Here is a 55662-nt window from a genome sequence, read left to right on the forward strand (position 1 = left end):
GGTCAACAACGCCATGTCGATCACCAAGGGGAAGAGCTTCTTCATCACCGTGAAGGACATGGCCGATGCAGTCGGCAAGCCAATCGGTTCGCTGACGCGGAACGAGTCCGGCCGTCATGTGATCTCCTCCGGGATCGCGAAGGCGCTCGACTTCCTGGTTTCCCAGGGCGTCAGGATCAAGCGCCTCGCAAATCCCAACACGGTCCAGGAGGCGATACAGCTCGCACAGGCGGAGAGCGGGGTCACGATCTTCGCGATCCGCTGCACGACGACGACCGGCAAGATCATCAACCACGCGGTCATCGCAGTGCGGGACATCGCCGGGCGGCTGCGCTTCGCCGATTATGGCGGAAAATACTATGGGTCGCTCGAGGAGCTGGTGGCCGGGCTGCGATACGGGCCGGTCGACAAGGCCGGCATCAGCCTGATGCGCAACCAGGCGCTCGGTACGGTGGACGAGCTCAGGATCACCGGTCTGCTGGAGGGGGCTCTGGGACTGTTCAAGGGAGCCGTGCTCGTCATCGAGGGCATGACCGCCATCGAGACCGTAGACGGCCTCGATCTGGCGGCGCCGGTCGCGGTTGCGGCCACGTCCACGCCGACCAAGCGCGATCCGGCCCCGCCTGAAATCGTCAAGGGCAGCTTCGACGCCTTCAGGGAGCGCAAGCAGGGCAAGACGGTCATCCGCATGCCGGAAATCGTCATCAAGGCCGGTCAGAAGACGGCGCCACGTCCAGACTGGCTGACTGGCGTGCAGTTCCGGCTCAACGCGCTGGGCTTCGGCGCAGGGCGAGTCGACGGCATCAAGGGGCCGAAGACCACGAGAGCCGTGAGGGCCTTCCAGAACAGCTATCCGCCGCTCAAGGTCGATGGCGTTCCCGGGCAGAAGACTCAGGAAAAGCTCGTGGAGATCTGCGGCTTCTGACGCCGGCGCGGCGCGGAAGCGGTCGTTCCGTTGCCGAAAGCGGGTCAGGCCGCTGCCGTGACTTCCCGCCGCATGAAGTCGTCGAGCGCCTCGCGTTCGGCGGTGGAGAGCCGCAAGCCCAGCTTGCTGCGCCGCCAGAGCACGTCCACTGCCTGGCGTGCCCATTCGGCGTGCATGAGATAACGGACTTCGCTTTCATACAGATCGGCGCCGAAATGGCGGCCGAGATCGGCGAGGCTCTTCGCATCGGCAAGGATGTCACGGGCGCGGGTGCCGTAGCAGCGGGCGAGCCGCGTCGCGGTCTTGCGTTCCAGCCAGGGGTAGGAGGCGGCGATCTCGCCGACCAGCTTGTCGAAGCCCCCGACCGGGAAGTCGCCGCCGGGCAGGGCGCCGGTCATCGTCCAGTTGGCACGGGCGGCCCAGGGTGCATGCGGCGCGAGCTTGGCGATCGCGGCTTCCGCCAGGCGGCGATAGGTCGTGATCTTGCCGCCGAAGACGGAGAGAAGCGGGGCCTCGCCCTGCGGGGCGTCGAGCGTCAGGACGTAGTCGCGGGTCGCTTCCTGCGCCTTCGAGGCGCCGTCGTCATAGAGCGGACGAACGCCGGAATAGGTCCAGACCACGGAATCGGGCGTGACCGGCTGGCGGAAATACTCGCTCGCGGCGGCGCAGAGATAGGCGATCTCCTCGGGCGTCGCGGCGACCTCGGCCGGATCGCCCTTGTAGTCGCGGTCGGTGGTGCCGATCAGGGTGAAGTCCTGCTCGTAGGGGATGGCGAAGACGATGCGTCCGTCCGCATTCTGGAAGATGTAGCAGCGGTCGTGGTCGTAGAGCTTGGGCACGACGATATGGCTGCCCTGGACCATGCGGACGCCGGCCCGGGTATTTGTGTGGATCACGCCGCTCAGCACCTCGGCGACCCAGGGGCCGGCGGCGTTGACGAGCGCCTTCGCCCAGAGCGTCCGCCTGCCTTCCGGGCCTTCCGTCACCAGTTGCCAGAGGCCGTTTTCGCGATGCGCGGAGGCGACGCGCGTGCGGGTGTGGATCGCGGTGCCGCGCACGGCGGCGTCGATCGCGTTCAGCACGACGAGCCGGGCATCCTCGACCCAGCAGTCGGAGTATTCGAAAGCCTTCGCCTGGTTGTCCTTCAGCGGCCTGCCGACGACGTCATGCGCGAGATCGAGCGTGCGCGTGGCGGGCAGGAGCTTGCGGCCGCCGATATGGTCGTAAAGGAACAGTCCGAGGCGCAGCAGCCAGGCCGGGCGAAGCCCCTTGTGATGCGGCAGCACGAAACGCAGCGGCCGGATGATATGCGGCGCGATCGCCCAGAGCCGCTCGCGCTCCATCAGCGCCTCGCGCACCAGCCGGAACTCGTAATATTCGAGATAGCGCAACCCGCCATGGATCAGCTTGGTCGAGCGCGAGGAGGTGGCGCTGGCGAGGTCGTCCTTCTCGAACAGCACGACCGAGGCGCCGCGCCCGGCTGCGTCGCGGGCGATGCCGCAGCCATTGATGCCGCCGCCGATGACCGCGAGATCGTAGGGGGCGCCAGGGTCCGTGCCGAAGCCGGCGGTGGGCGATGTGATTTCGGAAGCCATAGCTCGTCTTCTGACAGACCTGGGCGGTGATCGGCAATGGCGCCATCCGGGCCCGGCCGCATCGATGCGATGAACCCGCTCCTGTCGCCAAATCATGGGCGATGTCAATTCGATTGCTTGACGTGGGCCGTCAAAGGCCGGAACTGGGCAGCGGGGCTGGGCGTAGCGGCAGGATGATCGAAGCAGAGCGGCACCGCGACGGCATGCGGCTGGCAGTGCGGGCGGAAATGCGACTGCGTACGGCGCTGGAGCACGCTGGCGCCGTCATCCTCGCGCTACTGTTCGTCGTGGTGATGGCGGCGGTGCTGCGGCGCTACCTGTTCGGCGGCGGCTTCGTCTGGTCGGATGAGCTCGCGATCTGGCTGCATCTGGCGCTGATCGCCGTCGGCGCGCCGCTCGCCGTCACCGGGACGCTGGCGATGCGGCTGGATGTACTCGTGCGGCTGCTGCCCGACGGGCTCCGCAACGTCGCGGTGACAGTTGCCGACGCGATCGCGTTCCAAGGAGCGCTTGTGTTGGCTGGAGGCGGCGTGAACGTCGCGTTGCTGGTCGGTGGCCAGTCCACCGTGCTCGGCCTGCCGGAAGCGCTGCGCTTCGCCCTCTTCGCCTGCGGGGGCGGGCTGACGATTCTGGCGCTTTTCCTGCGTGGCGGGCTCGAACGGGGCTGGGTTGGTGCGGCGGTCTCACTGGCGCTGGGATCGGGCCTCTACGCGCTCGCGCAGCTCTCCTTCGACCTCCTCCCGACGCCGAGCCTCGTGGCTGCGCTCGTCGCCGGAGCGGGGTTGCTGCTCGGCGCGCCGCTGCCCTTCGCGCTGCTGGCCGGCGTCTCGCTGACAGGGCCTTTCGGCGGGTTGCTGCCGGAGCCGGCGATCGTACAGACCATGGTCGGCGGCGTCGGCAAGTTCCTGCTGCTGGCCATTCCCTTCTTCCTGCTTGCCGGCGAATTGTTGACCGAGGGCGGGCTGGCCGAGCGGCTGATCCGCTTCGCCGCGACGCTGGTCGGGCATTGGCGGGCGGGGCTGGCGCAGACGGCGCTGGTCGCCAGCGTGCTGTTCTCCGGCGCCTCCGGCTCCTCGGTTGCGAATGCAGCCTTTGGCGCCAAGGTGATGGCGCCGACCCTGGTCGCGCGCGGCTATCCGCCAGCGAATGCGGCGGCGATCGTTGCCGGCGTCTCGATGTTGGACAACATCATCCCGCCCTCGATCGCCTTCCTCATCCTGGCGAGCGCAACCAATCTCTCGGTCGGCTCGCTGCTGGTCGGCGGCTTCGTTGCTGGCGGCGTGCTGGCGCTGGCGCTCGCCATTGGCATCCATCTCAGCGTGCGCGGTGTGGTCGATGCGGCGCCGAAGGCGAGCACGGCCGAGCGGGGCAGGGCGCTCGTCGGCGCCATTCCCGCCATCGGGCTCGGCGTCGTCGTCGTGGTTGGCATCCGCTTCGGCGTGGTGACGGTGACGGAGGCCTCGGCGCTCGCCGTCGCCTATGCGGTGATCGCCTGCCTGGCGCTGCGCAGCCTGAATGGGCGCGGCGTGCTGGCGGCGCTGCGCAAATCCGCAGCCGAGGCGGCGGCGATCGGCCTGCTGATCGGGGCCTCGGCGCCTTTCGCTTTCCTGCTCGCCGTCGATCGCATCTCCGAACAGATGGCCAGCCTCGTCACTGTGTTCGGGGCGGGTCCCTATGCGGTGATGCTGCTCGCCAACCTCGTGCTGCTGGTGGCAGGGCTCTTCCTCGATATTGGCGCGGCGATCCTGTTGCTGGCGCCGCTCCTGTTGCCCGTCGCGGTAGCGGCAGGGCTCGATCCGATCCAGTTCGGTGTCGTGCTCGTGGTCAACCTGATGATCCACGGGCTGACGCCGCCGCTCGGCATCCTCGTCTATGTCGTCAGCGGCATCATGCGCGTGCCGGCGGCGGCGGTTTTCCGGGCCGTGCTGCCGCTGCTTGGCGTGCTGCTGGCGGCGCTCATGGTCCTGTCGCTGGGCATGGCTGCGTGGCCGGCGCTTGCACCGGCGCTCAAGGCACTGTTCTGATGCAGCTTTATTCGCCCGGCGTCCGCGCCGTATCGTCGCCTTCGCCGTGAGCCAGCCCCGGACCTGATGCCGACATGATCTTTACCGACATCGCGACGCGGACCTACAACCATGGCTGGCGGCTCGACCCGATCATCCGCAGCCTGCTCGACACCGATTTCTACAAGCTGCTGATGTTGCAGATGATCCGGGCCTTCCACCCGGACGTGCAGGTCACCTTCTCGCTGATCAACCGCTCGAAGCACATCCGCCTCGCCGACCTCGTGGACGAGGGCGAGTTCAGGGCGCAGCTCGACCACGCCCGCTCGCTGCGCTTCACCAAGAACGAGCTGATCTGGCTGGCGGGCAACAGCTTCTACGGCAAGACGCAGATGTTCTCGCCGGACTTCATGGCCTGGCTCGCCGATTTCCAGCTGCCCGAATACGATCTGCGCCGGGTCGACGGGCAGTATGAGCTGCATTTCGAAGGGCCCTGGACCCATACGACGATGTGGGAGGTGCCGGCGCTCGCCATCATCAACGAGCTGCGCGCGCGGCGCGTGATGCTGGGCCAGAAGCGCTTCTCGCTCGATGTGCTCTACGCTCGCGCCAAGGCCAAGATGTGGGGCAAGGTCGAACGGCTGCAGAAGCTGCCGAATGTCAAGCTCTCGGATTTCGGCACGCGCCGGCGCCATGGCCATCTCTGGCAGCGCTGGTGCGTCGAGGCGCTGAAGGAGGGGTTGGGGCCGGCCTTCACCGGCACCTCCAACGTGCTGCTCGCCATGGATGCCGATCTCGAGGCGATCGGCACCAACGCGCATGAGCTGCCGATGGTGCTGGCCGCGCTCGCCGATTCGGACGAGGAATTGCTGCGCGCGCCTTATCGTGTGCTCGACGAATGGCGCCAGGTCTATGGCGGCAACCTGCTGATCGCGCTGCCGGATGCCTTCGGCTCGCAAAGCTTCCTGCGCCATGCGCCGGACTGGGTCGCCGACTGGACGGGTTTCCGGCCCGACAGCGCGCCGCCGATCCCCGCCGGCGAAACGATCATGGCCTGGTGGCGCGAGCGCGGGCGCGACCCGCGCGAGAAGATGCTGGTCTTCTCCGACGGGCTCGATGTCGATGCGATCGAGCGCGTCTACGGCCATTTCGACGGCAAGGTCCGGATGGCCTTCGGCTGGGGCACCGATCTCACCAACGACCTCGTCGGCTGCTCGCCCGACGGTTCGCGCGCACTCGATCCGATGTCGCTGGTCTGCAAGGTCACCAAGGCGAACGGACGGCCGGCGGTGAAGCTCTCCGACAATCCCGAGAAGGTCTCCGGCGATCCAAAGGCGATCGAGCGCTATCGGCGGGTCTTCGGGGAATAGCCGCGACTGATGCTGCCGGCGCTGGTCAAGGGCAGACCTTCGGTCGTGCCGGCGACGCCGGTCGGCATTCTCGTCGGGCTGGCGGCGCTGGCTGTCGTCGACCAGCTGCGCGAAGACCCGGCCTATGACGCGATCGATGATGCATCCTCGCGCTTCTCCGGATGGCTTCTCCGCGAGTGACGGTCGCAGTTTCCGTTTCTCATCGGGAGCTGCGCTGACGTCGTTTTGTCATGTTCGATGAATGGATCTGACGTTAAGTCAGTAGTGCTCCATGATTTTGAATTATTATAATCTTGGATTTAGCTTTTAATTGAAGTAATTGTCTATTATTACTTGCGGGTTGTTTTTCGGAATTGTTGTTTGCTACTGCACGTGACGTCATTCGACTTGAGGATGTTTCGTGTTTTTTCGATCTGCTTTGCTTGCATCCGCCGTGCTGGCGATTGTGCCGACATCAGCTTGGGCTCAGGCGGAGGCTCCACGCTCCGTCCAGCTCGATGAAATCCTGGTCGAGGGAGCCGGAGTTGCCGCCGGACCAGTGACAACCAATGGCTATGTCGCGATCGCCACGACCACCGGCACGAAAACCAACACGCCGATCCTGGAGATTCCCCAGTCGATCTCGACGGTGACGCAGACGCAGCTCGAACAGCGCAAGCCGCAGAACCTGCTGGACGCGCTGGCCTATACGCCCGGCGCCCGCGTCGGCACCTATGGTTTCGATCCGCGCTACGACGCCTTCACGATTCGCGGCGTCGACGTGACCCAGAACGCCGTCTTCCGCGACGGCCTGCGCCAGATCAACAGCCCCAACGGCCTGTTTCGGCTCGAGCCCTACGGGCTCGAAGCGATCAACGTGCTGCGCGGGCCGTCGAGCGCGATCTACGGCGCCAGCACCTCGGCCGGCATCGTCGACCTCATCTCGAAGCGTCCGACCGAGACGCGCTTCCGCGAGATCGAGGTCCAGGGCGGCTCCTTCGGCCGCAAGCAGTTCAATTTCGATCTGTCCGGTCCGGCCAATGCCGAGAAGACGCTGTTCTACCGGCTGACCGGCCTGGTGCGCGATGCCGACAACCAGATCAGCGCCATCAAGGACGATCGGGTCTTCATCGCGCCGGCCATTACCTGGAAGCCGAACGAGCTGACCAAGCTGACGCTGCTGGCCGAGTACATGGATTCGACTACCGGCGGCACGGCGGCCTATGTCAACGAATACGGGCCTTACATCGATCGCAGCGGCAATTTGCTCTACAAGTCGATCGGCGCCACCAAGGTCTTTGGCGGCGACAAGCGCTACAACGATTTCCGCCAGCAGCAGGGACGGATCGGCTACGAGTTTGAGCACGCCTTCAGCGAGATCTTCACGCTGCGCCAGCATGTCCGCTACTCGGCGCTGGCGACCAACCAGCGATATGTCTACCTCGCTGATCCCGGCCTGACGCGCGAGCGGACGCAGGGGCTCTCGGTCGACACCAATCTCGAGGCGAAGTTCAGCACAGGCCCGATCTCGCACCGGATGCTGGCTGGCGTCGATTTCAGCTGGCTGCACTATCGCGGCAAGGAAGGCTTTGGTGGCGTTTCGCTCGGTTACAACGCGACTCTCGGCTATCGCACGGCGCAGACGCAGACGCTGGTCGGCGTCTATGCGCAGGATCAGATCAGCTGGCAGAACTGGCGGCTGACCATCGGCGGGCGGCGCGACTGGTTCAACAGCCGCTTCGAGGCGGGCGCGGCCGGCGTGCTGCCGACCGAGACCAAGCAGGACGATGCGCGCTCGACCGGCCGGGCGGCGCTGAGCTACGTCACGAGCTTCGGCCTTGCGCCCTATGTCAGCTATGCCACCTCCTTCGTGCCGAATTCGGGCACGGTGCTCTCGGGTTCGGTGGCGGTGCCGACGACCGGCGAACAGGTCGAGGCCGGCGTCAAATACGATATTCCCGGCCAGAACGCCTCGCTGCGTGCCGCCGTCTACGAGCTGCGTCAGAACAATGCCGTCGTCTACGAGGTGATCAACGGCTTCAACCGGCAGGTCCAGCTCGACATGCGCTCGCGCGGCTTCGAACTTGAGGCCGTGGCGTCGCTCACGAGCGGCCTGAGCGTCCAGGCGTCCTATTCCTACAACGATGCGCGCATCCTCAAGCTGACGCCGGAGACCGAAGGCAACCGGCTGACCAGCATCCCCTATCACACCGCGTCGCTCTGGCTCGACTACACCGTGCAGGAGGGCGCAGCGCGCGGCCTCGGGGTTGGTGGCGGCGTACGCTATGTCGGGGCGAGCGTCGGCGACAACCTCAACCGGCCGGTGCTCGACAACAAGCCGCGCACGCTGGTCGATGCCTCGCTGCGCTACGACCTCGAAAATCTTGATCCGCGGCTGAAGGGTATGCGCGTCCAGGTCAACGCGACGAACCTGCTCGACAAGGTCGAACAGACCTGCACTGCCGGCTTCTGCTACTTCGACGAGGGACGCAAGGTCATCGCCAGCCTGCGCTATCGCTGGTGAGCGAGGCGGCTGTCGGACAGCCGGCCCTGTCCCGACAGAACTCGGCCTGGCTGACCATCGCGGCGCTGGCCGGGCTCTACACCGGCCAGAGCATCCTCGGCGGTGTCGCCTTCCTGGCGCTGCCGAGCGTGCTGCGCGAGCGTGGGCTGCCGCTCGACGCGATCGGCCTGATCTACCTGATCAGCCTGCCCTGGGCGCTGAAGATAGTCTGGGCTGCGGCGGTGGAGCGCTACCGGTTGCCGCCATCGGGGCCGACGCGCTCGCGCCAGATCGTTGCCGCCTGCGGCCTGTTCACGCTGGCCGGGCTGGTCGCGGTCGCGATCGCCGGGCCGGAGCGCTGGCATCTGCTGCTCGCCGTCTTCATTGCGATCGCCTTCGCCGCGTCGACTGCGGACATCGCCTGTGACGGGCATGCGGTCGAGACGCTCGCCAAGGTGCATCATGGGTGGGGCAATGCAGCCCAGGTCGGAGGCGCCTATCTCGGCTCGGCGCTGGGGTCGGGGCTCTTCCTCGTCCTGGTCGCGCGAATCGACTGGGCTGGCGCGACATGGGCGGCGGCCGGGCTGTTTGCGCTGCTGATGCTGCCGTTCCTGATGTCGAAGCCGGCTCCGTCGCCGGGTCTGCGCACCCATCAGCCCTCGCTGAAGGCCGCTTTCGCCCGGCCGCGGCTGCGACGCGGGCTCTGGCTCGCGGCGCTCTATGTCGCCGCGCAGAAATGGGGTGTCGGCATGCTGGCGCCGATGCTGGTCGATGCCGGGCTCGACCTCGAAATGCTCGGCGCGATCAACGGACTGGGCGGGCTAGCCATCGGTCTCGGCTGCGCCCTCCTCGGTGGCGGAGCAGTGAGGCTATGGGGCGCGCGGCCGGTCATGGCCGCAGCGCTTCTGCTGCAGGCCGGCACGCTCGCGACGCTGGCCTTCGTCATGGGGCAGGGCGGGGGCTCGCGCTGGCTGCTCGCCGGCCTCGCATTGGCGAGCTCTTCCGGCATCATGGCGCTCGGCTTCGTCGCGCTCTATGCGCGTTTCATGGCGATCGCCGACCCGCGCCAGGCTGGCGTGGACTTCACCTTGCTGCAGGGGACGGATTCGATCGTCAGCATGGTCGGCGGGCTCGGTGCCGGCTGGGTGGCGCAGCATTTCGGCTACACGCTCTATCTTGCTGGCGCAGCCGGCTTGGCCCTGATCGCTGCGCCGCTGGCTGCCTGGCTCACGGCTTCCGACCGGGACGACGAATGAGGCCGTCCGAGCTCGAAGGCTGCTTCACCGGCGCCTTCGCCTATCTGGGCGAGGCCGTGCGCCGCGACGCCGATGAGGCCGGGCTCGCCGGATCGGCCCTGCTCGATGGCGCGACGCTGGATGCGCTGCTGTTGCGCTTCGCCGAGCGGCATCCGGGCGGAGAGCGTCGCGCGCTCGTCTCGATGTGGAGCCAATGGCACTTCGCCGCCGTGGTGGTTCCGGCCGTCGCCGCGATTCTGCTCGCTGGACGGGCGCTGCCCGTCGCGTTGTCCGAAGCGCGCTTTGCCCTGCACGAAGACGGGCGCACGGCCGCCATCCTGCTCGGCCCGGCAGTTGAGCTTGCGCCGGCCGGCAACCGTGGCCGCTTCGACGCCTTGATCGAGGGCCATGTGGCGCCATTGATCCGCTTGCTCGCGACGCATTTCCCGGTCTCGGCGCGGCTGATGTGGACCAATGCGGCCGTGCGCTTCGCCTGGGCAGTGCAGCAATGCGCCGAGCGGCCGGAAGCCGACAGGGAGGCGATTGCCGAGGCCGAGGAACTGCTGACGACGGTGCTGACGCCGGCGGGTGTGCGCAATCCGCTTCATGACACGCTGCGGCCGTCGCCATTGACTGCCATTGCCGAGTGCCAGCGCCGGGTCTGCTGCCTGCGCTATCTCCTGCCGGGCGTGGTCGATTGCGGCTCGCTCTGCCCGCTGCCTCCGGCGCGACGCGCGCAGGCCTGACAGCCCCGATATGGCCAGCTCAGTCGGGAACCTTGCATCCCGCTTCAAAACCCCCTAATGCGACCCCGTTTCAAGGCCCCGGAGGGCCGCCTTCGAGGACAAGGGTGTCATGGCCAAAGAGAAGTTTTCGCGGACGAAGCCGCACTGCAACATTGGAACGATTGGTCACGTTGACCATGGCAAGACGTCTCTGACGGCTGCGATCACGAAGGTTCTGGCCGAGTCTGGCGGTGCGTCGTTCACGGCGTATGACCAGATCGACAAGGCTCCCGAGGAGAAGGCGCGCGGCATCACGATCTCGACGGCTCACGTCGAGTACGAGACCCCGGCCCGCCACTATGCCCACGTCGACTGCCCCGGCCACGCCGACTATGTGAAGAACATGATCACGGGCGCGGCGCAGATGGACGGCGCGATCCTGGTGGTGTCGGCGGCCGACGGCCCGATGCCGCAGACCCGCGAGCACATCCTGCTGGCGCGCCAGGTCGGCGTTCCCGCGCTGGTGGTGTTCATGAACAAGGTCGATCTCGTCGACGACGCCGAGCTGCTCGAGCTGGTCGAGATGGAGATCCGCGAGCTGCTGTCGAAGTACGACTTCCCGGGCGACGACATCCCGATCACCAAGGGCTCGGCCAAGGCCGCGCTCGACAACGTCACGCCGGAAATCGGCCATGACGCGGTGATCGCGCTGATGAAGACGGTCGACGAGTACATCCCGCAGCCGGAGCGCCCGATCGACCAGCCGTTCCTGATGCCGGTCGAGGACGTGTTCTCGATCTCGGGCCGCGGCACGGTGGTGACCGGCCGCGTCGAGCGCGGCATCGTCAAGGTCGGCGAGGAAATCGAGATCGTCGGCCTGAAGGACACGGTCAAGACGACGGTCACGGGCGTCGAGATGTTCCGCAAGCTGCTCGACCAGGGCCAGGCGGGCGACAACATCGGCGCGCTGCTGCGCGGCACGAAGCGCGAGGACGTCGAGCGCGGCCAGGTGCTGTGCAAGCCGGGCTCGGTGAAGCCGCACACCAAGTTCAAGGCCGAGGCCTACATCCTGACGAAGGAAGAGGGTGGCCGCCACACGCCGTTCTTCACCAACTACCGCCCGCAGTTCTACTTCCGCACGACGGACGTGACCGGCGTGGTGACGCTGCCCGAGGGCACGGAGATGGTGATGCCGGGCGACAACATCTCGATGGAGGTGACGCTGATCGCCCCGATCGCGATGGAAGAGAAGCTGCGCTTCGCCATCCGCGAAGGCGGCCGCACCGTCGGCGCCGGCGTCGTCGCCAGCATCATCGCCTGATCGTCCTGCACGGTTTGGGTTGGAAAGGGCGGTGGCGACACCGCCCTTTTTTCTTTGGTTTCCACAGCCTCCATTTCGACTTCGCGGTCTCGTTGACGAGGGGTGTTTCGTAACTTATAAGTTACGTGTGAAATGCGGATCGACTACGGCTATCGGCTGTACTTCGTGCAGCAGGGCAAGACATTGGTGATCCTGCTGGGCGGCGGAGACAAGCGGACGCAATCGGCGGATATCGCCAAAGCCAGGCAGATGGCGAAGGACCTGTGACGATGCCCCTCGAAACCACCAAGTTCGACATCCAGACCTATCTCAAGACGCCTGAGCAGCAGGCCGCCTATATCGAAGCGGCGCTCGAGGAAAACGACCCGGCTTTCCTTGCGAAGGCGCTCGGGGATGTTGCGCGCGCGCGCGGCATGACGCAGGTCGCCAAGGATGCAGGCGTGACCCGCGAAGCACTTTACCGCGCCCTCAGCGAGAAGGGCGATCCGCGCCTATCCACCTTCATGGGCGTGCTCAACTCCCTCGGGCTGAAACTGAAGATCGCGGCCTGAGTCTCCCGGAAGGGAGCCGCCGGTTGCCGCCGGCCTTTGCGCTAAGGCCTGTGGGGATTCACACGGGCGTGGCTTTTCTTTGGCCGCGGCGGCGACAAGTCCTCTCAGGAGCGGGATATCAAACGGGCCGTCGCAATGGCCAAGGAGGTCTGACATGCCCCTCGAAACCATCCCTTTCGATGCGGCTGAATACCTGACCAGCGAGGAAGCTCAGATTGAACTCCTGAAGGATGCTATCGAGGAGGGCGATCCGACCTATATCGCCCACGCCCTCGGCGTTGTTGCCCGCGCTCGCGGCGTTTCCGAATTCGCCCGGGAGACTGGCTTGAGCCGAGAAGCGATCTACAAGGCGTTTAGGCCGGGAGGTAACCCGACGTTGGACACCCTCACCAAGGCAACGAAGGCGCTGGGGCTGAAGCTCACGCTGGTCGCCCCCTGACGAATAGGTCGGTCCCGCGTAGCTTTCTACCAAGCTCGTCCGTTCCATGCTCTCAATCGCTTTGAGAGAGCGGGTCAGCCGCTCCCGTCGCGGAGGAGCCTGCCCATGTCGTTCAAGCCGCCCTTTCCGGGAATCCATTCGATCGTCTTCGCGCTGTTCGACGAGCATGAGCGGCTCGACCGGGCGGCGATGCGCAAGCAGGCGCAGATCAGCCTCGATCTCAACGTGCAGGGCATGGCGGCGCTCGGGCTCGCCACCGAAGTTTCCAAGCTGAGCTTCACCGAGCGCTGTACCGTGATGGAGTGGATGGCCGAGGATGTCGCCGGCCGGAAGCCGCTCGCCTTCACGATCTTCGGCTCCTCGGTGGCGGAGCAGGTCGCGCTGGTGAAGGTCGCCGAGAAGAACGGGGCCGACTGGGTGATTCTCCAGCCGCCGATGGTCGGCAGCTTCGGCGCGGCCGAATACATCAACTTCTTTGGCCGCATCGCCGACACGACTTCGCTGCCGGTCGCGATCCAGAATGCGCCGGCCTATTTGGGTCGCGGCCTGTCGGCGGAGGATATCCGCGAGCTGACGCGCCGGCATCCGAACATCAGCCTGATCAAGGGCGAGGGTTCGGTCGTCGAGATCGAGCGATTGATCGCGGTGACCGAAGGTCGGCTGCCGATCCTGAACGGGCGCGGCGGGCTCGAGGTCATCGACAATTTCCGGGCCGGCTGCAGCGGCATGATCCTGGCGCCTGACACGATCGACTATGCACTGCGGGCCTATGACCGCTACAGGGCGGGCGACGAGGCTGGGGCGGATGCGGCCTATCGCGAGGTTCTCCCGGCGATCACCTTCATCATGCAGTCGATCGAGACGCTGATCTGCTACGGCAAGCGCATCTTCGGCGCCCGTGCCGGCATCCCGATCTATGATCGCGGACCGGCACTCAGGCCGACGGAATTCGGGCTGAGGCTGGTCGAGCGCTATGCCCGCGAACTCGGTCCCTACAGCAAATGAGGATGACGCGCGATTTCGACTTGAAATGTGCCGCGCCTTGGGGCACATGACGCGCACCTGCAGGGGTGTAGCTCAGTTGGTAGAGTACCGGTCTCCAAAACCGGTTGTCGTAGGTTCGAGCCCTACCGCCCCTGCCAGTCGCTCTTCGAGCGACTGCTGCGCGGACCGCCATGCGGTTCTTCGAGCGCCATGACCCAGAACATCTACGACGACGAGACCTTCTTCGCGGGCTACAGCCAGCTGCCGCGTTCCGTCCGCGGGCTGGACGGCGCGCCGGAATGGCCAGTGCTGCGATCCATGCTGCCGGATCTCAGGGGCAAGCGCGTGCTCGATCTCGGTTGCGGCTTCGGCTGGTTCTGCCGTTTCGCTGCGGGCGAGGGGGCAGCGGGCGTGCTCGGCGTCGACGTCTCCGAGAAGATGCTGGAGCGAGCGCGGCGGGAGACGGGTGATTCCCGCATCGTCTACGAGCGGACCGATCTTGAAAGCTACGCGCCGCCGGCCGAAGCCTTCGACCTCGCCTACAGCTCGCTCGCCTTCCACTACATTGCCGATCTCGCTGGCCTGTTCGCGCGTGTGCATGCGACGCTGAAGCCGGGCGGTGTTCTGGTCTGCTCGGTCGAGCATCCGATCATGACCGCGCCGGTGCGGCAGGAATGGCTCGCCGATGCCGACGGGCGGGCGACGTGGCCGGTCAACGGCTATCTCGATGAGGGCGATCGCGTCAGCAATTGGCTGGCTGAGGGCGTGGTCAAGCGCCACCGCACCATCGCAACTTATCTCGACCTGCTGCTGGGCGCGGGCTTCACGTTGGGCAAGCTGGTCGAATGGGCCCCGAGCCCGGAGCAGGTCGCCGCCGAGTCGGGCTGGGCGAAGGAGCGCGAGCGGCCCTTCTTCCTGCTGATCGCGGCCTGCCGGAGCTGAGCGGTCCGCGGCCCGAAAGGGTCTTGGCTAACGACGTCAAGCGATGTAAGAGGCTTGCAATGACGGCGCGCGACCCTCCCCGGGTCCCGCGCCGCGAATGTTTCAGGACGGCCGATTCGGCGCGCGGCAGGGCTGCGGGCGGAATCGGAACCCGAGGTGGTTCATGGCGAAATCCAATCCCTTCCAGTTCCTGCAGGATGTGCGCTCCGAGGCGTCCAAGGTCACTTGGCCCTCGCGCCGCGAGACGCTGATCACCACGGGCCTCGTGCTCGCCATGGTGGTCGTCTCCAGCCTGTTCTTCCTCTTCACCGACACCGTCATCCGCTGGGTGCTCGGCATCATCCTCGGCGCCCGTTGAACGGAATTACGAACGTGAGCACCCGCTGGTACATCGTCCACGCCTATTCCAACTTCGAGAACAAGGTCGCGCAGTCGATCAAGGATCAGGCGGCGCAGCGCAATCTCGCCGACAAGTTCGAAGAAGTTCTGGTGCCGACCGAGAAGGTCGTCGAGGTCCGCCGCGGCCGCAAGGTCGACACCGAGCGCAAGTTCTTCCCGGGCTATGTGCTGGTGAAGTGCGAGATGACCGACGAGGTCTATCACCTCATCAAGAACACGCCGAAGGTCACCGGCTTCCTGGGCGCCGACAAGGCCAAGCCCATGCCGATCCCGGAGCATGAGGCGATGCGGATCAAGGGCCAGGTCGCCGAGGGCATCGAGCGCCCGAAGCCGACGGTGGTCTTCGAGGTCGGCGAGCAGGTCAAGGTTGCCGACGGCCCCTTCGCTTCGTTCAACGGCGTCGTCGAGGATGTCGACCACGCCCGCGCCCGCCTCAAGGTCGCGGTCTCGATCTTCGGCCGCGCCACGCCGGTCGAGCTGGAATACGGCCAGGTCGAGAAGCTCTGAGCCGGTCGCGTGTTCCGACCGGTTTACAGCGGATTCCGTTAGGTTAATCGGCCTTTAACACAACTGCGTCAACGCTTTGCGTCGGTAATCCGACGCAGGGCGCGATGTTTCCCAGTTTCTTCAAGGCTACGGTCCGCCAGCGGCTGACGCTCTGGGCGTTGATGCTTGGCGTCCTCGCTTGCGTGTTCGGCGCGGCTGAGTTCATTGGCTCCGTGAAGCTCGCGGGTTTCGCCAGGGCGATCGCTCTCAATACCGGCGCCGTTGCGGCTCTCTCGGAAACCGACGCCCCCTATAGCCGCATCGTCGTGGCGATCGTCTCGGGCGGCGATCGCGGCGCTCTGTCAGGCGATGTCGAAGCCATGACCGTTGCGATGAAGGCCGTCACCGTGCGCAGCGACGGCGAGGTTGCAGCGAAGGCTGCCGATGCTGTGCGGGGGCTCCAGGAGCTTTCATCGAAGCTGGGGGCCGACGGTGCGATCGCGCGTGAAGCCCTGCGCAAGGTGGCGGCGCAGCGCAGCGAGCTGCGCGTTCAGCTCAATACGATGGTGGCTGGTGTCAGCGAGGCGCTCGGCGCGCATATCGAAAACTCCCGGCAGAACTCTTTGCTTCTGGCGGCGCTCGGCCTCTTCCTGGTCGCCCTGATCATCTCATTCGAGTATCGCTGGCTCGTGCGTCCGATCGCGACGATGGCAACGACCCTGTCCGCGCCGGCAGAGGATGCCGGCTGGGTGCGCAAGCTCGCGCGTCGCGGCGATGAGATCGGCATGCTCGGCCGGGCTTTGCATGCCCATCTGTCGGATGAGAAAACGAAGCAGGAGGCTGCGAAGGAGCGACTGGCCTCGCTGGCCGGGGAGGTCGAGCGGCAGCGGGCGCTTCGTGTCAGAGGGCAGGCTTTCCAGGGCAACATCGCGAGCATCGCCACAGCGCTGGAAACCCATGCCGCGAGCATGACCGACGCATCAAACGAACTCTCGCAGCTCTCCGGCTTCGTCGACCAGCATGCCGGAGCGGCGGCGCAGTCGAGCCAGCGTGCGGCCAACCATGTCGAGCAGATGTCCTCGTCCCTGAACGAGATCACCGAACTGCTCGCGACGACGGCCGGGGAGGCGCAGCGGACTTCGGACATCGCGAACGCCGCGAAAACTCTGGTCGAGGAGGCGACGGATGACAGCGTGCTGCTGCGCGAGGCGGTCGGATCGATTTCCGCCGTCGTGACGCTGATCAGCACCGTCGCCAACCAGACCAATCTGCTCGCGCTCAACGCGGCGATCGAGGCCGCCAGGGCCGGGGAGAGTGGGCGCGGTTTCGCGGTGGTGGCCGCCGAAGTGAAGCAGCTCGCCAACCGGACCGCGGAAGCGACGGGGCAGGTGCGGCAGGGACTCGACTCGATCGGGACGGCGGCTGAGCGGATCATCGGACGCATTGGCGCCCTTGTTGCTTCGGTCAATGCCGTCGAGACCGCCGCCGACTCGATCGCCGAGCTGGCGCGCAGGCAGGACGACACCTCCCGCTCGATCAATATCGGTACCGCCCGGACCGCCAGCGATGTGCGCGGCATGGCCGAGCAGGTCGAGCAGGTTGCCGGCATGATCGAGGACTGGCGCCGGATGACCGAGCGGATGGCTCGGGCCTCTGCCGACATCGATGGTCAGGCCGCGGCCCTGCGGCAGGCTGTCGACAGCTTCATGAGCGATGCGCAAGCTGTGCAGCACGCATGACGATGCCGGCCGCGCGGGCCGATGCGGGCAAGGCGCTGGCTGCGACCGCGAAGCCCTCTTCCATTCCGCAGCCAGATGTGCCATAGGCCCGGCCTCAACCGCGTGGGAGGCGTGCCGGTCGCCAGCCGGATCAAAGGCGCCGCACCACGCACTGCAACCACCCCGGCCCCGACGGAGAGCGTCGGCAGGCAGGGGCGTCGTCGTTCCGATAGGCAGCGGAGCGGACGGCAGGAGCAGCCATCATGGCGAAGAAGATCACGGGCTACGTGAAGCTTCAGGTTCCGGCGGGCGCGGCCAATCCGTCGCCGCCGATCGGTCCCGCGCTCGGTCAGCGCGGCCTCAACATCATGGAATTCTGCAAGGCCTTCAACGCGAAGACCCAGCAGATGGAAAAGGGCATGCCGATCCCGGTGATCATCACCGCGTATCAGGATCGCTCCTTCACCTTCGAGATGAAGCAGCCGCCGGTCTCGTACTGGCTGAAGAAGGCCGCTGGCCTGACCTCCGGCTCGAAGACCCCGGGCCGTGGCGGCAACGTCGGCAAGGTCACCGCTGCGCAGATCAACGAGATCGCCGAGAAGAAGATGGCCGATCTCAACTGCGACACCGTCGAATCGGCTTCGGCCATGATCCGTGGCTCTGCCAGGTCCATGGGCCTGGAAGTCGTGGGCTGAGGGGAGGCTGACAATGGCACATGTCGGAAAGCGCGTCGTCAAGGGCCGTGAAGGCATTGACCGCACCAAGCTCTACTCGCTCGACCAGGCTGTCACGTTCATCAAGGAACGCGCCAACGCCAAGTTCGACGAGACCATCGAGATCGCGATGAACCTCGGCGTCGATCCGCGTCACGCCGACCAGATGGTCCGTGGCGTCTGCAACCTGCCGAACGGCTCGGGCCGCACACTGCGCGTCGCTGTCTTCGCTCGCGGCGCCAAGGCCGACGAGGCCAAGGCTGCGGGTGCCGATATCGTCGGCGCCGAAGAGCTGGTCGAGACCGTCCAGAAGGGCGAGATCAACTTCGACCGCTGCATCGCGACCCCGGATATGATGGGTCTCGTCGGCCGTCTCGGTAAGGTGCTCGGCCCGCGCGGCCTGATGCCGAACCCACGCGTCGGCACCGTCACCATGGACGTGACCGCTGCCGTCGCCGCCTCGAAGGGTGGCTCGGTCGAGTTCCGCGTCGAGAAGGCCGGCATCATCCACGCCGCCGTCGGCAAGGCCTCGTTCTCGGCTGAGAAGCTCTCGGAGAACATCAAGGCGTTCGTCGACTCCGTCGCCAAGGCCAAGCCCGCCGGCGCCAAGGGCACCTATATCCAGCGCGTCGCGATCTCGTCGACCATGGGCCCGGGCGTCAAGGTCGAGCCGAACACCGTCATCGGCGGCTGATATCAGGGAAGGGCGGTCGGATCGCCGGCCGTTCACCTGCTCTTGATTTCGTGAAGTCAAGAGCCTACTTGGCAGAAACAGGCGAAAGCGCTATACGCACGCCTGTTTCCATGAGTGACAAGGCTCCGGCGTGCTTGACACGAAGGGGTCTGTTTCGCGTTTTTCGGCGGGTTTCCGCTGAAGAATGGGTGTTTCAGGTTCGGAAAGAGCGATCTTTCGGGGCGGAATCACCCAGTCCTGTCTGAGACTGCAGGTGCCTTCCCGGTTCGTCCGGGAGCATAATTTCGCCAAGAGGCCTGCATAGACGGTGCAAGAGCTTAGTCCCGGATCGCAGGATCCGGAGAAGACGGTTCGAACCATCTCGCCCGGTCGCGGCCCTTTCGGGTTCGGGAGCGGGGACAGGGCACCAAGCGTCGCTTTGCAGGGCGCCGGTGTCAACCGGGGTTCCAGGAAGCGGCATTTGCAACCGGCGGCGAGCCTTCAAAAGCTTGTCGCCTACCGGAGAGAGCCCAGTGGATAAAGCGGCAAAAAAAGATGCCGTCGCGTCGCTGAACGATGTGTTTGCGAACACGTCGGTCGTCGTCGTGGCCCACTATGCGGGCTTGACCGTGGCCCAGTTCCAGAAGCTTCGTCGCGAGATGAAGGCGAATGGCGCCACTGTTAAGGTCGCAAAGAACCGGCTGGCCAAGATCGCTCTTGAAGGCACCGACGTCGCGTCCATCAGCAAGCTGCTGACGGGTCCCACCCTGATCGCTTATTCCAACGATCCGGTCGCGGCGCCGAAGGTCGCCACCGCTTTCGCCAAGGAGAACGACAAGCTCGTCATCCTGGGCGGCGCGATGGGCACGACCGCCCTGAACCCCGATGGTGTCAAGGCCCTGGCCACGATGCCCTCGCTCGACGAACTGCGTGCCAAGCTGGTCGGCCTTATCCAGGCCCCGGCCACGAAGCTTGCGCAGCTCTCGACTGCGCCGGCTGCGAAGCTCGCGCGGGTGTTCCAGGCATATGCCGACAAGGATGCGGCCTGAACGGCCAGCTGATCCCGATATCGTTCGAACCTCTTACACGTAGGAACCCAAAATGGCTGATCTTACCAAGCTCGTCGACGAGCTGTCGTCGCTCACCGTTCTCGAGGCCGCCGAGCTCGCGAAGCTCCTCGAAGAGAAGTGGGGCGTTTCCGCCGCCGCCGCCGTCGCCGTTGCGGCTGGCCCGGCTGCTGGCGGTGGCGCTGCTGCCGCCGCTGCTGAAGAGCAGACCGAGTTCACCGTTGTCCTGGCTTCGGCCGGCGACAAGAAGATCGAGGTGATCAAGGAAGTCCGCGCCATCACCGGCCTCGGCCTCAAGGAGGCCAAGGACCTCGTCGAGGGCGCTCCGAAGCCGGTCAAGGAAGGCGTTGCCAAGGACGAGGCCGAGAAGCTCAAGAAGCAGCTCGAGGCCGTCGGCGCCAAGGTCGAGCTCAAGTGAGCTAGGGCCGGCTGATGCCGGTCCGACCGTAGTCACTATCGACAGTCCCGGGGCGGCTCACGCCTCCGGGGCTGTTGCGTCGTTTCCGCGCAGGTGCGCGGGAGTTGTTGTTGAAGTTCGCCGCAACCGTGCGGCGCGGCTTCGACGGAAATGCAGGGTCGGCGCGATGCGGCGCCGAACGGCTCACCCGGCGGCCTGGTGCCGTCCTTGCCCGGACCACCGGGTGAGCCGTCCGAAGAGATTGCGAGGAACAACATGGTCAATTCGCTCCAGGGTCGCAGGCGCGTCCGCAAGTTCTTCGGCAAACTCAAGGAAGTGGCGCAGATGCCGAACCTCATCGAGGTTCAGAAGGCGTCCTACGATCAGTTCCTGATGGTCGACGAACCCAAGGGCGGCCGCCCCGACGAGGGTTTGCAGTCCGTCTTCAAGTCGGTCTTCCCGATCGGCGACTTCTCCGGCGCCTCGCTGCTGGAGTTCGTGAAATACACCTTCGAGCCGCCGAAATACGACGTCGACGAGTGCCGCCAGCGCGGCATGACCTTCTCGGCGCCGCTCAAGGTGACGCTGCGCCTGATCGTGTTCGATATCGATCCGGACACCCAGGCCAAGTCGGTCAAGGACATCAAGGAGCAGGATGTCTACATGGGCGACATGCCGCTCATGACGGATAACGGCACCTTCATCGTCAACGGCACCGAGCGCGTCATCGTCTCGCAGATGCACCGTTCGCCGGGCGTGTTCTTCGACCACGACAAGGGCAAGACCCATTCTTCGGGCAAGCTGCTCTTCGCCGCGCGCATCATCCCGTATCGCGGTTCCTGGCTCGACATCGAGTTCGACGCCAAGGACATCGTCTATGCCCGTATCGACCGGAAGCGTAAGATTCCGGTCACCTCGCTGCTGTTCGCGCTCGGCATGGACGGCGAGGAGATCCTCAACCGCTTCTACAACACCATCGCCTACACCAAGGACGCCAAGGGCTGGCGCGTTCCCTATGATGCGGAGCGCATGAAGGGCTTCAAGGCCAACGAGGATCTGATCGACGCCGATACCGGCGAGGTCGTGGTCGAGGCCGGCAAGAAGCTCGTCGCCCGCACCGCCCGCCAGCTCGCCGAGAAGGGCCTGAAGTTCCTGCGCGCGCAGGACGAGGACCTCTATAGCCAGTACATCGCCGAGGATCTGGTCAACCCGGCGACGGGCGAGGTCTACGCCGAGGCCGGCGAGGAGATCACCGAGAAGCTGCTGAAGCAGCTGACCGACGAAGGCTTCGACGAGATCCCGGTGCTGGACATCGACCACATCACGGTCGGTCCCTACATCCGTAACACGCTCAATGTCGACAAGAACTCGCGCCGCGAGGAAGCCCTGTTCGACATCTACCGCGTGATGCGCCCGGGCGAGCCGCCGACCCTCGAGACGGCTGAGAACATGTTCCAGTCGCTGTTCTTCGACGCCGAGCGCTACGACCTCTCGGCCGTCGGCCGCGTGAAGATGAACATGCGTCTCGACCTCGACGCCGAGGACACCGTGCGCATCCTGCGCAAGGAGGACATCTTCGCGGTCGTCAAGGCGCTGGTCGACCTGCGCGACGGCAAGGGCGAGATCGACGACATCGACCATCTCGGCAACCGCCGCGTCCGCTCGGTCGGCGAGCTGATGGAGAACCAGTACCGTCTGGGTCTCCTGCGCATGGAGCGCGCCATCAAGGAGCGCATGTCCTCGGTCGACATCGACACCGTGATGCCGCAGGACCTGATCAACGCGAAGCCGGCCGCCGCCGCCGTGCGCGAGTTCTTCGGCTCCTCGCAGCTCTCGCAGTTCATGGACCAGACGAACCCGCTCTCGGAAGTCACGCACAAGCGTCGTCTTTCGGCGCTTGGCCCGGGCGGTCTGACTCGCGAGCGCGCCGGCTTCGAGGTGCGCGACGTGCACCCGACGCATTACGGCCGCATCTGCCCGATCGAGACGCCGGAAGGTCCGAATATCGGCCTGATCAACTCGCTCGCCACCTTCGCGCGGGTGAACAAGTACGGCTTCATCGAGAGCCCGTATCGCCGCATCCGCGACGGCAAGGTCACGGACGAGGTGATCTATCTCTCGGCGATGGAAGAGGCGAAGTACAACGTCGCCCAGGCGAACGCCGCCGTCGACAAGGAAGGCCGCCTGACGGACGACCTGATCGTCTGCCGCCGTGCCGGCGAGGTCATCGTCACGCCGGTCGACAAGGTCGACTTCCAGGACGTGTCGCCGAAGCAGCTCGTCTCGGTCGCCGCGGCGCTGATCCCGTTCCTCGAGAACGACGACGCGAACCGCGCGCTGATGGGCTCGAACATGCAGCGCCAGGCGGTGCCGTTGGTTCGCGCCGACGCGCCGTTCGTCGGCACCGGCATGGAAGCGGTCGTCGCCCGTGACTCGGGCGCCGCGATCGCGGCCCGCCGCGCCGGCATCGTCGACCAGGTCGACGCGACCCGTATCGTCATCCGCGCTTCGGAGGAGATGGATCCGACGAAGCCGGGCGTCGACATCTACCGGCTGCAGAAGTTCCAGCGCTCGAACCAGTCGACCTGCATTACGCAGCGTCCGCTGGTGCGCGTCGGTGACGTCGTCAAGAAGGGCGACATCGTTGCGGACGGCCCGTCGACCGAGTTCGGCGAGCTCGCGCTCGGCCGCAACGTGCTCGTCGCGTTCATGCCCTGGAACGGCTACAACTTCGAGGACTCGATCCTTCTCTCCGAGAAGATCGTCTCCGAGGACGTCTTCACCTCGATCCATATCGAGGAATTCGAGGTCATGGCCCGCGACACCAAGCTGGGCCCTGAGGAAATCACGCGCGACATTCCGAACGTCTCGGAAGAGGCGCTGAAGAACCTCGACGAAGCCGGCATCGTCTATATCGGCGCTGAGGTTGCGGCGGGCGACATCCTCGTCGGCAAGATCACGCCAAAGGGCGAGAGCCCGATGACCCCGGAAGAGAAGCTGCTGCGCGCCATCTTCGGCGAGAAGGCTTCGGACGTCCGCGACACCTCGCTGCGGGTTCCCCCGGGCGTGCAGGGCACGATCGTCGAGGTCCGCGTGTTCAACCGCCACGGCGTCGACAAGGACGAGCGCGCCCAGGCGATCGAGCGCGAGGAGATCGAGCGTCTCGCCAAGGACCGTGACGACGAGCAGGCGATCCTGGACCGCAACACCTTCGCGCGTCTGGCCGAGATCCTGACCGGCAAGACCGGCCTCGCCGGCCCGAAGGGCTTCAAGAAGGACACGGTCATCACCCGCGAGGTGATGAGCGAGTTCCCGCGTTCGCAGTGGTGGCTGTTCGCGACCGCCGAAGACTCGCTGATGACCGAGATCGAGGCGATGCGGAAGCAGTACGACGAGTCGAAGAAGCGCCTTGAGCAGCGCTTCCTCGACAAGGTCGAGAAGCTGCAGCGTGGCGACGAGCTGCCTCCGGGCGTGATGAAGATGGTCAAGGTCTTCGTCGCGGTGAAGCGCAAGATCCAGCCGGGCGACAAGATGGCCGGCCGTCACGGCAACAAGGGCGTGGTCTCGCGCATCGTGCCGGTGGAGGACATGCCGTTCCTCGAGGACGGCACCCATGCCGACATCGTGCTGAACCCGCTGGGCGTGCCTTCGCGCATGAACGTCGGCCAGATCCTGGAGACGCATCTGGGCTGGGCTGCTGCCGGCCTCGGCAAGCAGATCTCGCAGGCGCTCGACGCCTACAAGAAGACGAACGATTTCAAGGCGCTGAAGGCCTCCTTCGACGCCGTCTACGAGGACAACGAGATCATTGCCTCGATGGACGAGAACGAGCTCGTCGAGATGGGCCAGAACCTGCGCCGTGGCGTGCCGGTGGCGACGCCGGTGTTCAACGGCGCCAAGGAGGCGGACATCGAGCGGCTGCTGGAGCAGGCGGGCCTGCACAGCTCTGGGCAGTCCACGCTGTACGATGGCAGGACCGGCGAGCCCTTCGACCGCAAGGTCACGATGGGCTACATCTACATGCTGAAGCTGCACCACCTCGTGGACGACAAGATCCACGCCCGTTCGATCGGTCCGTACTCGCTCGTCACCCAGCAGCCGCTGGGCGGCAAGGCGCAGTTCGGCGGCCAGCGCTTCGGCGAAATGGAGGTCTGGGCGCTCGAAGCCTACGGCGCCGCCTACACGCTGCAGGAGATGCTGACGGTGAAGTCGGACGACGTCGCCGGCCGCACCAAGGTCTACGAGTCGATCGTGCGCGGCGAGGACAACTTCGAGGCCGGCATCCCCGAGAGCTTCAACGTTCTCGTCAAGGAGATGCGTTCGCTCGGTCTCAATGTCGAGCTGATCAACAACAAGGTGAAGCCGGGCGAGTTGCCGCCGGCCGAAGCGGCCGAATAAGCCGCTGCCCAAACCTTGAATATCGCCGGCGGCATTGACGCCGCCGGCCGACGGAATTTACGAGCCGGGCAGGGCGGCCTTAAGCCCCCGCCGGCGGAAGGAGACAGGCGATGAAGCAAGAGGTCATGAACCTTTTCGGCCAGCAGCCGGTCCAGCAGGCCTTCGACGCGATCAAGATCTCGATCGCGAGCCCGGAGAAGATCCTGTCCTGGTCCTATGGCGAGATCAAAAAGCCGGAGACGATCAACTACCGCACGTTCAAGCCGGAGCGTGACGGCCTGTTCTGCGCCCGCATCTTCGGGCCGATCAAGGACTACGAGTGCCTGTGCGGCAAGTACAAGCGCATGAAGTTCAAGGGCGTCATCTGCGAGAAGTGCGGCGTCGAAGTCACGCTCGCCCGCGTCCGGCGCGAGCGCATGGGCCATATCGAGCTCGCCGCTCCGGTGGCGCATATCTGGTTCCTGAAGTCGCTGCCCTCGCGCATCGGCCTCCTGATGGATATGCCGCTCAAGGACCTCGAGCGCATCCTCTACTTCGAAAGCTACGTCGTCATCGAGCCGGGCCTGACCCCGCTCAAGGACCGTCAGCTGCTGTCGGAGGAGGAGTACGTCCGGGCTCAGGAAGAGTACGGCGCGGACACCTTCACCGCCATGATCGGCGCGGAAGCCATCCGCGAGATGCTGCGCGCGCTCGACCTCGACCAGATCAACGCCGATCTCAAGCATGAGATCGCGACGACGACGTCGGAGCTGAAGCCCAAGAAGCTGATGAAGCGCCTCAAGATCATCGAGGCCTTCCAGGAGTCGGGCAACAAGCCGGAATGGATGGTGATGACCCAGATTCCGGTCATCCCGCCGGATCTGCGTCCGCTCGTGCCGCTCGACGGCGGCCGCTTCGCGACCTCGGACCTGAACGACCTCTATCGCCGCGTCATCAACCGCAACAACCGCCTGAAGCGGCTGATCGAGCTGCGCGCGCCGGACATCATCATCCGCAACGAGAAGCGGATGCTGCAGGAGTCGGTCGACGCCCTGTTCGACAACGGCCGTCGCGGCCGCGTCATCACGGGTGCCAACAAGCGCCCGCTGAAGTCGCTTGCCGACATGCTGAAGGGCAAGCAGGGCCGCTTCCGCCAGAACCTGCTCGGCAAGCGTGTCGACTATTCCGGCCGCTCGGTCATCGTCGTCGGCCCGGAGATGAAGCTGCACCAGTGCGGCCTGCCGAAGAAGATGGCGCTCGAGCTGTTCAAGCCGTTCATCTATGCGCGGCTTGACGCCAAGGGCTACTCGACCACGGTCAAGCAGGCCAAGAAGCTCGTCGAGAAGGAGAAGCCGGAGGTCTGGGATATCCTGGACGAGGTCATCCGCGAGCATCCGGTGATGCTGAACCGCGCCCCGACGCTGCACCGCCTCGGCATCCAGGCCTTCGAGCCGGTGCTGATCGAGGGCAAGGCGATCCAGCTGCATCCGCTGGTCTGCGCCGCCTTCAACGCGGACTTCGACGGCGACCAGATGGCCGTGCACGTCCCGCTGTCGCTCGAAGCGCAGCTGGAAGCGCGCGTGCTGATGATGTCGACCAACAACATCCTGCACCCGGCGAACGGCCAGCCGATCATCGTGCCGTCGCAGGACATCGTGCTCGGCCTCTACTACCTCTCGCTCGTCTCGGACGGCGAGCCGGGCCAGGGCAAGGCCTTCGGCGATTTCGGCGAACTCGAGCACGCGCTGCACGAGAAGGTCGTAACGCTGCATTCGAAGATCAAATACCGCTGGACCGGCGTCGGCCATGACGGCAAGCCGTACACGAAGATCTACGACACCACGCCGGGCCGCGTGATCCTCTCGACCGCGCTGCCGGAGCACCCGGCCGTGTCCTTCGACGTCGTCAACAAGCTGATGACGAAGAAGGAGATCTCCGGAATGATCGACGCCGTCTATCGCGGCTGCGGTCAGAAGGAGTCGGTGATCTTCTGCGACCGCGTCATGGGGCTCGGCTTCAAGCACGCCTTCAAGGCCGGCATTTCCTTCGGCAAGGACGACATGGTCGTGCCGGAGAACAAGTGGCAGATCGTCGACACGACCCGCGCGCTCGCCAAGGACTACGAGCAGCAGTACCAGGACGGCCTGATCACCCAGGGCGAGAAGTACAACAAGGTCGTCGACGCCTGGGCGAAGTGCTCCGACAAGCTCGCCCAGGAGATGATGGCCCGCATCTCGACCGTCCAGAAGGACGAGACCGGCCGCGACAAGCAGATCAACTCGATCTACATGATGTCGCACTCCGGCGCCCGCGGTTCGCCGGCGCAGATGCGCCAGCTCGCCGCCATGCGCGGCCTGATGGCCAAGCCGTCGGGCGAGATCATCGAGTCGCCGATCATCTCGAACTTCAAGGAAGGCCTCGACGTTCTCGAGTACTTCAACTCGACCCACGGCGCCCGTAAGGGCCTCGCCGACACGGCGCTCAAGACGGCCAACTCCGGCTATCTGACCCGCCGTCTCGTCGACGTGGCGCAGGACGCGATCATCTCCGAGGTCGATTGCGGCTCGGACAACGGCATCAAGATGCGCGCCATCGTCGATGCCGGTCAGGTCGTCGCCTCGCTCGGCGTGCGCATCCTCGGCCGTTCGGCGGCCGAGGACGTGACCGACATCGACGGCAACGTCCTGGTGCCGAAGGGCACGATGATCGAGGAGAGCCATATCGAGAAGATCAACGCCGCCGGCGTCCAGGAGGTGAAGATCCGCTCGGTTCTCACCTGCGAGACCAAGAACGGCGTCTGCGCGACCTGCTACGGGCGCGATCTGGCCCGCGGCACGCCCGTCAACATGGGCGAGGCTGTCGGCGTCATCGCGGCGCAGTCGATCGGCGAGCCGGGTACGCAGCTCACCATGCGCACCTTCCACATCGGCGGCGCGGCGACCATCGCCGACCAGTCCTTCGTCGAGTCGAACTTCGAAGGCACGGTCAAGATGCGCAACCGCAACGTCGCGCGGAACTCGGACGGCGACCTCATCGCCATGGCGCGCAACATCGCCATCGTGATCGTCGGTCCGGACGGCGCCGAGCGCGCGGTCCATCGCGTCCAGTTCGGCTCGAAGCTGCGCGTCGACGAGGGCGACAAGGTCAAGCGCGGCCAGCGCCTGATCGAGTGGGACCCGTACTCCCGCCCGATCCTGGCGGAGGTCGACGGCAAGGTCGGCTACGAGGACCTCGTCGACGGCATGTCGATGACCGAGACGACCGACGAGGCGACCGGCATCTCCAAGCGCGTCGTGATCGACTGGCGCGGCTCGGCCCGTACGGCCGACCTCAAGCCGGCGATGACGATCGCGGGTTCGGACGGCAAGATCGCGAAGCTCGCCCGCGGTGGCGATGCCCGCTACATCCTGCCGGTCGACGGCATCATCTCGGTGGAGCCGGGTTCCTCGGTCAAGGCTGGCGACGTGCTGGCGCGTGTCTCGACCGACTCGGCCAAGACCCGCGACATCACCGGCGGTCTGCCGCGCGTCGCGGAGCTGTTCGAGGCGCGTCGTCCGAAGGATGCGGCGATCATCGCCGAGAAGTCGGGCGTCATCGGCTTCGGCAAGGACTACAAGAACAAGCGCCGCGTGACGCTGACGCCGCATGACGGCTCGGACGGGGTCGAGTACCTGATCCCGAAGGGCAAGCACATCCATCTCCAGGACGGCGACGTCGTGGAGGTCGGCGACTACATCCTCGACGGCAATCCGGCCCCGCACGACATCCTGGCGATCAAGGGCGTCGAGGAGCTGGCGGCTTACTTGGTGAACGAGATCCAGGAGGTCTATCGCCTCCAGGGCGTCGGCATCAACGACAAGCACATCGAGGTCATCGTCCGGCAGATGCTGCAGAAGGTCGAGATCACGGAGTCGGGCGACAGCGACATCCTGACCGGCGACCAGGTCGATCGCGTCGAGCTCGAAGAGGTCAACGCGAAGCTGCGCGAGGAGGGCAAGAAGCCGGCTTCCGGCGTGCCGGTCCTGCTCGGCATCACCAAGGCCTCGCTGCAGACCCGCTCCTTCATCTCGGCGGCGTCCTTCCAGGAGACCACCCGCGTCCTCACCGAGGCGGCGGTCAACGGCAAGTCGGACCTGCTCGAGGGGCTCAAGGAGAACGTCATCGTCGGCTCGCTCATCCCGGCCGGCACCGGCGCCCAGGTCGCCCGCATCAAGCAGGTGGCTACCCGCCGCGACGATCTCATCGTCGGCCAGAAAGCGGATGCGGCGGCCAAGGCCGCCAAGGAAGCTGCTGCCGTGCTCCCCGCCGCCGAGTAAGAATCGGCAGCGAACGATCTTCGGCAATCATCGGAAAGGCCGCCCCTCCAGGGCGGCCTTTTTGTTTCAAGGAGAGGCGGGCAGGGGGCCAACTGGTCCGAACCCCGCAAAACCCCGCCATTTTCGACGGTTTCGGGGTTGACGCGAATCTCTCGTTGAGTCATAAGCGCGCCACTGTCGACGGCTGTCGGACACGTCTGTCGCTTGCGCATGCTTCGCAAGCGAGTTTCGCGACCGAAACTCCGTCGGAATTCCAGCGTCGAATGACGACATGGCAGGATGCATGAACGCAGGTCTTCCTGTGTTCCTCTGCTGGCGAACGCGCCTGAGGCCCCTCGACGGGCGCCGATGGCGCGGCTTCGTTTATGTCATGGCTTTGCTCGGGCTGGGAGATTGACCAGAGAATTTCCAAACGCTCAGTGGGGCGAGAGGCCAGAATGCCGACAATCAGCCAGCTCATCCGCAAGCCGCGCTCGCCCGTGAAGGCGCGTAACACCGCCCCGGCGCTCGAGTCGTGCCCGCAGAAGCGCGGCGTCTGCACGCGCGTCTATACGACGACCCCGAAGAAGCCGAACTCGGCGCTTCGTAAGGTTGCCAAGGTTCGCCTGACGAACGGCTTCGAGGTGATCGGCTACATCCCGGGTGAGGGTCACAACCTTCAGGAGCACTCGGTCGTCATGATCCGTGGCGGCCGCGTGAAGGACCTTCCCGGCGTGCGCTATCACATCCTGCGTGGCGTGCTCGATACGCAGGGCGTCAAGAACCGCAAGCAGCGTCGTTCGAAGTACGGCGCCAAGCGTCCGAAGTGAGTTCGGCCCGATCGGCGGGGCGATGAGCCCGAGCCGATCCGCCGCGTTGAAGATTTACGGAGACTAGACGATGTCCCGCCGCCACAGTGCCGAAAAGCGCGAAATCATCCCGGACCCGAAGTTCGGCGATGTCGTCGTGACCAAGTTCATGAACTCGGTCATGTATGAAGGCAAGAAGTCGACCGCCGAGCGGATCGTCTACGGTGCCTTCGATATCATCGAGGCGAAGACCAAGAGCGAGCCGCTGGGCGTCTTCAAGTCGGCGCTCGAGAACGTCGCTCCGGCGATCGAGGTTCGTTCCCGCCGCGTCGGCGGCGCGACCTATCAGGTTCCCGTCGAGGTTCGTACCGAGCGCCGTCAGGCGCTGGCGATCCGCTGGCTGATCGCAGCCGCTCGCGGCCGCAACGACAAGACCATGGTGGAGCGCCTGTCGGCCGAGCTGATGGACGCCGCCAACAACCGCGGCAACGCCGTCAAGAAGCGCGAAGACACGCACCGGATGGCGGAAGCCAACCGCGCCTTCTCGCACTACCGCTGGTAAGCGGCGCGGTTCCCCGAGACACAGAGCACGATCATGGCCCGTTCCCATCCCATCGACCGTTATCGCAACTTCGGCATCATGGCCCACATCGATGCGGGCAAGACGACGACGACCGAGCGCATCCTCTACTACACCGGCAAGTCGCATAAGATCGGCGAAGTCCACGACGGCGCCGCGACCATGGACTGGATGACGCAGGAGCAGGAGCGTGGCATCACGATCACCTCGGCTGCGACGACCTGCTTCTGGCGCGACAACCGCCTGAACATCATCGACACCCCCGGCCACGTCGACTTCACCATCGAGGTCGAGCGTTCGCTGCGCGTGCTCGATGGCGCCGTCTGCGTTCTCGACGGCAACCAGGGCGTCGAGCCCCAGACCGAGACCGTCTGGCGCCAGGCCGACAAGTACGACGTTCCGCGCGTCGTCTTCGTCAACAAGATGGACAAGATCGGCGCCGATTTCTATCGCTGCGTCCAGGACATCATTGACCGCGTCGCCGGCAAGCCCGTCTGCCTGCAGATCCCGATCGGTTCGGAGTCCAACTTCGCCGGCGTGATCGACCTGATCAAGATGAAGGCGATCGTCTGGAACGGCGAGGCTCTCGGCGCGTCGTTCGAAGAGCAGGACATCCCGGCCGATCTCGCCGACAAGGCTGCCGAATACCGCTCGAAGCTCGTCGAGGCCGCCGTCGAGATGGACGACGCCGCGATGGAGGCCTATCTCGAAGGCACCGAGCCGGATGCCGACACGTTGCGCCGTCTCGTGCGCACCGCCGTGCAGCGCCGCGCCTTCCACCCGGTGCTCTGCGGCTCGGCCTTCAAGAACAAGGGCGTGCAGCCGCTGCTCGACGCCGTCGTCGACTTCCTGCCGTCGCCGGTCGATCGTGGCGCGGTCGAAGGCATCGACTTCAAGACCGAGGAGCCGACCGTCCGTCATCCGACGGACGAGGATCCCTTCTCGATGCTCGCCTTCAAGATCATGGACGACCCGTTCGTCGGCACGATCACCTTCTGCCGTATCTATTCCGGCAAGGTCGAAGCTGGCCAGGGCGTCATCAACTCGACCCGTGACAAGAAAGAGCGCGTCGGCCGCATGCTGCTGATGCATGCGAACAACCGCGAGGACATCAAGGAGGCTTACGCCGGCGACATCGTCGCCCTGGCCGGCCTCAAGGACGTCCGCACCGGCGACACGCTCTGCGATCCCGTCAACGCGGTCATCCTGGAGCGCATGGAGTTCCCCGAGCCGGTCATCACGATCGCGATCGAGCCGAAGTCCAAGGCCGACCAGGAGAAGCTGGGCCTCGCCCTGTCGAAGCTCGCGAACGAGGATCCGTCCTTCCGCGTGTCGACCGACCAGGAGAGCGGCCAGACCATCCTGAAGGGCATGGGCGAGCTCCACCTCGACATCAAGGTCGACATCCTGAAGCGCACCTACAAGGTCGATGCCAACATTGGCGCGCCCCAGGTTGCCTATCGCGAGACGCTGACCAAGAAGGCCGAGATCGACTACACCCACAAGAAGCAGACCGGCGGTACGGGCCAGTTCGCCCGCGTCAAGCTCGTCATCGAGCCGAACGAGACCGGTAAGGGCTTCGAGTTCGAGTCGAAGGTTGTCGGCGGCTCGGTGCCGAAGGAGTACATCCCCGGCGTCGAGAAGGGCTTGAACTCGGTCATCAGCTCTGGCGTGCTCGCCGGCTTCCCGGTCGTGGACGTCAAGGTCACGCTGATCGACGGCGCCTTCCACGAGGTCGACTCTTCTGCCCTGGCCTTCGAAATCGCGTCCCGTGCGGCGCTGCGCGAAGGTCTGCAGAAGGGCGGCTCCGTGCTGCTCGAGCCGATCATGAAGGTTGAGGTCGTGACCCCGGAAGACTACACCGGCTCGGTCATCGGCGACCTGAACTCGCGTCGTGGCCAGATCCAGGGCCAGGACATGCGCGGCAACGCCGTCGTGATCAACGCGATGGTTCCGCTGGCCAACATGTTCGGCTACGTCAACCAGCTGCGCTCCTTCTCGCAGGGCCGCGCGAACTACACGATGCAGTTCGACCACTACGAGCAGGTGCCGTCGGCGGTCGCCGCCGAGGTCCAGGCCAAGTACGCCTGAATCCCGCACCGAACCGACTGAACATTTGAACAAGATCTGACGGAGGCTACGATGGCCAAAGAGAAATTCGCTCGTACGAAGCCGCACTGCAACATTGGAACGATTGGTCACGTTGACCATGGCAAGACGTCTCTGACGGCTGCGATCACGAAGGTTCTGGCCGAGTCTGGCGGCGCGTCGTTCACGGCGTATGACCAGATCGACAAGGCTCCGGAGGAGAAGGCGCGCGGCATCACGATCTCGACGGCTCACGTCGAGTACGAGACCCCGGCCCGCCACTATGCCCACGTCGACTGCCCCGGCCACGCCGACTATGTGAAGAACATGATCACCGGCGCGGCGCAGATGGACGGCGCGATCCTGGTGGTGTCGGCTGCCGACGGCCCGATGCCGCAGACCCGCGAGCACATCCTGCTGGCGCGCCAGGTCGGCGTTCCCGCGCTGGTGGTGTTCATGAACAAGGTCGATCTCGTCGACGACGCCGAGCTGCTCGAGCTGGTCGAGATGGAGATCCGCGAGCTGCTGTCGAAGTACGACTTCCCCGGCGACGACATCCCGATCACCAAGGGCTCGGCCAAGGCCGCGCTCGACAACGTCACGCCGGAAATCGGTCATGACGCGGTGATCGCGCTGATGAAGACGGTCGACGAGTACATCCCGCAGCCGGAGCGTCCGATCGACCAGCCGTTCCTGATGCCGGTCGAGGACGTGTTCTCGATTTCGGGCCGGGGCACGGTGGTGACCGGCCGCGTCGAGCGCGGCATCGTCAAGGTCGGCGAGGAAATCGAGATCGTCGGCCTGAAGGACACCGTCAAGACGACGGTCACCGGCGTCGAGATGTTCCGCAAGCTGCTCGACCAGGGCCAGGCGGGCGACAACATCGGCGCGCTGCTGCGCGGCACGAAGCGCGAGGACGTCGAGCGCGGCCAGGTGCTGTGCAAGCCGGGCTCGGTGAAGCCGCACACCAAGTTCAAGGCCGAGGCCTACATCCTGACGAAGGAAGAGGGTGGCCGCCACACGCCGTTCTTCACCAACTACCGCCCGCAGTTCTACTTCCGCACGACGGACGTGACCGGCGTGGTGACGCTGCCCGAGGGCACGGAGATGGTGATGCCGGGCGACAACATCTCGATGGAGGTGACGCTGATCGCCCCGATCGCGATGGAAGAGAAGCTGCGCTTCGCCATCCGCGAAGGCGGCCGCACCGTCGGCGCCGGCGTCGTCGCTTCGATCATTGCGTAACGCGTTTTCGTGAGGGGCGCGGGCCCTTCGGGCCTTCGCCTTTTCACGTCACGGAGAACTAAGACCATGAACGGTCAGAACATTCGGATCCGCCTCAAGGCGTTCGATCACCGCATCCTCGACGCTTCGACGCGCGAGATCGTGTCGACCGCGAAGCGGACGGGCGCTCAGGTCCGCGGACCGATTCCGCTGCCCACGCTCATCGAGAAGTTCACCGTCAACCGCTCGCCCCACATCGACAAGAAGTCGCGCGAGCAGTTCGAGATGCGGACCCACAAGCGGGTCCTCGACATTGTCGATCCGACTCCCCAGACGGTCGACGCCCTCATGAAGCTCGATCTCGCCGCCGGCGTCGACGTCGAAATCAAGCTCTGATCCGATTGAACGGGTCCTCTGTTTCCGGTTCCCCCGGATGGACATGACCCCAGAAGAAGGTAGGCACCGATGCGTTCCGGTGTGATTGCACAGAAAGTCGGGATGACCCGCGTCTTCACGGACGCCGGCGAGCATATTCCGGTCACCGTGCTGAAGCTCGACAACTGCCAGGTCGTCGCGCATCGCACGAAAGAGAAGAACGGCTATGTGGCCGTGCAGCTGGGCTCCGGCACGGCGAAGGTGAAGAATGTCTCGAAGGCCGAGCGCGGTCATTTCGCGGTCGCCAAGGTCGAGCCGAAGCGCAAGGTGGTCGAGTTCCGCGTCAGCGATGACGCGCTGATCCCCGTCGGCGCCGAGCTGACCGCGGACCACTTCGTCGTCGGCCAGTTCGTCGACGTCTCCGGCACCACCACCGGCAAGGGCTTTGCCGGCGGTATGAAGCGCTGGAACTTCGGCGGTCTGCGCGCCACCCACGGCGTTTCGGTCTCTCACCGTTCGATCGGTTCGACCGGTGGTCGCCAGGACCCGGGCAAGACCTTCAAGAACAAGAAGATGCCGGGCCATCTCGGCGCCGAGCGCGTCACCACGCAGAACCTGCGCGTCGTCCAGACGGACGTCGAACGCGGCCTGATCCTCGTCGAGGGCGCCGTTCCGGGCGTCGCTGGCGGCTGGATCCACGTCCGTGACGCCGTCAAGCGCGCCCTGCCGAAGGATGCGCCGCTGCCGGGCAAGTTCAAGGTTGCCGGCGAGGGCAAGGCGGAAGAGGCTCCTGCGGCCCAGGCTGAGGAGAACGCGTGATGAAATTCGATATCACCACTCTCGAGGGCAAGTCGGCCGGTTCGGTCGAGCTGTCGGATGCGGTGTTCGGCCTTGAGCCGCGCGCTGACCTCCTCGCCCGCATGGTTCGCTATCAGCTCGCCAAGCGCCGCGCCGGGACCCACAAGTCCAAGGGTCGCTCGGAAGTCGATCGCACCCGCAAGAAGATCTACAAGCAGAAGGGCACCGGCGGCGCTCGCCACGGTGCGGCTTCGGCTCCGCAGTTCCGCGGCGGTGGCAAGGCCTTCGGCCCGGTTGTGCGTGACCACGCTCACGACCTGCCGAAGAAGGTCCGCGCTCTGGCTCTGCGCCATGCGCTCTCGGCCAAGGCGAAGGATGCCGGCATCATTGTGATCGACGATGCCAAGCTCGCCGAGCCGAAGACCAAGGTGCTGCTGGGCCACTTCGGCAAGCTCGACCTGTCGAACGCGCTGATCATCGGTGGCGCCGAGATCGATGCGAACTTCGGCCTGGCCGCTCGCTCGATCCCGAATGTCGACGTGCTGCCGGTTCAGGGCATCAACGTCTATGACATCCTGCGTCGTGACAAGCTCGTCCTGACGCGCGCCGCTGTCGATGCGCTGGAGGCGCGCTTCAAATGAGCCAGTCCGCCAAGAACCTCGACCCGCGCCACTACGATGTGATCGTGGCGCCGGTCATCACCGAGAAGGCGACGATGCTCTCCGAGCATAACAAGGTCGTCTTCAAGGTCGCCCGTACCGCGACCAAGCCGCAGATCAAGGCGGCGATCGAGAAGCTCTTCGACGTCAAGGTCAAGAGCGTCAACACGATCGTCACCGAAGGCAAGGTCAAGGTTTTCCGTGGCCGCCTCGGCCAGCGCTCGGACGTCAAGAAGGCCGTTGTGACCCTCGAAGAGGGCCACTCGATCGACGTGACCACGGGCCTCTGAGGGAAGGATCGCCATCATGGCTTTGAAGAACTTCAAGCCGATCACGCCGAGCCTTCGCCAGCTCGTGATCGTCGACCGCAGCGAGCTCTACAAGGGCAAGCCGGTCAAGACCCTGACCGAGGGCAAGAGCTCCTCGGGCGGCCGCAACAACCTCGGCCGCATCACTGTCCGTTTCCGCGGCGGTGGTCACAAGCGCACGCTGCGCCTCGTCGACTTCAAGCGTCGCGGCAAGGCTGGCATCCCGGCGACCGTCGAGCGGATCGAGTACGATCCGAACCGGACCGCATTCATCGCCCTGATCAAGTATCAGGACGGCGAGCAGTCCTACATCCTGGCGCCGCAGCGCCTGGCTGTCGGCGACACCGTCATTGCTGGTGACAACGTCGACGTGAAGCCCGGCAACGCGGCTCCGATGGGCGCTCTGCCGATCGGCACGATCGTCCACAATGTCGAGCTCAAGATCGGCAAGGGTGGCGCTCTGGCCCGCTCTGCCGGCAACTACGCTCAGATCGTCGGCCGCGACCAGGGCTACGTCATCGTCCGCCTGAACTCGGGCGAGCAGCGCCTGATCTCGGGCCTGTGCTACGCCACCGTCGGCGCCGTCTCGAACCCGGATCACATGAACCGGAACGATGGCAAGGCCGGTCGCTCGCGCTGGCTCGGCCGCCGTCCGCATAACCGCGGCGTCTCGATGAACCCGGTCGACCATCCGCACGGCGGTGGTGAAGGCCGTACCTCGGGCGGCCGTCACCCGGTTACGCCCTGGGGTCTGCCGACCAAGGGCAAGAAGACCCGCTCGAACAAGCGGACCGATACGTTCATCGTGTCGAGCCGTCACGCCCGCAAGAAGAAGAACTGAGGTCCGTCATGGCGCGTTCGCTTTGGAAAGGTCCGTTCGTCGACGGATACCTCCTGAAGAAGGCCGAGGTCGCCAGGACCTCGGGCCGTAATGAAGTCATCAAGATCTGGAGCCGCCGCTCCACGATCCTGCCGCAGTTCGTCGGTCTGACGTTCGGCGTGTACAACGGACAGAAGCATGTGCCGGTGTCCGTGTCCGAGGAAATGGTTGGGCACAAGTTCGGCGAGTTCTCGCCGACCCGCACCTTCCACGGCCACGCTGCCGACAAGAAGGCGAAGAGGAAGTAAGCCATGGGTAAAGCATCCGCCCCCCGTGCGCTGCCTGAGAACGAAGCGGTTGCGGTCGCCCGCAACCTGCGCGTCTCGCCGCAGAAGCTGAACCTCGTCGCTCAGCTGATCCGCGGCAAGAAGGTCTCGACGGCGCTCGCCGATCTCGAGTTCTCGCGCAAGCGCATCGCGAACGATGTTCGCAAGTGCCTGCAGAGCGCGATCGCCAACGCCGAGAACAACCATGATCTCGACGTCGACGATCTCGTCGTCGCCAAGGCCTTCGTCGGCAAGGCGCTCGTGATGAAGCGCTTCCACGCCCGCGCCCGCGGCCGTGGCGCCCGTATCATGAAGCCGTTCTCGAACATCACGATCGTGGTGCGCGAGCAGGCTGCGCAGGCCTGAGGAGAGAACGATGGGTCAGAAAATCAATCCGATCGGCCTTCGCCTCGGCATCAATCGCACCTGGGATTCGCGCTGGTTCGCGAACAAGGGCGAATACGGCAAGCTGCTGCATGAGGACATGGCGATCCGCGCCGCCCTGATGAAGCTGCTGAAGCAGGCCGCCGTCTCGAAGATCATCATCGAGCGTCCGCACAAGAAGTGCCGCGTCACCATCCACTCGGCTCGTCCGGGCGTGGTGATCGGCAAGAAGGGTGCCGACATCGAGAAGCTCCGCAAGGAAGTCTCGAAGCTCACCAAGGCCGATGTCACGATCAACATCGTCGAGGTGCGCAAGCCTGAGATCGACGCGACGCTGGTCGCCGACTCGATCGCTCAGCAGCTCGAGCGCCGTGTCGCCTTCCGTCGCGCCATGAAGCGCGCCGTGCAGTCGGCCATGCGTCTGGGCGCCGAGGGCATCCGCATCAACTGCTCGGGCCGTCTCGGCGGCGCCGAGATCGCCCGCCTCGAATGGTATCGCGAGGGGCGCGTGCCGCTGCACACGCTTCGCGCCGATGTCGACTACGGCGTCGCGACGGCCTTCACGACCTACGGGACGTGCGGCATCAAGGTCTGGATCTTCAAGGGCGAGATCCTGGAACACGACCCGATGGCCCAGGACAAGCGCCTCTCCGACGAGGGCGGCCGTTCCGGCGGCCGTGACCGTGATCACCGCGATCGCGATCGTCGCGAGCAGGCTGCGTAAGGCTGATCGAGAAGAGCCATGCTGCAACCAAAACGCACCAAGTTCCGCAAGCAGTTCAAGGGACGCATCTCCGGCGTCGCCAAGGGCGGCACGGACCTCAATTTCGGCCAGTTCGGCCTGAAGGCCCAAGAGCCCGAGCGCGTCACCGCCCGGCAGATCGAGGCGGCCCGCCGCGCGATCACCCGCGCCATGAAGCGCGTCGGCCGCGTCTGGATCCGCGTGTTCCCCGACGTGCCGGTTTCGAAGAAGCCGACCGAAGTCCGCATGGGTAAGGGCAAGGGTTCGCCCGAGTTCTGGGCGGCCAAGGTCAAGCCGGGCCGGATCATGTTCGAGCTCGACGGCGTGTCCGAGGAGATCGCCCGCGAGGCGCTCCGTCTCGGCGCCGCCAAGCTGCCGATCAAGACCCGCTTCATCCAGCGCATCGCCGAGTAAGGGAGGGCGACATGAAAATTACTCAGCGTCAGTCCGACCTGAAGACCATGAGCACGGACCAGCTCCAGGACGAGCTGCTCAAGCTGAAGAAGGAGCAGTTCAACCTGCGCTTCCAGAGGGCGACGGGCCAGCTCGAGAACACCGCGCGCGTCACCCAGGTGCGCAAGGACATCGCCCGCATCAAGACGCTGCAGCGGTCGAAGGCCGTTGCGGCCAGCGCGTGAGGAGAAGATAATGCCTAAGCGCGTGCTCCAGGGCGTCGTCGTCAGCGACAAGCAGAACAAAACTGTTGTGGTTAAGGTCGAGCGGCGTTATACGCACCCGCTCCTCAAGAAGACGGTTCGCCGTACGAAGAACTATCACGCCCATGACGAGGCGGGTTCGTTCAAGGTTGGCGATACGGTGTGGATCGAGGAGTCCAAGCCGATTTCCAAGCTGAAAAGCTGGGTTGTGCTCGAGAACGCCCCCAAGGCGTGAGACGAGACGGCTTTGCCCGGCCCCGAATCGGGGCGGGCAGGGCGCGGCATCGGACCGAAAAGTGGAAACCACTTTTCGGAAATCTCCGATGACCAACCAGACGGATCGCCTGTCCTTGCGTCCAATCGGACGCAGGGCGCGATCCGGGGAAGCCGGACATGTCTCTCCGCAAAGGTGGAAACCACTTTTGCGGATCATGTTTTGTTTTGAGGCCAGGGGGCGATCGACCCCCGTCAGTCGTAGTCCCGAGCAGCGCTGAGGCCGCTCGGGAAACCGCCTGATACACAGATTGGAAGGATCAAGGCCATGATCCAGGTGCAGACGAATCTCGACGTCGCCGATAATTCCGGCGCGCGTCGTGTGATGTGCATCAAGGTTCTCGGCGGGTCGAAGCGCAAGTACGCCGGCGTCGGCGACATCATCGTCGTTTCGATCAAGGAAGCCATTCCGCGCGGTCGCGTGAAGAAGGGCGACGTCATGAAGGCGGTCGTCGTTCGCACCGCCAAGGACGTCAAGCGCGCCGACGGTTCGGTGATCCGCTTCGACCGCAATGCGGCCGTGCTGATCAACAACCAGAAGGAGCCGGTCGGCACGCGTATCTTCGGACCGGTTCCGCGCGAGCTGCGCGCCAAGAACCACATGAAGATCATCTCGCTGGCGCCGGAGGTGCTGTGATGGCTGCCAAGATCAAGAAGGGCGACAAGGTCGTCGTGCTCGCCGGCCGCGACAAGGGCAAGTCGGGCGAAGTGCTGCAGGTTCTGCCGAAGGATGCCCGCGCCGTCGTGCGTGGTGTCAACCTGGTCAAGCGCCACACCAAGCAGTCGCAGACGTCCGAGGGCGGCATCATCTCGAAAGAGGCCACCATCGACCTGTCGAACATCGCTGTGGCCGATCCGAAGGACGGCAAGCCGACCCGCGTTGGTTTCAAGGTGCTCGATGACGGCCGCAAGGTTCGTTTCGCCAAGCGTTCGGGGGATCTGATCGATGGCTGAGGCTCAGCAGGCGGCTCTCTCGCCGCGCATGAAGAAGCATTACGAGGACGTCGTTCGTCCCGCGATGATCAAGGAATTCGGCTACAAGAACGCCATGGAAGTGCCGACGATCGAGAAGATCGTCATCAACATGGGCGTTGGCGAGGCGACGGCCGACCGCAAGAAGGTCGACAACGCCGCGGGCGATCTCGCCCTCATCGCCGGCCAGAAGCCGGTCGTCACCAAGTCCCGTCTGGCCATCGCCGGCTTCAAGCTGCGCGAGAACATGCCGGTGGGCTGCAAGGTCACGCTGCGCAAGACGCGGATGTACGAGTTCGTGGACCGGCTCGTCACCATCGCGCTTCCGCGGGTGCGCGACTTCCGGGGCCTGAACCCGAAGTCGTTCGACGGGCGCGGCAATTTCGCGCTCGGGATCAAGGAGCACATCGTGTTCCCCGAGATCAACTACGACAAGGTCGACCAGGTCCTGGGTATGGACGTGATCGTCTGCACGACTGCGAAGTCGGATGACGAGGCGCGCGCCCTGCTCAAGCACTTCAACTTCCCGTTCCGGCAGTGAACCTAAGCGTTCATACGCGGAAACCAGGAGAGATCGATGGCTAAGAAAAGCTCCGTCGAGACCAACGAGCGCCGCAGGCAGCTGGTGAAGAAGTTCGCCGGCCGCCGGGCTCGTCTGCTCGCAATTGCCAATGACGAAAACCAGCCCATGGACGAGCGTTTTCTCGCTCGCCTGAAGCTGGCCGAACTGCCGCGCAACTCGGCCAAGAACCGCATCCGCAACCGTTGCGAGGTGACGGGTCGTCCGCGCGCTTTCTATCGCAAGCTCAAGATGTCGCGTGTCGCGCTGCGTGAGCTCGGCAACAAGGGGCTGGTTCCCGGCCTCGTGAAGTCGAGCTGGTAAGGAGGACAGGACAATGGCAGTCATTGATCCGCTCGGCGATATGCTGACTCGCATCCGCAATGCGCAGATGCGTCGCAAGTCCCGCGTTTCCACCCCCGGCTCGAAGCTGCGCGCTCGCGTGCTCGATGTGCTTCAGTCCGAGGGCTACATCCGCGGCTACAGCCAGACCGAGTTCGGCAACGGCCGGACCGAGTTCGACATCGAGCTGAAGTATCACGAGGGCCAGCCGGTCATCCGGTCGATCTCGCGTGTTTCGAAGCCCGGCCGCCGCGTCTACTCGTCGGTCGAGACCATGCCGCGCGTGGCCGATGGCCTCGGCGTGACGATCGTCTCGACGCCGCGTGGCGTGATGGCCGATCATGTGGCCCGCGAGCAGAACGTGGGCGGCGAAGTGCTCTGCAAGGTCTTCTGACCTAGCAGCGCGCCGCTCATCTTCAGGAGAAATCCAATGTCTCGTATCGGTAAGAAGCCGGTTTCGGTTCCCGCAGGCGTCACCGCCACGGTCACCGGCCAGCTCGTCAAGATCAAGGGCTCGAAGGGCGAGCTCTCCTTCGAGGTGCCCGAGGACGTCTCGGTCGCCATGGAGAACGGCGCGATCGCGGTGCAGCCGCGTTCGCAGTCGAAGCGCGCCCGCGCGCTGTGGGGCACCTCGCGCGCCCGCATCAACAACCTCGTCGTCGGCACCACTGCCGGCTTCGAGAAGCGCCTCGAGATCAACGGCGTCGGCTACAAGGCCGCCGTCGCTGGCAAGGTGCTGAAGCTGTCGCTCGGCTACAGCCACGACATCGACTATGAAATCCCGGCCGGTGTCGCGATCACGACGCCGAAGCCGACGGAGATCGTCGTCGCCGGCATCGACAAGCAGGTCGTCGGCCAGACCGCCGCGGAGATCCGCGACTATCGTGGCCCCGAGCCCTACAAGGGCAAGGGCGTCAAGTACGCCGGCGAGTTCATCTTCCGCAAGGAAGGCAAGAAGAAGTAAGGACGCCAGCCATGAGCAAGCAGAACGATGTGACTGCGCGCCGCAAGGCCCGCGTCCGCCGCGCGATCAAGGCGGTTGCCAATGGTCGCCCGCGCCTCTCGGTGCACCGCACCGGCAAGCAGATCTACGCCCAGGTCATCGACGACGTGAACGGGGTCACCCTCGCTTCGGCCTCGTCGCTCGACAAGGACGTGCGCGCCCAGATCAAGTCCGGTGCCAATGTCGAGGCGGCCGGCCAGATCGGCAAGATCGTCGCCGAGCGCGCGGTCAAGGCCGGCGTGACGGAAGTGGTCTTCGACCGTGGTCCCTACATGTACCACGGCCGCGTCAAGGCGCTGGCCGAGGCGGCCCGCGAGGGCGGCCTCAGCTTCTGAGGTTTTCGGGTTTCGCCCGGCCCGGCGTTCGCGCCGGCCGGGCGGCATCCGTTTTCAGGCTTCCCCGCGCAATGAGGCACGGGGTTAGGCTCGAGCGAGCGGCGGGGCTTCGACCCTCGTCCGCGCAAGTAAGAGGACATGACACATGGCTAGAGAGCCGCGTGAGCGTCGGGATAGCGAAGAGCGCGATTCCGAATTCGTGGACAAGCTCGTCCACATCAACCGCGTCGCCAAGGTGGTGAAGGGTGGTCGTCGCTTCGGCTTCGCCGCGCTCGTCGTCGTCGGCGACCAGAAGGGCCGCGTCGGCTTCGGCCACGGCAAGGCCCGCGAAGTTCCCGAGGCGATCCGCAAGGCGACGGAAGCCGCCAAGCGCGGCCTCGTCCGCATCCCGCTGCGCGAGGGCCGTACCCTCCATCACGACGTGCAGGGCCGCCACGGCGCCGGCAAGGTCGTGCTGCGCGCGGCTCCGGCCGGTACCGGCATCATCGCCGGCGGCCCGATGCGCGCCGTCTTCGAGGCGGTCGGCATGCAGGACGTCGTGTCGAAGTCGCTCGGCTCCTCGAACCCGTACAACCTCGTGCGCGCCACTTTCGACGCGCTGAAGAACGAGGACAGCCCGCGTTCGGTCGCGGCCCGTCGTTCGCTCAAGGTTTCGGCCCTGCAGACCCGTCGCCGCGATGCCGGCACGGATGCGGCTGCGGAAGCGTGAGGAGGGATTCATGGCAAAGGCTGAGAAGACCCTCATCGTCGAGCAGATCGGTTCCCCGATCCGCCGCGACGCCACCCAGCGCCAGACCCTCATCGGTCTCGGCCTGAACAAGATCCGCCGCCGCTCGACCCTCCAGGACACCCCCGCGGTGCGTGGCATGGTCGAGAAGGTCAAGCACCTCGTGCGCGTCGTCGACGCGAAGTGAGGAGGGCGACACCATGAAACTCAACGAGATTCGTGACAACGAAGGCGCTCTCAAGCAGCGCATCCGCGTCGGCCGTGGTATCGGCTCCGGCAAGGGCAAGACCGGTGGCCGTGGCGTCAAGGGTCAGACCTCGCGCGCCGGCGTCGCCATCAAGGGCTTCGAAGGCGGCCAGATGCCGCTCTACCGCCGCCTGCCGAAGCGTGGCTTCAACAACCTGTTCGCCAAGGATCTGAACGAGGTGAACCTCGGCCGCATCCAGCAGGCCGTGGAAGCCGGCAAGCTCGATGCCAAGGGCGCTGTCACCATCGAGGCGCTCGTCGCCGCCGGCGTCATCACCCGCCAGGCCAAGGACGGCGTGAAGATTCTCGGCGTCGGCGAGCTCAAGACCAAGCTCGCTTTCGAGGTGGCTGGCGCGTCGAAGTCGGCGGTCGCTGCGATCGAGAAGGCCGGCGGCACGGTCAAGATTCTGGCTGCCGCTTCACAGGCGTGATCCGCGAGCAGGATGCGAAAAAGTGGGAACCGGTTTTTCGCATGAATCCTGCTCTCGACTTTTTTTGAGAGACGGATTCAGCTTCCAGATGGAAACGCTTTGCGCTTCCATCTGGAACCATCCGGCTCTCGCGCCTACATGACGTTTGCGAACGGCGGCCGGGCCAACGCCCAGGCCGCCGTTCGACTGTTTGACGCAAGGCACGAGACCCGAAGTCGCACCGCGCGCGCGGCCGGGATGTGCTTCAATGACTGACTTGAGACCCAAGGACCGGACGCATGGCATCGGCGGCTGAACAGCTTGCGGCAAACCTCAATTTCGGGGCCTTCGCCAAGGCGGACGAACTCAAGAAGCGAATCTGGTTCACGCTGGGCGCGCTGGTCGTCTACCGGCTGGGTACCTATATCCCGCTGCCGGGCATGAACCCCGACGCAGTCGCCGACCTGTTCCGCCAGTCGCAGAGCGGCGTACTCGGCATGTTCAACATGTTCTCGGGCGGCGCCGTCGGCCGTCTCGCCATCTTCGCGTTGGCGATCATGCCGTACATCTCGGCCTCGATCATCGTGCAGCTCCTGTCCAGCGTCATCCCGAGCTTCGAGGCGCTGAAGAAGGAAGGCGAGCAGGGCCGCAAGACCCTCAACCAGTACACCCGCTACCTGACGCTGGTGCTGGCCGTGTTCCAGGCCTATGCGATCGGCGTCGGCCTGCAGGGCTCAGGCAACCTCGTCCTCGAGCCGGGGCCGTTCTTCCTGCTCTCGACCACGGTCACGCTCGTCGGCGGCACCATGTTCCTGCTCTGGCTGGGCGAGCAGATCACCAGCCGGGGTATCGGCAACGGCACCTCGATGATCATTTTTGGTGGCATCATCGCCGAATTCCCGTCGCAGCTCGCCCAGACCCTCGAACTCGGTCGCCAGGGCGCGATCTCGACCGGGCTGCTGCTCGGCATCCTGGTGATGGCGGTCTGCGTCATCGCCTTCTGCGTGTTCATGGAGCGCGCGCAGCGCCGCCTGCTGATCAACTATCCGAAGCGCCAGGTCGGCAACCGCATGTATGAGGGCCAGACCTCGTTCCTGCCGCTGAAGCTGAACACCTCGGGCGTGATCCCGCCGATCTTCGCCTCGTCGCTGCTGCTGCTGCCGACGACGATCGCCAGCTTCTCGCAAGCCTCCGGCGGCACCGGCATCGTGTCGATCATCTCGACCTATCTCGCCCATGGCCGGCCGCTGTTCATGGTGCTCTACGCGGCGCTGATCATCTTCTTCTGCTTCTTCTACACCGCGATCGTGTTCAATCCGGTGGAAACGGCGGACAACCTCAAGAAGCATGGCGGCTTCATGCCGGGCATCCGCCCCGGCGAGCGCACCGCCGAGCATATCGACCGCATCCTCACCCGCATCACCGTTCTCGGCGCCGGCTATCTGACGATCGTCTGCCTTATCCCCGAGTTCATGATCACCTATGCTCAGATCCCGATCATCCTGCTGGGCGGCACCTCGCTGCTCATCGTGGTGACGACTACGATGGACACCGTGGCGCAGATCCACGGACACCTGCTGGCCCATCAGTACGAGGGGCTGGTCAAGAAGGCCAAATTGCGAGGAGCGAGGCGCTAAGATGCGGTTGATTTTCCTGGGGCCGCCGGGGGCGGGCAAGGGCACTCAGGCGGCGCGCATCGTCGCGAAGCACGGCATTCCTCAACTCTCCACCGGCGACATGCTCCGGGCGGCGGTTGCCGCCGCCACGCCGGTGGGCCTGAAGGCCAAGGCGGTGATGGATGCCGGCCAGCTGGTCTCGGACGAGATCGTGATCGGCATCGTCGCCGACCGCATCGAGGAGCCGGACGCGAGGAAGGGCTTCATCCTCGACGGCTTCCCGCGCACACTGGCGCAGGCCGAGGCTCTCGACCGGATGCTCGAGGGCAAGGGGCTGAAGCTCGACGCCGTGCTCGAGCTCAAGGTCGACCAGAGCAAGCTGGTGGATCGTATCGTCCGCCGTGCCGAAGAGGCGAAGGCGGCCGGTCAGCCGGTCCGCAAGGACGATGATCCAGAGGTCTTCAAGACCCGGCTCGAAGCCTACAACCGCGACACGGCGATCGTCGCTCCTTATTATGAGAAGCGTGGTCAGCTGACGGCGATCGACGGCATGCAGCCGATCGACAGCGTCTCGGAAGCGATTGCGAACGCGCTGTCGGTGGCGGCCCAGGGCTGATCCGCGAGCAGCGAAGAGAAGTTCGAACCCGGATGGGCGATGGCCCGTCCGGGTTTTTGATTCCGGTGCGTTTTTGGGCGCCTGCCTTTGCCTTTTCTCGCTTCGCCTGTGCGTTGACAGGGTCACCCCGGGCGGATGTGCTGGGCTCAAGCCGCGCAAAGCGGTGTGAAGCGCCCGTTGACCGGGAGGCGAAGCGACTTTCCGGTCCGGTGCAGGACAGGGAGCAGGCGCATGACGAGATGGGGTGCATTGCTGTTCGCGAGTACGCTGGCGCTGATGCCGGCGGCGGCGCGGGCGCAGGATGCCGTCAAGATCGGCATCCTCAACGACCAGTCGGGGAACTATGCCGAGTTCGGCGGCCTCGGCTCGGTCGAGGCAGCGAAGCTGGCGATCGAGGATTTCGGCGGCTCCGTGCTCGGCAAGCCGATCGAGATCGTCGCGGCGGATCATCAGAACAAGCCCGACATCGCGGCCGGCCTGGCGCGGCGGTGGTATGATGTCGACGGCGTGACCGCGATCGCGGACCTGACTAATTCGGCGGTCGCGCTTGCCGTCGCCGGCATTGCCAAGGAACGACAGAAGGTCGCGCTCTATAACGGCCCGGCGACGACGCGGCTGTTCAACGAGGATTGCTCGCCGACCGGCTTCATGTGGACCTTCGACACGGCGACCTCGGCCAAGGGCACGGCTCTGTCCATCCTGCGCGAAGGCGGCAACAGCTGGTACATCATTGCCGCTGACTACGCCTTCGGCCATCAGCTCACCACGGACATCGAGGCGATCGTCGCGGCCAATGGCGGCAAGACGCTGGGAACGGTGCGCGCGCCGCTGTCGACGCCGGATTTCTCCTCTTTCCTGCTGCAGGCGCAGGCGTCGAAGGCCAAGATCGTCGCCTTCGCCAATGCCGGCACGGATACGATCAACTCGATCAAGCAGGCGGGCGAGTTCGGTCTCGTCGATGGCGGCCAGAAGCTCGCCGCCATGGTCGTGGTGCTGAGCGACGTCCACGGCCTTGGTCTCGACAAGGCCAAGGGGCTGATCACGACGACCGCCTATTACCATGACGCCGACAAGCCGAGCCGCGCCTTCGCCGACCGCTATATGGCGCGGACGAAGAAGATGCCCGGCATGATCCAGGCGAGCGTCTATTCCTCGGTGCTGCACTATCTCAAGGCCGTGAAGGCGGCGGGCACGGCTGCCGGCCCCGCGGTCGCGGCCAAGATGAAGGAGCTGCCGGTCGAGGATTTCTACGCGCCGGGCGCGAAGATCCGCGAGGACGGCCGGCTGATGAACGACATGCTGCTGGTCGAGGTGAAGGCGCCGGCCGCTTCGAAGGCGCCGTGGGACTACTACAAGGTCGTCCGCAAGATCCCGGCGGCCGAGATCATTCCGCCGCTTTCGGAGAGCAAGTGCAACCTGGTGAAGAAGTAGGGCGTATGCACCAGAAGGCGCGTCATTCCGGGCGGAGCGAAGCGTAGACCCGGAATCCATCATAGAGCCTCCCGCCCTTCGATGGATTCCGGATCGGCGCGGCTTCGCCGCTTGTCCGGAATGACGGCGCCCTCATATGGCAGCGTCGGCTACCGCCTTGACCGGCCAGCGCTTCGACCAGCCATAGCAGCCTTGGCATGTTTCTTGGTTGCGACGGGTTGACTCGGGACGGACAACCCGTTAACGAGCCGCCATCCGGTTTCATGCGAGCGATGCCGTTGCCTTCGCGAGAAGGGACGACGTCGCATTATCGCGTGGAGCCGTTCAACGTCCTGCATGAGCCGGCCTCCACCGGACGCAGGATTTTTCCCACCGCCGGGGTGCCATCGGGTGCTTCGGCCGACATGGAGATGAGACCATGGCTCGTATCGCGGGCGTCAACATTCCCACCGGCAAGCGCGTCGTCATCGGCCTGCAGTACATCCACGGCATTGGCGCGGCCAAGGCCCAGGAGATCGTCGAGAAGGTCGGCATCGCGCCCGAGCGCCGCGTCAACCAGCTGACCGACGCCGAAGTCCTGCAGATCCGCGAGACGATCGACCGCGACTATCTCGTCGAGGGCGATCTGCGCCGCGAAGTCTCGATGAACATCAAGCGCCTGATGGACCTCGGCTGCTATCGCGGCCTGCGCCATCGCCGCTCGCTGCCGGTCCGCGGCCAGCGCACGCACACCAACGCCCGTACCCGCAAGGGCAAGGCGAAGCCGATCGCCGGCAAGAAGAAGTGATTTCGGCGGGCCGGTAATCCGGCCCGCTGTCTATACGCCGGCCGGCTCGCTCACAGGCCGCCGGCATCCCCAGCGCCTGGCATGACGGGCGCGCCTGAAGGATGGAAGAAGAGATATGGCTAAGGAAGCCCAGCGCGTCCGTCGTCGCGAACGCAAGAACATCGTCTCCGGCGTCGCGCATGTGAACGCCTCGTTCAACAACACCATGATCACCATCACCGACGCGCAGGGCAACACGATCTCGTGGTCGTCGGCCGGCACGATGGGCTTCAAGGGCTCGCGCAAGTCGACCCCCTATGCCGCCCAGGTCGCCGCTGAGGACGCTGCCCGCAAGGCTGCCGAGCACGGCATGCGCACCCTCGAGGTCGAGGTGACGGGTCCGGGTTCGGGCCGCGAGTCGGCGCTGCGTGCGCTGCAGGCCGCGGGCTTCACCGTGACCTCGATCCGCGACGTCACGCCGATCCCGCACAATGGCTGCCGTCCGCGCAAGCGCCGTCGCGTCTGACGTCTGACCATTGCATGAGGCGCTCGCAGGGGCGGGCGCCTGTCCGGGGCGGCGGTGGCCGCCAGATGAATTCAGCACCAGGAGTGCGGTCGTGATCAGCAAGAACTGGCAGGATCTTTCCAAGCCGAACAAGCTCGAAGTGAAGGTCGGAGACGACCCGAAGCGTCAGGCCACCGTGATCGCGCGTCCGCTCGAGCGCGGCTTTGGCATGACGCTCGGCAATGCGCTCCGCCGCGTGCTGCTGTCGTCGCTTCAGGGCGCAGCCGTGACCGCCGTCCAGATCGACGGCGTTCTCCACGAGTTCTCCTCGATCCCGGGCGTCCGTGAGGACGTCACCGACATCGTCCTCAACATCAAGGCCATCGCGGTCAAGATGCAGGGCGAGGGTCCCAAGCGCATGACGCTGCGCAAGTCCGGCCCGGGCACCGTCACCGCCGGCGACATTAACACCATCGGCGACGTCGCGATCCTAAATCCCGACCTCGTGCTCTGCACGCTGGACGACGGCGCCGAGATCCGCATGGAGTTCACGGTCAACACCGGCAAGGGCTATGTCCCGGCCGAGCAGAACCGTCCCGAGGATGCGCCGATCGGCCTGATTCCGGTCGACAGCCTCTATTCGCCGGTCAAGAAGGTCTCCTACCGCGTCGAGAACACCCGCGAGGGCCAGAACCTCGACAAGGATGCGCTGACGCTGGCGATCGAGACCAACGGCTCGGTCACCCCCGAGGACGCGCTGGCGCTCGCCGCCCGCATCCTGCAGGACCAGCTCGCCGTCTTCATCACCTTCGAGGAGCCGCGCAAGGAAGAAGCCGTCTCGACCGCGCCGCAGCTGCCCTTCAACCCGGCGCTGCTCAAGAAGGTCGACGAGCTCGAGCTCTCGGTCCGTTCGGCCAACTGCCTCAAGAACGACAACATCGTCTATATCGGCGACCTCATCCAGAAGTCCGAGGGCGAAATGCTGCGCACCCCGAACTTCGGCCGCAAGTCGCTGAACGAGATCAAGGAAGTGCTCGCCACCATGGGGCTGCACCTGGGCATGGACGTCCAGGGCTGGCCGCCGGAGAACATCGAAGAGCTGGCCAAGCGCTTCGAAGAGCACTACTGAGCCTCAACGGCGCGGGAGGCATCCCGCGCCAACCCCGCCCGGCTCATCCGAGCCGGAGCATAAGGAACGGCCGTTCCGTGGCACGGCGGCCGTAAGCAACGAAGGAGCCAAACAATGCGTCACGGTTTCCGCGGCCGCCGTTTCAACCGCTCGGCCGAGCATCGCCAGGCGATGTTCGCCAACATGGCCCAGGCCCTGATCAAGCACGAGCAGATCACCACCACCCTGCCGAAGGCGAAGGACCTGCGTCCGGTCGTCGAGAAGCTCGTCACGCTCGCCAAGCGCGGTGACCTGCATGCCCGCCGTCAGGCGATCTCGCAGATCAAGGATGTCGAGCTGGTCGGCAAGCTCTTCGCGGTCCTCGGCCCGCGCTACAAGGAGCGCAACGGCGGCTATCTGCGCATCATGAAGGCTGGCTTCCGTTTCGGCGACAACGCCCCGGTGGCGATCATCGAGTTCGTCGACCGCGACGTCGAGGCCAAGGGCAAGGATTCCGGCCCGGTGTTCACGGCGGAAGACGAGGCGGCCTGATCGGCCTCTCCTCGGTTCTATTTCGGAAAGGGCGGTCTTCGGGCCGCCCTTTTTCATTTCAGCGATGCGGCTTGTCGACAGGGCGGCGCGTTTTGGACCGGCCGAATGGCGCGTTCTGCGGCGAGGCCGAGCAGTACGCCGATGAGTTGGGAGGGCAGATCGTTGCCGGGCGTCTCTTCGCTCGGAATGCCCAGGTCGGTACGGCGCGGATTCGCCATGATGCGGCCGCAAGTTTCGCGGACATCGGCGGTCTGGCCTTCCAGTCTTTGTGTGAAGAAGCTGCGGACGGCGAGCGGGAAGCCCGATACGCGGTTCTGCTGATTGAAGTGACGTGCACTTGCCAGAATTCTGTCGAGTTGCTCGCGTCGGCTGGAGTGGTCGAGCAGGCTGTGCCTGGCGTAGGTAGACAAGCCGGATCAGGCTGATGAGATATGTCCCTGGCTGCTTGCGAAGCCTGAAGAGTTGCACGACATGTCGGTGCGGAACCGCAGTGCGTCGAGATGGGTATAAGGACGCCGCGCGTGTCGGTTCAGTCCGAACGTTTGCCGGCGCTTTTGTTTCAGAATGAGGGCAGCATGACCGAAGGCTTCGTAGGATATCGCAGAGGGCTGGCTGCCGCCGCGTTCGCATGTGCGCTGGGGGCTGCCGTCGCGCCTTGGCCAGCGCTCGGCCAGGTGCGGCAGGTTCCGGAGAGCCGCGAGCAGATTTCGCTTTCGTTCGCGCCGCTGGTGAAGCGGACGCAGGCCGCGGTTGTGAACGTCTATGGCGCGCGCGTCGAGAAGCGGCCGCAGAACCCCTTCATGGACGACCCCTTCTTCCGTCGCTTCTTCGGCGATGGCGGTTTCGGCGTGCCGCGGGAGCGGGTGCAGCGCTCGCTCGGCTCGGGCGTGGTCGTCGATACCGGCGCGGGTCTCGTGGTGACCAACAACCACGTCATCGAGAACATGAGTGAGGTGAAGGTCGCCTTTGCCGACAAGCGCGAGGTGGAGGCGACGATCCTGCTGCGCGATCCGCGCACCGATCTCGCGGTCCTGAAGATCGCCGACACCAAGAATCTGAGCGCGATGGAGCTCGCCGATACGGACGAGCTTCAGGTCGGCGATATCGTGCTCGCCATGGGCAATCCCTTCGGCGTGGGCCAGACGGTGACGCAGGGCATCGTCTCGGCGCTCGCCCGCACCCAGATCGGCGTGGGCGATGCCCAGTCCTTCATCCAGACCGATGCCGCGATCAACCCCGGCAATTCGGGCGGCCCGCTGATCGACATGCGCGGCCGTGTCGTCGGCATCAACACAGCGATCTATTCGCGCTCCGGCGGCAGCGTCGGCATTGGTTTCGCGATTCCGGCGGCGATGGTGCGCCTCGTCGTTGACAGCGCCAAGGCCGGTGCCAAGACGGTGCGCCGCCCCTGGTTCGGTGCTCGCCTGCAGAGCCTGACCTCCGATGTCGCCGACGGGCTCGGACTGGACCGCCCGGCAGGATCGGTCGTCGCCAGCATCGTCGAGAAGGGACCGGCCGATCAGGCGGGGCTGCGCCGCTCCGACGTGATTCTCACGGTCGACGGGCTCGCGGTCGACGACCCCGAGGCCTTCGGCTACCGCTTCGCCACGCGTCCGATCGGCGGCTCCACGGTTCTCGTCGTGCTGCGCAGCGGCAAGAAGGTCGAAATCCCCGTCAGGCTCGTCGCTGCACCAGAGACGCGTCCGCGCGATACCGTGAAGCTGACGAGCCGCTCGCCTCTGTCGGGGCTGACGGTGGCGAATCTCTCTCCGGCGCTGGCCGAAGAGCTGTCGATCGAGACCGGGAACGAGGGCGTCGTCGTCAGCGAGATCGAGGAAGGCAGCACCGCTGCCAATATCGGTTTCCAGAAGGGCGACATCATCATGGCGCTCAACGGCGAGCGCATGACCAGCTCGCGCGAGGTCGAGACGATCCTGAAGGACCGCAAGCGGGCCTGGGAGGTCACGATCACCCGCAACGGTCAGACGATCACCTCGGTCTTCCCCGGGTGAGCGACCTCTTCTCTGCCTCGGGGCTGGACAAGTCCGGCCCGCGCCCGCTCGCCGATCGCCTGCGGCCGACGACGCTTGCCGAGGTCGCCGGGCAGGAGCATCTAACCGGACCGGACGGCGCGCTGACGCGACTCGTCGCCTCGGGCACGGTCGGCAGCCTGATCTTCTGGGGCCCGCCCGGCACCGGCAAGACCACGGTGGCACGGCTGCTCGCCGGGCTGGTCGATCTCGGCTTCGAACAGATCAGCGCGATCTTCTCGGGCGTCGCGGACCTCAAGAAGGTGTTCGAGGCTGCGCGCGGGCGCCGGCTGGGCGGCCGGGGCACGTTGCTCTTCGTCGACGAGATCCACCGCTTCAACCGCGCCCAGCTTGATGCCTTCCTGCCCGTCATGGAAGACGGCACGATCACGCTGATCGGTGCGACGACCGAGAACCCGTCCTTCGCGCTCAACGCGGCGTTGCTGTCGCGCGCCCGTGTTCTCACCTTCAAGGCGCTGGACGAGGGCTCGCTACTCTTCCTGCTCGGCCGGGCCGAGGTTCTGGAGAACAAGGAGCTGCCGCTGACGCCGGAGGCGCGGCTGGCGCTCGCGCGCTTCGCCGATGGCGACGGGCGCGCCGTGCTGACGCTGGCGGAAGAGATCTGGCGCGCGGCCAAACCCGGCGAAATTCTTGACGAGCACGGGCTGTCGGAGGTGATCCAGCGGCGGGCGCCGATCTACGACAAGGCGCAGGACGGGCACTACAACCTGATCTCGGCCCTGCATAAGACGGTGCGCGGTTCCGACCCTGATGCGGCGCTCTATTATTTCGCCCGCATGCTCGATGCCGGCGAAGACCCGCGCTTCCTGGCGCGCCGGCTGGTGCGCATGGCGGTCGAGGATATCGGGCTCGCCGACCCGCAGGCGCTGCTCCATGCCCGGGCTGCGGCTGAGACCTATGAGCAGCTTGGCACGCCGGAGGGCGAGCTCGCGCTGGCCAATTGCGTGATCTATCTGGCGACGGCGCCGAAATCGAACGCCGCCTACACGGCCTATAAGATGGCGGTGCGGGTGGCGAAGGACCGGGGCTCGCTGATGCCGCCCAAGACCATCCTCAACGCGCCGACGAAGCTGATGCGCGAGGAGGGCTATGGCGCCGACTACGCCTATGACCACGACCAGCCGGATGCATTCTCGGGCCAGAACTACTGGCCCGACGCGCTCGGCCGCCAGCGCTTCTACGACCCGCCCGAACGCGGCTTCGAGCGCGAGCTCCGCAAGCGGCTGGAGTATTGGGAGCGGCTGCGCCAGGAGCGCGGGGAGTAGGCTTTTTCCTTCTCTCCAGCCGTTACGTCATTCCGGGCGAAGTGACGCGCAGACCCGGAATCCATCGTAAGGCTCGGAGCTCTACGATGGATTCCGGATCTGCGCGGCTTCGCCGCTTGTCCGGAATGACGGCCGTGCGGGGGAATTCAACCTCGGCAGTAGAACGGCAGAAAAGTGCCGGACATGCCGCTGTTCATCGCCATCAGCACCAGCTTGTTGGCGATGTCGAGTTCCTGCTTGCTGCGGGCGCAGACCTCGGCGCGGGCCTGGCAGTTCGAAGCGAGGAAAGCATCGTGGCTGGCGAGGAATTCCGGGCTCAGCCCCTGCTTGCCCTGGCGATTCAAGATCTGCTCGTAAGCCTTTTTGTAGCGGTTGCATTTTTCCGTCGGCCAGTCCGTGGCCGGGCTCTGCTGCGCCGTCGCGAAAGTGCTGCCGATGCCGAAGAAGGCGAGCGCCGCCACCACCCGAAGCAGCGGGTGGCGCGCCTGTGTTGCAGTCGAATTCCGTCCATCCATAGCCGTCGCCTCTGCCGCCTCGCGACGTCGATGCGAGGCGGCCGCAAAAGCGCAGTCAATTGCGGCGAATTTCGTTTGTGCACGGCGGCGGCGCACTCTATTTCACAAGAATGACTTCCACTGCACTCGTCTTTCTGGGCGCCGGCATCGGCGGCGTGCTGCGCCATGGCGTGAACCTCGTCTCGCCGCGCTGGTTCGGCATGGACTTTCCCTATGGGACCATGGCGATCAACATTGTCGGCTCGGCCCTGATGGGGGTGCTCGTCGGCTGGTTCGCCTTCCGGGCGGGCGAGGGGACGCCGCATGGGTTGCGGCTGTTCCTGGCGACCGGCGTACTTGGCGGTTTCACGACGTTTTCCGCCTTTTCGCTCGATGCGGTGCTGCTCTGGGAGCGCGGCGAGACGGTGGCGGCGATGGTGTATGTTTTGGGATCCGTGGTGGTGTCGCTGGCGGCGCTGGTTGGCGGGGTTGCGGTGATGCGAGGAATGGCATGAGGACGGGTGGCAAGGGACCGGGCGGCGGCCCCGGACGCGGCGGCAAGCCGCGCGCGGCCGAGGCGCCGCGCGGCAAGCGGCCGAGCCATGATGCCAGGCGCCGTGCCGCCGCCCGCCCGGCGGAGGGCGAGGAGCGCGCTCAGCGCCCGCCGCGTCCGGCCGCCAAGCCGACGCGTGCCGAGGTCAAGGCCGAGACGGCGCAGGTGCTCTCGACCGGCGTGCAGCAGCTCGTGGTGACGCCGGACGAGAACGAGATGCGGATCGATCGCTTCCTCGAGACGCGCTTCCCGCAGCTCTCCTTCAGCCATATCCAGCGCATCGTCCGGAAGGGCGAATTGCGCGTCGACGGCAAGCGTGCCGACAGCAAGGACCGGCTCGCCGCCGGCCAGACGGTACGCATCCCGCCGCTGAAGCTGGAGCAGCAGGCGGAGCGGCCGCGCTCGGCCAAGGCCGATGCCGATACGATCGGCTTCCTGCGCTCGATCACGCTCTACGAGGACGACGACGTCATGGTCCTCAACAAGCCGGCGGGCTTGGCGGTGCAGGGCGGTTCGGGCACGACGAAGCATGTCGATGGCATGCTCGCGGCGCTGACCGGCAAGGATGGGCAGAAGCCGCGCCTCGTCCACCGGCTCGACAAGGACACGGCCGGCTGCCTCGTCATCGCGAAGTCACGCTTCGCGGCAGCGACGCTCGCCAAAACCTTCCGCTCGCGCGCGGCCCGCAAGGTCTACTGGGCGCTGGTCGCCGGCGTTCCGCGCGTCCGCCAGGGCCGGATCTCGACCTATCTCGCCCGCGAGGAGGCCTATGACGGCGATCAGCGCATGGCCGTCGCCAAGCATGGCGAGGATGGCGCGATGCATGCCGTGACCTATTATGCGGTGGTGGAAACGGCGGCGCAGAAGCTTGCCTGGCTCTCGCTGAAGCCGGTGACCGGGCGCACGCATCAGCTGCGCGCCCACACCACCCATATCGGCCACCCGATCGTCGGTGACCCCAAATACTTCAACATCCTGAACTGGGAGCTGCCCGGCGGCATCCAGAACAAGCTGCACCTGCTGGCGCGGCGGATCGTGCTGCCCCACCCGCGCGGCAAGGGCACGATCGACGTCAGCGCGCCGCTGCCGCCGCATATGCGCCAGAGCTGGAACCTGCTCGGCTTCGATGACGCGCCCTACGATCCGATTGTCGAGGCGCCGGACGAATAGGCCATCGTTCGACGAAACGCACACTCCGTGCCGACGAGATCAAGAAGAACAGTTGCGGAACAAACCGCATTCTGTTCTAACTATGTTCTCGTCATCGGAGGGGCTGACCATGCGTACGGTTTTGATCGTTTCCGCCTTCCTTGTTGGCTTTGCGGCGGCCGCACAGGCGCAGACCGCCGCACCGACCAAACCCGCGGTAACC

Annotated in this window: 62 protein-coding genes and 1 tRNA gene (2 of these 63 only partly in view); 60 read left to right on the top strand and 3 right to left on the bottom strand. The window is 65.5% G+C overall.

From position 1 onward, the window contains the following. Positions 1–925 carry the 3' portion of a peptidoglycan-binding domain-containing protein gene (locus FQV39_RS01090; protein WP_187640133.1) on the top strand. 344 nt of this gene lie to the left of the window's left edge, so 925 of the gene's 1269 nt are visible here — the last part of the coding sequence; its start codon lies off the left edge, out of view; it ends in the stop codon at positions 923–925. Positions 926–969: 44 nt separating this feature from the next. On the opposite strand, the gene glpD is transcribed toward FQV39_RS01090, so the two are convergent. Continuing rightward, the gene (gene glpD / locus FQV39_RS01095; RefSeq protein WP_149128629.1) at positions 970–2520 is read right to left on the bottom strand and encodes a glycerol-3-phosphate dehydrogenase; all 1551 of its coding nucleotides are present in this window, start codon (positions 2518–2520) and stop codon (positions 970–972) included. Between the two features lie 173 nt (positions 2521–2693). Between glpD and FQV39_RS01100 the strand changes: the two genes are divergently transcribed. The 54 genes from FQV39_RS01100 (at position 2694) to rplQ (ending at position 49927) form a co-directional block, all read left to right on the top strand. Further along, a complete protein-coding gene (locus FQV39_RS01100) occupies positions 2694–4544 on the top strand; it encodes a TRAP transporter large permease (protein WP_248313198.1) in 1851 nt (616 codons plus the stop codon). A gap of 74 nt (positions 4545–4618) precedes the next feature. Further along, positions 4619–5893, top strand: coding sequence for a nicotinate phosphoribosyltransferase (gene pncB, locus FQV39_RS01105; RefSeq protein WP_149128630.1), 1275 nt, complete (start codon positions 4619–4621; stop codon positions 5891–5893). A gap of 9 nt (positions 5894–5902) precedes the next feature. Next, positions 5903–6073: a hypothetical protein gene (locus tag FQV39_RS32990; protein WP_187640134.1), complete on the top strand. Its 171-nt coding sequence runs from the start codon at positions 5903–5905 to the stop codon at positions 6071–6073. 220 nt (positions 6074–6293) lie between these two features. Beyond that, the gene (locus FQV39_RS01110) at positions 6294–8396 is read left to right on the top strand and encodes a TonB-dependent siderophore receptor (protein ID WP_149128631.1); all 2103 of its coding nucleotides are present in this window, start codon (positions 6294–6296) and stop codon (positions 8394–8396) included. Further along, positions 8393–9631 (top strand): MFS transporter, encoded by a 1239-nt coding sequence (locus tag FQV39_RS01115; RefSeq protein WP_248313199.1) that lies wholly within the window; start codon positions 8393–8395, stop codon positions 9629–9631. The genes FQV39_RS01110 and FQV39_RS01115 overlap by 4 nt, the downstream gene beginning before the upstream one ends. Then, positions 9628–10356, top strand: a complete 729-nt coding sequence (fhuF, locus tag FQV39_RS01120) for a siderophore-iron reductase FhuF (RefSeq protein ID WP_149128632.1) — start codon at positions 9628–9630, stop codon at positions 10354–10356. The genes FQV39_RS01115 and fhuF overlap by 4 nt, the downstream gene beginning before the upstream one ends. A gap of 109 nt (positions 10357–10465) precedes the next feature. Then, a complete protein-coding gene (tuf, locus tag FQV39_RS01125; RefSeq protein ID WP_149128633.1) occupies positions 10466–11656 on the top strand; it encodes an elongation factor Tu in 1191 nt (396 codons plus the stop codon). 132 nt (positions 11657–11788) lie between these two features. After that, positions 11789–11923, top strand: coding sequence for an addiction module killer protein (locus tag FQV39_RS33470; protein WP_210251155.1), 135 nt, complete (start codon positions 11789–11791; stop codon positions 11921–11923). 2 nt (positions 11924–11925) lie between these two features. Further along, entirely contained in the window at positions 11926–12207 is a 282-nt protein-coding gene (locus tag FQV39_RS01130) for an addiction module antidote protein (protein ID WP_149128634.1), read from the top strand. Between the two features lie 154 nt (positions 12208–12361). Continuing rightward, positions 12362–12646, top strand: a complete 285-nt coding sequence (locus FQV39_RS01135; RefSeq protein ID WP_149128635.1) for an addiction module antidote protein — start codon at positions 12362–12364, stop codon at positions 12644–12646. Between the two features lie 105 nt (positions 12647–12751). Beyond that, positions 12752–13651, top strand: coding sequence for a dihydrodipicolinate synthase family protein (locus FQV39_RS01140; RefSeq protein WP_149128636.1), 900 nt, complete (start codon positions 12752–12754; stop codon positions 13649–13651). A gap of 61 nt (positions 13652–13712) precedes the next feature. Beyond that, positions 13713–13788, top strand: a tRNA-Trp gene (locus tag FQV39_RS01145). Positions 13789–13840: 52 nt separating this feature from the next. Then, entirely contained in the window at positions 13841–14572 is a 732-nt protein-coding gene (locus FQV39_RS01150) for a class I SAM-dependent methyltransferase (RefSeq protein WP_149128637.1), read from the top strand. Between the two features lie 163 nt (positions 14573–14735). Continuing rightward, positions 14736–14930 carry a preprotein translocase subunit SecE gene (secE, locus tag FQV39_RS01155; RefSeq protein ID WP_149128638.1) on the top strand — a complete coding sequence of 65 codons (195 nt, stop codon included), beginning with the start codon at positions 14736–14738 and terminating at the stop codon, positions 14928–14930. A gap of 14 nt (positions 14931–14944) precedes the next feature. Further along, on the top strand, positions 14945–15478 hold the full coding sequence (gene nusG / locus FQV39_RS01160; RefSeq protein ID WP_149128639.1) for a transcription termination/antitermination protein NusG: 534 nt from the start codon (positions 14945–14947) through the stop codon (positions 15476–15478). Positions 15479–15582: 104 nt separating this feature from the next. Next, positions 15583–17196 carry a methyl-accepting chemotaxis protein gene (locus FQV39_RS01165; protein WP_149128640.1) on the top strand — a complete coding sequence of 538 codons (1614 nt, stop codon included), beginning with the start codon at positions 15583–15585 and terminating at the stop codon, positions 17194–17196. Positions 17197–17438: 242 nt separating this feature from the next. Beyond that, positions 17439–17870, top strand: coding sequence for a 50S ribosomal protein L11 (gene rplK / locus FQV39_RS01170; protein ID WP_149128641.1), 432 nt, complete (start codon positions 17439–17441; stop codon positions 17868–17870). A gap of 13 nt (positions 17871–17883) precedes the next feature. Continuing rightward, on the top strand, positions 17884–18582 hold the full coding sequence (rplA, locus tag FQV39_RS01175; RefSeq protein WP_149128642.1) for a 50S ribosomal protein L1: 699 nt from the start codon (positions 17884–17886) through the stop codon (positions 18580–18582). 512 nt (positions 18583–19094) lie between these two features. After that, the gene (gene rplJ / locus FQV39_RS01180; protein WP_149128643.1) at positions 19095–19610 is read left to right on the top strand and encodes a 50S ribosomal protein L10; all 516 of its coding nucleotides are present in this window, start codon (positions 19095–19097) and stop codon (positions 19608–19610) included. 52 nt (positions 19611–19662) lie between these two features. Then, positions 19663–20046, top strand: a complete 384-nt coding sequence (gene rplL / locus FQV39_RS01185; RefSeq protein ID WP_149128644.1) for a 50S ribosomal protein L7/L12 — start codon at positions 19663–19665, stop codon at positions 20044–20046. A 255-nt stretch (positions 20047–20301) separates the two neighbouring features. Beyond that, positions 20302–24423, top strand: coding sequence for a DNA-directed RNA polymerase subunit beta (rpoB, locus tag FQV39_RS01190; protein ID WP_149128645.1), 4122 nt, complete (start codon positions 20302–20304; stop codon positions 24421–24423). Positions 24424–24533: 110 nt separating this feature from the next. Continuing rightward, a complete protein-coding gene (gene rpoC / locus FQV39_RS01195) occupies positions 24534–28718 on the top strand; it encodes a DNA-directed RNA polymerase subunit beta' (protein ID WP_149128646.1) in 4185 nt (1394 codons plus the stop codon). Between the two features lie 437 nt (positions 28719–29155). Further along, a complete protein-coding gene (gene rpsL / locus FQV39_RS01200; RefSeq protein ID WP_038358286.1) occupies positions 29156–29527 on the top strand; it encodes a 30S ribosomal protein S12 in 372 nt (123 codons plus the stop codon). A gap of 70 nt (positions 29528–29597) precedes the next feature. After that, entirely contained in the window at positions 29598–30068 is a 471-nt protein-coding gene (gene rpsG / locus FQV39_RS01205) for a 30S ribosomal protein S7 (protein WP_112580468.1), read from the top strand. A gap of 33 nt (positions 30069–30101) precedes the next feature. Continuing rightward, positions 30102–32177, top strand: coding sequence for an elongation factor G (gene fusA / locus FQV39_RS01210; RefSeq protein ID WP_149128647.1), 2076 nt, complete (start codon positions 30102–30104; stop codon positions 32175–32177). A 51-nt stretch (positions 32178–32228) separates the two neighbouring features. After that, positions 32229–33419: an elongation factor Tu gene (tuf, locus tag FQV39_RS01215; RefSeq protein WP_149128648.1), complete on the top strand. Its 1191-nt coding sequence runs from the start codon at positions 32229–32231 to the stop codon at positions 33417–33419. 66 nt (positions 33420–33485) lie between these two features. Continuing rightward, a complete protein-coding gene (gene rpsJ / locus FQV39_RS01220) occupies positions 33486–33794 on the top strand; it encodes a 30S ribosomal protein S10 (RefSeq protein ID WP_043237115.1) in 309 nt (102 codons plus the stop codon). Positions 33795–33863: 69 nt separating this feature from the next. Then, positions 33864–34592: a 50S ribosomal protein L3 gene (rplC, locus tag FQV39_RS01225; RefSeq protein WP_149128649.1), complete on the top strand. Its 729-nt coding sequence runs from the start codon at positions 33864–33866 to the stop codon at positions 34590–34592. Next, on the top strand, positions 34592–35212 hold the full coding sequence (gene rplD, locus FQV39_RS01230) for a 50S ribosomal protein L4 (RefSeq protein WP_149128650.1): 621 nt from the start codon (positions 34592–34594) through the stop codon (positions 35210–35212). The genes rplC and rplD overlap by 1 nt, the downstream gene beginning before the upstream one ends. Continuing rightward, on the top strand, positions 35209–35520 hold the full coding sequence (locus tag FQV39_RS01235; protein ID WP_149128651.1) for a 50S ribosomal protein L23: 312 nt from the start codon (positions 35209–35211) through the stop codon (positions 35518–35520). Before rplD ends, FQV39_RS01235 begins: the two co-directional genes overlap by 4 nt. A 16-nt stretch (positions 35521–35536) precedes the next feature. Beyond that, positions 35537–36379, top strand: a complete 843-nt coding sequence (gene rplB, locus FQV39_RS01240; RefSeq protein ID WP_149128652.1) for a 50S ribosomal protein L2 — start codon at positions 35537–35539, stop codon at positions 36377–36379. An 8-nt stretch (positions 36380–36387) separates the two neighbouring features. Next, the gene (rpsS, locus tag FQV39_RS01245; RefSeq protein WP_055730182.1) at positions 36388–36666 is read left to right on the top strand and encodes a 30S ribosomal protein S19; all 279 of its coding nucleotides are present in this window, start codon (positions 36388–36390) and stop codon (positions 36664–36666) included. A 3-nt stretch (positions 36667–36669) separates the two neighbouring features. Next, positions 36670–37050 carry a 50S ribosomal protein L22 gene (rplV, locus tag FQV39_RS01250; RefSeq protein WP_149128653.1) on the top strand — a complete coding sequence of 127 codons (381 nt, stop codon included), beginning with the start codon at positions 36670–36672 and terminating at the stop codon, positions 37048–37050. A 10-nt stretch (positions 37051–37060) separates the two neighbouring features. Then, complete coding sequence (gene rpsC, locus FQV39_RS01255; protein ID WP_149128654.1) at positions 37061–37792, top strand: 30S ribosomal protein S3; 732 nt, start codon at positions 37061–37063, stop codon at positions 37790–37792. An 18-nt stretch (positions 37793–37810) separates the two neighbouring features. Then, positions 37811–38224 (top strand): 50S ribosomal protein L16, encoded by a 414-nt coding sequence (rplP, locus tag FQV39_RS01260; RefSeq protein ID WP_112581124.1) that lies wholly within the window; start codon positions 37811–37813, stop codon positions 38222–38224. A gap of 11 nt (positions 38225–38235) precedes the next feature. Next, positions 38236–38448 carry a 50S ribosomal protein L29 gene (rpmC, locus tag FQV39_RS01265; protein WP_149128655.1) on the top strand — a complete coding sequence of 71 codons (213 nt, stop codon included), beginning with the start codon at positions 38236–38238 and terminating at the stop codon, positions 38446–38448. A 10-nt stretch (positions 38449–38458) separates the two neighbouring features. Then, the gene (gene rpsQ, locus FQV39_RS01270; RefSeq protein WP_149128656.1) at positions 38459–38701 is read left to right on the top strand and encodes a 30S ribosomal protein S17; all 243 of its coding nucleotides are present in this window, start codon (positions 38459–38461) and stop codon (positions 38699–38701) included. A 306-nt stretch (positions 38702–39007) separates the two neighbouring features. Next, positions 39008–39376: a 50S ribosomal protein L14 gene (gene rplN / locus FQV39_RS01275; RefSeq protein WP_055730187.1), complete on the top strand. Its 369-nt coding sequence runs from the start codon at positions 39008–39010 to the stop codon at positions 39374–39376. Then, positions 39376–39693, top strand: coding sequence for a 50S ribosomal protein L24 (rplX, locus tag FQV39_RS01280; protein WP_149128657.1), 318 nt, complete (start codon positions 39376–39378; stop codon positions 39691–39693). Before rplN ends, rplX begins: the two co-directional genes overlap by 1 nt. Next, positions 39686–40252 (top strand): 50S ribosomal protein L5, encoded by a 567-nt coding sequence (gene rplE / locus FQV39_RS01285; RefSeq protein WP_149128658.1) that lies wholly within the window; start codon positions 39686–39688, stop codon positions 40250–40252. Before rplX ends, rplE begins: the two co-directional genes overlap by 8 nt. A 36-nt stretch (positions 40253–40288) precedes the next feature. Continuing rightward, positions 40289–40594, top strand: a complete 306-nt coding sequence (gene rpsN, locus FQV39_RS01290) for a 30S ribosomal protein S14 (RefSeq protein WP_149128659.1) — start codon at positions 40289–40291, stop codon at positions 40592–40594. Between the two features lie 13 nt (positions 40595–40607). Further along, entirely contained in the window at positions 40608–41006 is a 399-nt protein-coding gene (gene rpsH, locus FQV39_RS01295; protein WP_055730190.1) for a 30S ribosomal protein S8, read from the top strand. A 36-nt stretch (positions 41007–41042) separates the two neighbouring features. After that, complete coding sequence (gene rplF / locus FQV39_RS01300) at positions 41043–41576, top strand: 50S ribosomal protein L6 (RefSeq protein WP_149128660.1); 534 nt, start codon at positions 41043–41045, stop codon at positions 41574–41576. Positions 41577–41587: 11 nt separating this feature from the next. After that, the gene (gene rplR / locus FQV39_RS01305) at positions 41588–41950 is read left to right on the top strand and encodes a 50S ribosomal protein L18 (protein WP_149128661.1); all 363 of its coding nucleotides are present in this window, start codon (positions 41588–41590) and stop codon (positions 41948–41950) included. A gap of 145 nt (positions 41951–42095) precedes the next feature. Beyond that, entirely contained in the window at positions 42096–42659 is a 564-nt protein-coding gene (rpsE, locus tag FQV39_RS01310; RefSeq protein ID WP_055730193.1) for a 30S ribosomal protein S5, read from the top strand. Positions 42660–42669: 10 nt separating this feature from the next. Next, positions 42670–42864, top strand: coding sequence for a 50S ribosomal protein L30 (gene rpmD / locus FQV39_RS01315; RefSeq protein WP_149128662.1), 195 nt, complete (start codon positions 42670–42672; stop codon positions 42862–42864). A gap of 13 nt (positions 42865–42877) precedes the next feature. Then, on the top strand, positions 42878–43354 hold the full coding sequence (gene rplO / locus FQV39_RS01320) for a 50S ribosomal protein L15 (RefSeq protein WP_149128663.1): 477 nt from the start codon (positions 42878–42880) through the stop codon (positions 43352–43354). Positions 43355–43632: 278 nt separating this feature from the next. After that, positions 43633–44970 (top strand): preprotein translocase subunit SecY, encoded by a 1338-nt coding sequence (secY, locus tag FQV39_RS01325; RefSeq protein ID WP_149128664.1) that lies wholly within the window; start codon positions 43633–43635, stop codon positions 44968–44970. A 1-nt stretch (position 44971) separates the two neighbouring features. Then, positions 44972–45565, top strand: coding sequence for an adenylate kinase (locus FQV39_RS01330; protein WP_149128665.1), 594 nt, complete (start codon positions 44972–44974; stop codon positions 45563–45565). Positions 45566–45796: 231 nt separating this feature from the next. Then, a complete protein-coding gene (locus FQV39_RS01335) occupies positions 45797–46996 on the top strand; it encodes an ABC transporter substrate-binding protein (RefSeq protein ID WP_149128666.1) in 1200 nt (399 codons plus the stop codon). Between the two features lie 418 nt (positions 46997–47414). Further along, the gene (gene rpsM / locus FQV39_RS01340; protein WP_112581136.1) at positions 47415–47783 is read left to right on the top strand and encodes a 30S ribosomal protein S13; all 369 of its coding nucleotides are present in this window, start codon (positions 47415–47417) and stop codon (positions 47781–47783) included. A 115-nt stretch (positions 47784–47898) separates the two neighbouring features. Then, positions 47899–48288, top strand: a complete 390-nt coding sequence (gene rpsK / locus FQV39_RS01345; RefSeq protein ID WP_043237079.1) for a 30S ribosomal protein S11 — start codon at positions 47899–47901, stop codon at positions 48286–48288. A 91-nt stretch (positions 48289–48379) separates the two neighbouring features. Continuing rightward, a complete protein-coding gene (locus tag FQV39_RS01350) occupies positions 48380–49396 on the top strand; it encodes a DNA-directed RNA polymerase subunit alpha (RefSeq protein WP_149128667.1) in 1017 nt (338 codons plus the stop codon). A gap of 114 nt (positions 49397–49510) precedes the next feature. After that, on the top strand, positions 49511–49927 hold the full coding sequence (rplQ, locus tag FQV39_RS01355; RefSeq protein ID WP_149128668.1) for a 50S ribosomal protein L17: 417 nt from the start codon (positions 49511–49513) through the stop codon (positions 49925–49927). Positions 49928–49980: 53 nt separating this feature from the next. Here the strand turns inward: rplQ and FQV39_RS01360 are convergent, their stop codons facing one another. Next, positions 49981–50337, bottom strand: coding sequence for a BLUF domain-containing protein (locus tag FQV39_RS01360; protein ID WP_149128669.1), 357 nt, complete (start codon positions 50335–50337; stop codon positions 49981–49983). A gap of 165 nt (positions 50338–50502) precedes the next feature. Between FQV39_RS01360 and FQV39_RS01365 the strand changes: the two genes are divergently transcribed. Both FQV39_RS01365 and FQV39_RS01370 read left to right on the top strand, forming a co-directional pair. Next, a complete protein-coding gene (locus FQV39_RS01365) occupies positions 50503–51939 on the top strand; it encodes a DegQ family serine endoprotease (RefSeq protein WP_149128670.1) in 1437 nt (478 codons plus the stop codon). Further along, the gene (locus FQV39_RS01370; protein ID WP_149128671.1) at positions 51936–53243 is read left to right on the top strand and encodes a replication-associated recombination protein A; all 1308 of its coding nucleotides are present in this window, start codon (positions 51936–51938) and stop codon (positions 53241–53243) included. Before FQV39_RS01365 ends, FQV39_RS01370 begins: the two co-directional genes overlap by 4 nt. A 146-nt stretch (positions 53244–53389) precedes the next feature. Here FQV39_RS01370 and FQV39_RS01375 read toward each other — a convergent pair whose 3' ends face one another. After that, positions 53390–53704 carry a hypothetical protein gene (locus FQV39_RS01375; protein ID WP_187640135.1) on the bottom strand — a complete coding sequence of 105 codons (315 nt, stop codon included), beginning with the start codon at positions 53702–53704 and terminating at the stop codon, positions 53390–53392. A gap of 164 nt (positions 53705–53868) precedes the next feature. Here FQV39_RS01375 and crcB point away from each other — a divergent pair, with 164 nt between their 5' ends. From crcB to FQV39_RS01390, 3 genes are all read left to right on the top strand, one after another. Then, a complete protein-coding gene (gene crcB / locus FQV39_RS01380; protein ID WP_149128673.1) occupies positions 53869–54252 on the top strand; it encodes a fluoride efflux transporter CrcB in 384 nt (127 codons plus the stop codon). Beyond that, positions 54189–55460, top strand: coding sequence for an RluA family pseudouridine synthase (locus tag FQV39_RS01385; protein WP_472840669.1), 1272 nt, complete (start codon positions 54189–54191; stop codon positions 55458–55460). Before crcB ends, FQV39_RS01385 begins: the two co-directional genes overlap by 64 nt. Positions 55461–55569: 109 nt before the next feature. Next, positions 55570–55662 carry the 5' end (the start) of a hypothetical protein gene (locus tag FQV39_RS01390; protein ID WP_149128675.1) on the top strand. Its footprint extends 411 nt past the window's final position, so 93 of the gene's 504 nt are visible here — the first part of the coding sequence; it begins with the start codon at positions 55570–55572; the stop codon falls past the right edge of the window.

The sequence above is a fragment of the Bosea sp. F3-2 genome, from assembly GCF_008253865.1.
In the GTDB taxonomy this organism is placed as follows: domain Bacteria; phylum Pseudomonadota; class Alphaproteobacteria; order Rhizobiales; family Beijerinckiaceae; genus Allobosea.

Bases quoted from the DNA above. Each gene is read 5' to 3' on its own strand.
- glpD (WP_149128629.1), bottom strand. From the start codon at position 2,520: ATGGCTTCCGAAATCACATCGCCCACCGCCGGCTTCGGCACGGACCCT.
- FQV39_RS01100 (WP_248313198.1), top strand. From the start codon at position 2,694: ATGATCGAAGCAGAGCGGCACCGCGACGGCATGCGGCTGGCAGTGCGG.
- pncB (WP_149128630.1), top strand. From the start codon at position 4,619: ATGATCTTTACCGACATCGCGACGCGGACCTACAACCATGGCTGGCGG.
- FQV39_RS32990 (WP_187640134.1), top strand. From the start codon at position 5,903: ATGCTGCCGGCGCTGGTCAAGGGCAGACCTTCGGTCGTGCCGGCGACG.
- fhuF (WP_149128632.1), top strand. From the start codon at position 9,628: ATGAGGCCGTCCGAGCTCGAAGGCTGCTTCACCGGCGCCTTCGCCTAT.
- tuf (WP_149128633.1), top strand. From the start codon at position 10,466: ATGGCCAAAGAGAAGTTTTCGCGGACGAAGCCGCACTGCAACATTGGA.
- FQV39_RS33470 (WP_210251155.1), top strand. From the start codon at position 11,789: ATGCGGATCGACTACGGCTATCGGCTGTACTTCGTGCAGCAGGGCAAG.
- FQV39_RS01130 (WP_149128634.1), top strand. From the start codon at position 11,926: ATGCCCCTCGAAACCACCAAGTTCGACATCCAGACCTATCTCAAGACG.
- FQV39_RS01135 (WP_149128635.1), top strand. From the start codon at position 12,362: ATGCCCCTCGAAACCATCCCTTTCGATGCGGCTGAATACCTGACCAGC.
- FQV39_RS01140 (WP_149128636.1), top strand. From the start codon at position 12,752: ATGTCGTTCAAGCCGCCCTTTCCGGGAATCCATTCGATCGTCTTCGCG.
- FQV39_RS01150 (WP_149128637.1), top strand. From the start codon at position 13,841: ATGACCCAGAACATCTACGACGACGAGACCTTCTTCGCGGGCTACAGC.
- secE (WP_149128638.1), top strand. From the start codon at position 14,736: ATGGCGAAATCCAATCCCTTCCAGTTCCTGCAGGATGTGCGCTCCGAG.
- FQV39_RS01165 (WP_149128640.1), top strand. From the start codon at position 15,583: ATGTTTCCCAGTTTCTTCAAGGCTACGGTCCGCCAGCGGCTGACGCTC.
- rplK (WP_149128641.1), top strand. From the start codon at position 17,439: ATGGCGAAGAAGATCACGGGCTACGTGAAGCTTCAGGTTCCGGCGGGC.
- rplA (WP_149128642.1), top strand. From the start codon at position 17,884: ATGGCACATGTCGGAAAGCGCGTCGTCAAGGGCCGTGAAGGCATTGAC.
- rplL (WP_149128644.1), top strand. From the start codon at position 19,663: ATGGCTGATCTTACCAAGCTCGTCGACGAGCTGTCGTCGCTCACCGTT.
- rpoB (WP_149128645.1), top strand. From the start codon at position 20,302: ATGGTCAATTCGCTCCAGGGTCGCAGGCGCGTCCGCAAGTTCTTCGGC.
- rpoC (WP_149128646.1), top strand. From the start codon at position 24,534: ATGAAGCAAGAGGTCATGAACCTTTTCGGCCAGCAGCCGGTCCAGCAG.
- rpsL (WP_038358286.1), top strand. From the start codon at position 29,156: ATGCCGACAATCAGCCAGCTCATCCGCAAGCCGCGCTCGCCCGTGAAG.
- rpsG (WP_112580468.1), top strand. From the start codon at position 29,598: ATGTCCCGCCGCCACAGTGCCGAAAAGCGCGAAATCATCCCGGACCCG.
- fusA (WP_149128647.1), top strand. From the start codon at position 30,102: ATGGCCCGTTCCCATCCCATCGACCGTTATCGCAACTTCGGCATCATG.
- tuf (WP_149128648.1), top strand. From the start codon at position 32,229: ATGGCCAAAGAGAAATTCGCTCGTACGAAGCCGCACTGCAACATTGGA.
- rpsJ (WP_043237115.1), top strand. From the start codon at position 33,486: ATGAACGGTCAGAACATTCGGATCCGCCTCAAGGCGTTCGATCACCGC.
- rplC (WP_149128649.1), top strand. From the start codon at position 33,864: ATGCGTTCCGGTGTGATTGCACAGAAAGTCGGGATGACCCGCGTCTTC.
- rplD (WP_149128650.1), top strand. From the start codon at position 34,592: ATGAAATTCGATATCACCACTCTCGAGGGCAAGTCGGCCGGTTCGGTC.
- FQV39_RS01235 (WP_149128651.1), top strand. From the start codon at position 35,209: ATGAGCCAGTCCGCCAAGAACCTCGACCCGCGCCACTACGATGTGATC.
- rplB (WP_149128652.1), top strand. From the start codon at position 35,537: ATGGCTTTGAAGAACTTCAAGCCGATCACGCCGAGCCTTCGCCAGCTC.
- rpsS (WP_055730182.1), top strand. From the start codon at position 36,388: ATGGCGCGTTCGCTTTGGAAAGGTCCGTTCGTCGACGGATACCTCCTG.
- rplV (WP_149128653.1), top strand. From the start codon at position 36,670: ATGGGTAAAGCATCCGCCCCCCGTGCGCTGCCTGAGAACGAAGCGGTT.
- rpsC (WP_149128654.1), top strand. From the start codon at position 37,061: ATGGGTCAGAAAATCAATCCGATCGGCCTTCGCCTCGGCATCAATCGC.
- rplP (WP_112581124.1), top strand. From the start codon at position 37,811: ATGCTGCAACCAAAACGCACCAAGTTCCGCAAGCAGTTCAAGGGACGC.
- rpmC (WP_149128655.1), top strand. From the start codon at position 38,236: ATGAAAATTACTCAGCGTCAGTCCGACCTGAAGACCATGAGCACGGAC.
- rpsQ (WP_149128656.1), top strand. From the start codon at position 38,459: ATGCCTAAGCGCGTGCTCCAGGGCGTCGTCGTCAGCGACAAGCAGAAC.
- rplN (WP_055730187.1), top strand. From the start codon at position 39,008: ATGATCCAGGTGCAGACGAATCTCGACGTCGCCGATAATTCCGGCGCG.
- rplX (WP_149128657.1), top strand. From the start codon at position 39,376: ATGGCTGCCAAGATCAAGAAGGGCGACAAGGTCGTCGTGCTCGCCGGC.
- rplE (WP_149128658.1), top strand. From the start codon at position 39,686: ATGGCTGAGGCTCAGCAGGCGGCTCTCTCGCCGCGCATGAAGAAGCAT.
- rpsN (WP_149128659.1), top strand. From the start codon at position 40,289: ATGGCTAAGAAAAGCTCCGTCGAGACCAACGAGCGCCGCAGGCAGCTG.
- rpsH (WP_055730190.1), top strand. From the start codon at position 40,608: ATGGCAGTCATTGATCCGCTCGGCGATATGCTGACTCGCATCCGCAAT.
- rplF (WP_149128660.1), top strand. From the start codon at position 41,043: ATGTCTCGTATCGGTAAGAAGCCGGTTTCGGTTCCCGCAGGCGTCACC.
- rplR (WP_149128661.1), top strand. From the start codon at position 41,588: ATGAGCAAGCAGAACGATGTGACTGCGCGCCGCAAGGCCCGCGTCCGC.
- rpsE (WP_055730193.1), top strand. From the start codon at position 42,096: ATGGCTAGAGAGCCGCGTGAGCGTCGGGATAGCGAAGAGCGCGATTCC.
- rpmD (WP_149128662.1), top strand. From the start codon at position 42,670: ATGGCAAAGGCTGAGAAGACCCTCATCGTCGAGCAGATCGGTTCCCCG.
- rplO (WP_149128663.1), top strand. From the start codon at position 42,878: ATGAAACTCAACGAGATTCGTGACAACGAAGGCGCTCTCAAGCAGCGC.
- secY (WP_149128664.1), top strand. From the start codon at position 43,633: ATGGCATCGGCGGCTGAACAGCTTGCGGCAAACCTCAATTTCGGGGCC.
- FQV39_RS01330 (WP_149128665.1), top strand. From the start codon at position 44,972: ATGCGGTTGATTTTCCTGGGGCCGCCGGGGGCGGGCAAGGGCACTCAG.
- FQV39_RS01335 (WP_149128666.1), top strand. From the start codon at position 45,797: ATGACGAGATGGGGTGCATTGCTGTTCGCGAGTACGCTGGCGCTGATG.
- rpsM (WP_112581136.1), top strand. From the start codon at position 47,415: ATGGCTCGTATCGCGGGCGTCAACATTCCCACCGGCAAGCGCGTCGTC.
- rpsK (WP_043237079.1), top strand. From the start codon at position 47,899: ATGGCTAAGGAAGCCCAGCGCGTCCGTCGTCGCGAACGCAAGAACATC.
- rplQ (WP_149128668.1), top strand. From the start codon at position 49,511: ATGCGTCACGGTTTCCGCGGCCGCCGTTTCAACCGCTCGGCCGAGCAT.
- FQV39_RS01365 (WP_149128670.1), top strand. From the start codon at position 50,503: ATGACCGAAGGCTTCGTAGGATATCGCAGAGGGCTGGCTGCCGCCGCG.
- crcB (WP_149128673.1), top strand. From the start codon at position 53,869: ATGACTTCCACTGCACTCGTCTTTCTGGGCGCCGGCATCGGCGGCGTG.